We start from the raw sequence: 56181 nt of genomic DNA, 5'->3' as shown, positions 1-56181 counted from the left end.
TTGTAGACCGGTACCGCATGCGCGCCGAAAATCTCGCTCTTCATGACCTCTGAGAAGCCGAGGATGGCGTTCAGCGGCGTCCGCAGCTCGTGGCTCATCTGCGCGAGGAAGCGCGACTTGGCGACGTTGGCGGCTTCGGCGCGGTGGCGCGCTTCGTCCGAGATTGCCTTGGCCTGCTCCAGCTCGCCGATCAGCGCGTCCTTTTCCGCACGTGCTTCCAGCGTGGCGAAGGTGGAGGAGTGCAGGCGGTGCGCCAGCAGCACGAAATAGCCTTCGGCGGCGAGCGACAGCGCTGCCAGGATGTAATTGTCCAGCGATCCGGTCGTCACGAAGCTCAGCGCCATCGCAACCGCGACCGGCGCCGTGGCGGCGAGGGCTGCGATCGGCAGATTGGCCGCGAGCATGCTCGATACTGCGATCACCAGCAGCATCAAGAACATCATCAGCGTTTCGGTGACCATGTCGAGCACGGGATGGATCAGGATCGCCATCCAGCACAGGCCATAGAGCAGGTCGAGCACGACGAAGCGCGTCCGCCATGCGCGTGTCGCGGCCGGAGAGGCGGGCTCGGTCAGGAAGCGCCGGCAGCTGCGGATCATGGCGCTGTGGATGCAGAGCATGCCCGCGGTCCAGGCCGCGGCCGGGATCGGCTGCATCCATAGCCCGAACAGCACGCCGGTCGCCACCACCAGGAGCATCACGACATAGGAGGCGGACAGCCGGGTCTGGGCGTATTGCCGCAGCATCTCGGCGTCGAAAGCCGGCCGGGTTCCACTGGTCGACGTTAACTTGTCGCGCGCCTCGCGCACCCGCTGCGCCGCAGCCCTTCGGCTGCTCGCCGATGGCGCGCTCACCGGCTCGGCCGGAAGCTGCACGACCTCGGGCTTTTCAGCGGGGTTACTCATCAAGCAACACGGATTCCTGCCCACGCCGGACGCGGGCTTTCTGCATTGTCTATCTCTGGCAAGAAATCCTTAAGAGCTGACTTAAGGAGCTAAAGAATTACGTTAACCGAACGTTAATTCATACGCAGTCCGGGCGGCCGCTTTCATCAACCCGCGCTTCAATCATCTGAAGAAAACGAGCGTGACCAACCCGAAGACCGGCAGCAGCAGGACGGAGGTCCAGGCCATGTATCCGAAGAAGCCGGGCATTGCGACACCACTCGCTCGGGCAATTGCGTACACCATGAAATTGGGCGCGTTGCCGATGTAGGAGTTTGCGCCCATGAACACCGCACCGGCGGAAATCGCGGCAAGGGTCAAGGCGCCGTTCGTCATCAGATGCTTGGCGTCGCCTCCGGCAAGTTCAAAGAAGACCAGATAGGTCGGCGCATTGTCGAGAAAGGATGAGAGCAGGCCGGTCAACCAGAAATATGCAGCATTGTTCGGCGTGCCGTCTGCGTTGGTGACCATGTTTACGACGGAGGCAAACGCGCCGGATTTGCCGGCGTTGAGAATCGCGAGCACGGGAATGATGGTGATGAAGATCGCGGCAAACAGCTTTGCCACTTCGATCATCGGGCCCCAAGAGAAGCCGTTCGCGTCGTGGTCCTCCTTCGAGGTGACGGCGAGAGATGCGAACACGACTCCGATCATCACGGCATCGCGCAGGAGATTCTGCACCTGGAGATGCGTGCCGAGAACTTCAAATCCGCCGAGGTCGAGCTTGGCACTCAAGAGGATCGCAGCGATGATGACTCCCATCAAAGCGAAGTTGAGGCCGCCGCTGATCCGCAAGGGATTGTCCGGAGTTGGGTCCGGTTTGACGCGGCCTTCCTTGCGATAGAGATAAGTATCGATGCAAAAGAACAGGGCGAGCAGAATCCAGGCCGCGAACGTGGTCTGGGGAAGCAGGTGTGTCGTCGTCCAGAAAAAATCCACGCCGCGCAGGAACCCCAGAAACAACGGGGGATCTCCAAGGGGGGAGAGCGAACCGCCGATGTTGGACACCAGAAAGATGAAGAAGATCACGACATGCGCGTTGTGCCGCCGATCGTCATTGGCGCGGATCACCGGTCGGATCATGACCATTGAGGCGCCGGTCGTGCCGATGACGCTCGCGATCAGAGTGCCGAGAGCGAGCAGCAGCGTATTCAGGACGGGGGAGCCGTGAAGATTGCCGCGCACCACGATTCCGCCGGCGACGGTAAACAGGGCGAGGAGCAGCAGCATGAACGGGACGTATTCGAGCAGCGCCGTGTGAACGAGCGCTTGGACGGTTGGAAGCGGGCCGTACCAGATTGCAAGCGGCAGCGCGATCAGGGTGGCCCACATCGCGGCAATCTTGCCTTGGTGATGCTCCCAGAAGTGAGGCGCGGCGAGCGGAAATATGGCGATCGAGAGCAGCATCCCCGCGAATGGAAGCGCCCATTGCGGGCCAATGCTGGCACCATCGAGCGATGCGGCAAGCGCCTGCGAAGGTGATGCCAGCAGGGCCAGGAGCGCGACCGGGAACAGGCGCGCAACAACAGCAAGGACGGCGGCGATCACGTTAGGCAAGGCTTCCCCCCGGAAGTCTATGATTGTTTCGGTCGGCGCGCTTTACGGAACGCCGTCGCGACGGATGTCGCGACGACGTTCAAAGCCGGCTACGCCGAACCAGGCCGCAACAGAGCGTCAGCGTTGCAGGCGTGCGAGCAGGCTCGACGTATCCCAGCGCTTGCCGCCCATCTTCTCGACCTCGGAATAAAACTGATCGACGAGCGCGGTCACCGGCAGATTGGCGCCGTTGCGGCGGGCTTCGGCCAGCGCGATCGAGAGGTCCTTGCGCATCCATTCGACCGCGAAGCCGAAATCGTACTTGTCCTCGTTCATGGTCTTGTAGCGGTTCTCCATTTGCCAGGACTGGGCGGCCCCTTTCGAGATGGTCTCGATCACAGCGGCGACGTCGAGGCCGCTCTTCTTGGCGAAATGGATGCCCTCGGAGAGGCCCTGCACCAGACCGGCGATGCAGATCTGGTTGACCATCTTGGTCAACTGGCCGCTTCCGGCGGGCCCGAGCAGCTTGCACATCCGCGCATAGGCGCCCGTGATGATCGGCTCGGCGCCGGAATAGGCGTCCTGCGCGCCGCCGCACATCACCGTCAGAACGCCGTTCTCGGCGCCGGCCTGGCCGCCGGAGACGGGGGCGTCGACGAATTTGAAGCCGGCCTTGGTCGCGGCTGCGTCGAGGTCACGGGCGACCTCGGCGGAGGCAGTGGTGTGGTCGACGAAGGTCGCACCCTTCTTCATGCCGGCGAAGGCGCCGTCGGGGCCGATCGTGACCGCGCGCAGATCGTTGTCGTTGCCGACGCAGCACATCACGAAATCCTGACCCTCGGCGGCGGCCTTCGGGGTCGGTGCGGTCTTGCCGCCGAACTTGTCCGCCCATTCCTTCGCCTTCGCCGCGGTGCGGTTGTAGACGGTGACCTCATGGCCCCCTTTTTTCACGAGGTGTCCGGCCATGGGGAAGCCCATCACGCCAAGACCTAGGAAAGCGACTTTAGCCATAGTGGTACCTTGTCCGTAGTTCGGGTTTACGGTTCTTGCCAAGCGAGGGATGCCTGGGTTCCGCGGTGAGGGCGGACCGGAGGCGCACCATAAACCCTTGAGGCCAGAGGGCAACGGCTTCGTTTGGCGGCCTGCCGTGCTAGGGTGGCGACCCAAGGACTTCAAAACAAGGGAGCGAGAGCATGGGCGGCGTGAGCGTAGGCGTCCTCGATCATTTCAACATCCGGACCCGGAATCTGGCCGAGACCGTCCGCTTCTACGAAGACGTGCTGGGCCTGGAAAAAGGCGCGCGGCCGAACTTCGCCTTCCCGGGCGCCTGGATGTACAGCGAGGGCAGGCCGGTGGTTCACCTCGTCGACATTTCCCCGACCGACGAGCCACAAAAGCCGGATTCCGGCGTTGTCCACCATGTCGCCTTCGCCAGTCGCGGCTTTGACGGTATGAAACAGCGGCTGGCGTCAAAGAAGATCAAGTTCGAGGCCCGCCAGGTGCCCGGTGGCGATCTCTGGCAGATCTTCGTCCACGACCCCAACGGGGTCATGATCGAGCTGAACTACGAGGCCGCCCTGGAGCAGGGGGCGGCGCCGGCCGAAAAGGCGGACGATATCGGCAGACAGTAGCCTTTTGGGCGTTTCCGCTCTAATGGGGCATCCTCAACTGCAGGAGATGCGCTTTGAGCGTGACGCAGCAACAGGTTCTCGATAGCCTCGCCAGGGTCCAGTCGCCCCGCGGGGTCGCGCTTCCCCATGCCAATGTGCTGAGCGCGATCAGCGCCTCCGACGGCAAGGTATTCTTCTCGATCAATGTCGACGCCGCCGAGGCAAGAGCCTGGGAATCCGTCCGGGCCGAAGCGGAAGCCGCCGTGCGCAGCATTCCCGGTGTCACCACCGTCATGGTGGCGCTGACCGCCGAGCGCAAGCCGGGCTCCGCGCCGCTGCCACCCCCGCAGCCGAGCCGCGGCGCGCCCGGCGTGCAGCCGGCCCATGCCCACAAGCCGCCCCAGGGCGGGGGGTCGCCGATGGCGCGGCAATCGGAAATTCCCGGCGTTGCCGCCGTAATCGCGGTCGCCTCCGGCAAGGGCGGCGTCGGAAAGTCGACCACGGCGCTCAATCTGGCGCTCGGCCTGCGCGACCTCGGCCTCAAGGTCGGGCTGCTCGACGCCGATATCTACGGCCCCTCGGTGCCGCGCCTGACGGGCCTGCGCGACAAGCCGGAGCTGAACGACGAGCGCAAGATGATTCCGCTTCGGCGCTTCGGGCTCGCCATCATGTCGATCGGCTTCCTGGTCGAGGAGGAGACCGCCATGATCTGGCGCGGCCCGATGGTGATGTCGGCGGTGACGCAGATGCTGCGCGACGTCGAATGGGGCAAGCTCGACGTGCTGGTCGTCGACATGCCGCCGGGCACCGGCGATGCCCAGCTCACGCTGGCGCAGAACGTGCCGCTCAAGGGCGCCGTGATCGTCTCGACCCCGCAGGACCTGTCCCTGATCGATGCACGGCGGGGGCTTGCCATGTTCAAGAAGGTCAACGTGCCCGTGCTCGGCATCGTCGAGAATATGAGCTACTTCCAATGTCCGCATTGCGGCACCAAGTCGGATATTTTCGGCCATGGCGGGGCGCGGCACGAGGCCGAGAAGCTCGGCGTCCCATTCCTGGGCGAGATCCCCCTGCACATGGCGATTCGCGCCACCTCGGACGCCGGCAATCCCGTGGTCGACAGCGAGCCGGACGGCCCTCATGCGGCGATCTACCGCGCCATTGCCGGCCAGGTCCGGGACCAGCTCAAGGGTGTCATCGCCGCGGCCTGAATGGGGGGCACCGCGGCAGGCTCCGGGGCATGCGACTTTCGTAGAGCCCCGTCATGTCATTGTCGCGTTCCGAAACCGGGCTGGCCGTGTTAAAGGCCCCCCGCAGTCAAGCCCCTTCGGTTCGACGCGACCTCAACGCGTCGCCGGAACGAGCGGCGGCAAGAAGAGAAGTCAAGGGGAAACGCCCCAGCAAGGAGAGACCTGAAGATGAAGCGTCGTGATTTTCTCAAAGTGTCGGCAGCAGGCGCGGCGGCGACCGCGGTGGCCTCGCCGGCGATCGCACAGTCCTCGCCCGAGGTGAAGTGGCGCCTGACTTCGAGCTTCCCGAAGTCGCTCGACACCATCTATGGCGGCGCCGAGCAGGTGGCGAAGTACGTCGCCGAGATGACTGACAACAAGTTCCAGATTCAGGTGTTCGCCGCCGGCGAAATCGTCCCCGGCCTCCAGGCGCTCGATGCGACCTCGAACGGCACGGTCGATATGTGCCACACCGTCTCGTACTATTACGTCGGCAAGGACCCCACCTTCGCGATCTTCGCCTCGGTGCCGTTCGGCCTCAACGCGCGTCAGCAGAATTCGTGGCTCTATCAGGGCGGCGGCAACGAGCTCGCCAACGAGTTCTTCAAGAAGTCGAACGTGATCGGCTTCCCATGCGGCAACACCGGTACCCAGATGGGCGGCTGGTTCCGCAAGGAGATCAAGACCGTTGCCGACCTCTCCGGCCTCAAGATGCGCATCGGCGGCATTGCCGGCCAGGTGCTGCAGAAGGTCGGCGTGGTGCCGCAGCAGCTCGCCGGCGGCGACATTTATCCCGCGCTGGAGAAGGGCACGATCGACGCCGCCGAGTGGGTCGGCCCCTACGATGACGAGAAGCTCGGCTTCGCCAAGGTCGCCAAGTACTACTACTACCCCGGCTTCTGGGAGGGCGGTCCGACCGTCCACGCCTTCGCCAACCTGGAAAAGTTCAATGCGCTGCCGAAGAGCTACCAGGCGATCCTCACCAACGCGACGGCGAACGCCAACAGCTGGATGGCTGCGCGCTACGACATGCAGAACCCGGCGGCGCTGAAGCGCCTGGTCGCCGGCGGCACCCAGCTTCGTCCGTTCACCAACGAGGTGCTGGAAGCCTGCCTCAAGGCGACCAACGAGCTGTGGGCCGAGGTTTCTGGCAAGAACGCCGACTTCAAAAAGGCCATTGACTCCATGCAGGCCTACCGCTCCGACGAATATCTGTGGTGGCAGGTTGCCGAATATACCTACGATAGCTTCATGATCCGCTCGCGCACCCGCGGCTGATCTACGGCTTAGGTCGTAAGACCACTAGCCCGGCCTCCCCAGGAGGCCGGGCTTTTTCTTTGCGATCGGGATGGCATTCGGTCCCGTGATGCTCCATTCTGTCGGCAAGCCTCGCAAAGAAGGCTCCACAATTAGATCCATCAGGGTAGGAAATCATGAAGAGAAGAGACTTCATCAAGGTCACAGGACTTGGTGCGGCCGGCGCCGCCACGCTCGCGGCTCCCGCGATCGCGCAGTCGATGCCGGAAATCAAATGGCGCATGCCGACGAGCTGGCCGAAATCGCTCGACACGCTGTTTGGCGGCGCCGAGATGATGTGCAAGATGGTTGCCGAGGCGACCGACAACAAATTCCAGATCCAGATCTTCGCGGCCGGCGAAATCGTGCCGGGCCTGCAGGTGCTCGACGCCGTGCAGAACGGCACCTGCGAGATCGGCCACACCGCGTCCTATTATTATTTCGGCAAGGACCCGACCTTCACCTTCGGCTCGGCCGTGCCGTTCGGTCCCAACATGCGCATCAACCAGGCCTGGTACATGCTGGGCGGCGGCCGCGACGTGCTCAACGAGTTCTACAAGAGCTACAACGTCGTCTCGCTGCTCGCGGGCAACACCGGCTGCCAGATGGGCGGCTGGTTCAGGAAAGAGGTCAACACGCCCGACGATCTCAAAGGCATGAAGTTCCGCATCGGCGGCTTCACCGGCCGCGTGCTCCAGAAGCTCGGCGTGGTGCCGCAGCAGCTCGCCGGCGGTGACATCTATCCGGCGCTGGAGAAGGGCACGATCGACGCCGCCGAATGGGTCGGGCCTTATGACGACGAGAAGCTCGGCTTCTACAAGATCGCGCCGCACTACTACTACCCCGGCTGGTGGGAAGGCGGTCCGATGCTGATGGCTTTCGTCAACCTCGACAAATGGAACGCGCTGCCGAAATATTACCAGAGCGTGCTGGAGCAGGCCGGCCACTACGCCAACAATTACATGATGGCGCGCTACGACAACGCCAATCCGCTGGCGCTGAGGAAGCTGCTCGCGGGCGGCACCAAGCTGCACGCCTTCTCGCCCGCGATCATGGATGCCTGCTACAAGGCGGCCAAGGAGCTGCACGCCGAAGTCGCTGCGACCAATCCGAACTTCAAGAAGGTGAACGACTCGCTCGCCAAGTTCACGAGCGACGGCTATTCCTGGTTCCAGGTGGCCGAGGTCGGCTACGACATCTTCATGGCGCGGCGCTCGCAGAGCTGATCGCGTCCCGATCGGATGCGGCACGCCCCGGAGCGAAAGACTCCGGGGCGTTGTCGCTGCTGTTGGGAGGGCGTCCAACCAAAACGTCGAAAACAACCCCATGCACAGTAGACCGGGGCAGCGATATCAATGACTTGACTTCGTTACCACGAGAGATTGCGAAATTACCGAAATTTTTGACCCGTCGGGCAAAACAGTGGTAGACATGCATCATCGCCCGATCCGAAATCGTGGCGCTGAACGATGCCCCCGATGCGCTTCGATCCCGATGAAATTCAAAGAGCGCTGCGCAAGGCCTGGTCGATGTCCTTTTCCGTTAGTGCCGGCGCGCGTCGTAATGGAAAGGTCCGCGCGTTGGGGCAAGCTGGTCGTAGCAGCCGAGCATATTGCCGCCAGAGGCGGACCATCGGTCGGCTTTCGAGCATCGGAAGCGCGGCTAGCGAACGACGCCTGCTGCGTCTCTTGCGCTTGGCATGAGCCAGTCGAGCCCGAGCAGGGCAGCTTCGAGAATGACGAAGGCGACAATGCCGCCGATCCAGCCGAAGAACACGATCGAAAAGGTGCCGAGCAGGATCGCGCAGAAGACGTCGGCGAGCACCTTGCAAATGCGGAAGGCTTGGTCTTCGCCAGATGGAAAATACGACATCGGGCTCCTCCAGGCGCTCATCCTGAGCGCTTGGATTTAACGACACGCCAAAACGAATGTTCCGTGGGTCAATCTTCGGCCGGCGATGATCATGTGGTCGATGACCGGGTTCATGCGCAGCGCTGGCTTACACCGACCTGACAAGGAGAGGCTATTCGGCGCTTTTTCGCTGGCCGCGGCGCCCCGAATGCTGGAAAAGAGCGCAGATGCGGCGCGAGCGGTGCGGTATCAGGAACGTCCAGCGGATATGCGATGCGGCTTCTGATCGTCGAGGACAATGCTGAGCTGTCGCGGCTCGTGGCCGGTGGGCTGGCCGCAGCCGGCTATGAGAGCGACATCGTGGGCAGCGCGGCCGAGGCGCGCGAGGCGGTGAACAGCGTCAGCTATGCCGCGATGATCCTCGACCTCGGTCTGCCCGATGCCGACGGCCTGTCGGTGCTGCGCGAGTTGCGTCACCAGATGGAGCCGCTGCCGGTCTTGGTGCTGACTGCGCGCGGCGGCTTGCAGGACCGCGTCACCGGCCTGCGCAGCGGCGCCGATGATTATCTGGCAAAACCGTTTGCGATGGAGGAGCTGGTGGCGCGGCTGGAGGCCATCCTGCGCCGCCCCGGCCAGTTGCTCGGCCGCTCGCTCACTCTCGCCAACCTCGTCTACGACACCGAGAGCCGGCAGATCTTCGTCGACGACCAGCCGCGGATCATCTCCGCGCGCGAGACCTCGGTGCTCGAGATCCTGCTGCGCCGGCAGGGGCGGGTGGTACCGAAGAAGAATGTCGAAGACCACATCTTCGGTCTCGAAGGCGACGTCGCCTCCAATGCGATCGAGGTCTACGTGTCGCGGCTGCGCAAGCAGCTGACTGAACACGGCGCCAAGGTCGTGATCCATACGATCCGTGGCGTCGGCTATCTCATGACCGAGGAGAAATAGCGTGCCCGCCGCGGGCCGTGCCGGATCGCTGACCTTCAAATCGCTGATCTCGCGCATCGTGTTTCTGCACATCGTCGCGGTCGCGATGGTCGCGATCTTCCTGCCGCTGGTGTTGTTCTGGCTGCTCAACTCCGAGATCGACCAGTTGCATCGCGATGCCATGCGCGCGCAGGCCGAGGTGCTGGCGGAGCGCATCGTCGCGCAGCCGGACGGCACGTTGACCTTCAACCTGCCCGACAGCCTCAAGGGGCTTTATTCGGACGCCTACGGCCGCTACCAGTTCGACATTCGCGATGCCGACGGAAGGTTGCTGTTCTCCTCGCACCGGCGTTCCGCCGCGACGGCGCCCTCCCGTTCCTCCGACACCGTCTCCGGCGCCAGCGTCACGCGAGACGTTGCCGGCAAGACGGTGCGCATCCAGGTTGCCGAGGATCTGGCCCACCGGGACGTCATCATCGACGATATCGTCTCGAACTTTTTTCGGCGGGTCGGGTGGATCACCGTCCCGATCCTCCTGGTCCTGCTTGCCATCGACATCATCATCTTCCGCCGCGCGATCGCGCCGTTGTGGAAGGCCTCCCAGGAGGCCAGCAACATCGGCCCTGCACGCACCGACATTCGCCTGCCGACCGAGCAGATTCCGCGCGAGATCGTGCCGCTGGTCACCGCCGTGAACCAGGCGCTCGACCGCCTCGAGGCCGGCTTTCGCGTGCAGCGGCAGTTCACGGCGGATGCCGCGCATCAATTGCGCACGCCGCTGGCGATCCTGCGCACGCGGATCGAGACGCTCGGCGACGGCGCCGAACGGCAGGCGCTGCATGCCGACATCGAGGCCATGAGCCGGATCGTCGCCCAGCTGCTTGAGATCGCCGAGCTCGACACCCTGGTGCTCGATCCCCGCGAGGCCGCGGATTTGCGCGCCGTCTGTGCCGAGGTGGTCGGCTCGATCGCCCCTTTCGCGATCGCGCAACGCAAGGACATCGCGCTGAAGGGCACCGACGCACCGGTCCTGATCCACGGCAATTCGGAGATGCTGCAGCGCGCGGTGTTCAATCTTGCCGAAAACGCCATCAAGTTCACGGCGGAGGGCACCACCGTCGAGGTCGAGGTGGGGGAGGACGGTTCGGTGCGGGTGCGCGATTCCGGCCCGGGGATCGCGGAGGCTGAGCGCGAGCTGATCTTCCAGCGCTTCTGGCGCGCCGACCGCCGGCGCAGCGACGGTGCGGGGCTGGGACTCTCGATCGTGCGCGCCGTAGCGGACGATCACGCCGCCACGGTCGCGGTGCAGAACCTCCCCGGCGGCGGTGCGGAGTTCACGCTGCGGTTTCGGCTGGCGGACAAGGTCACGATGGGGGAGGAACTGGCCCGACAATGACAATGCACCTCGTGCGCGGAGCAGGGAGGCCCGGATGGCGCTTGAGGTATGTATGACACTGTCATATCTTGCGTTGTAGAGCACTGAAGGGGAACCACATGCGGACCAGCAAGCCGATCACCGTGACTCTTGGCCCGCAGCGCGCGAGCCTGGAAGCCCGCCTGAAGTCAGGCGAATATGCCTCTGCCAGCGAAGTCATGCGCTCGGCCCTCCGCGCCCTCGATCGTCAGGATGCCGCGCTTGACGAATATCTGGCCGCCAAGGTCCAAGCTTCGGTCCAGGATCCTCGCCCAAGCGTTGCTGCGAGCGATGTTTTCAAGCGCCTGCGGACTCGTCACGCCAGAAACGTGAAGGCAGCCAAGCGTGGCACTTAAGGTCGTATTCCGACCGGAGGCGGAGGCCGATCTGGTCGGCCTTTACGAGTACATCGCAGAACGTGCCGGCTACCGAATTGCAGGCGGCTATATCGACCGTATCGAGAAGGCATGCATGGCTCTCGCCACCTTTCCCAAACGTGGGACCAGTCGCGACGATCTTCTTCCAGGTCTGCGTACCGTCGGATTCGAGCGGCGCGTGACGATCGCGTTCCGTGTCCTGAAGACAGAGGTCGAGATCGTCACAATCGCATATGCCGGACGTCATTTCGAAGACGATCTCTGAACGCTTCCTGTTCCTGACGAAACAGCTTCGCTCGGTCTCGTTCGCCGTGGAGGGCGGCAAGCCTGAAAGTGAAACGCGGCGACCGAGCCGCTATTTCAGCTTGCCGGTGGACAGGTCCATGATCATGCGTGTCGTCAGATACAGCCGCGGCACGATGCTGCCCACCTGCACATATTCGGCATCGTTGGAGTGCGCGCCGAAGGCCGACAGGCCCATGCCTTCCACCACGGCTCCTTTGGATTGCAGCGCGGCGAAAGCCGCGTCGGTGCCGCCGCCGATGGCCTTCTCGTCGACCTTGAGGGATAGTCCGATCTCCCCATAGATCGTCTTGCCATAGGCCGCCACCCGGCGCGAGGCCTCACTGGGTTCGAGCGGTGGGCGCCGCACCTCGAACTTCAGCTCGACTCTGGAATCGGGCAGCAGGCGATTCTTGATCTTGTCCTGCAGCGCCTTCTGCAACTCGTCGAAGTCGGACACCTTGAGGGCGCGCGCGTCGGCCTGGGCCGTCGCCTCGGCAGGGATCACATTGCGGTTGGTTCCGGACTTGGACACCGTCCAATTCAGCTTCAGGCCCTGCTCGGGCTTGGACAAGTCCTTCATCTGCAGCACCTGGTGCGAGAGCTCGTACAGCGCATTCACGCCGCCTTCGGGCCGTGCGCCGGCATGTGACGACTTGCCATGCACGGTGAGATAGGCCGAGCCGATGCCGCTGGTGGCGAGGCGCAGCGTGCCGTCGGTGCCGCCGCCTTCGAACGAGAACACCACGTCCTGATCCGATGCGAGCTTGGTGATGGTGCTGCGCCAGCCGGGCGAGGAGATCTCCTCGTCGCCGTTCGTGAGCACCGTGAGCGTGCCGTAATCCCTGAAGTTCAGCTTCTGCAGCAATGCTACGGTATGGAGAATGAGCGCGATGCCCTGCTTGTCGTCGGCAATGCCGAGCCCGTAGGCCTTGTCGCCGTCGATGCGGAACGGCTGGTCCTTCAGCATGCCCTTCAGGTACACCGTGTCCATGTGGGCAATCAGCATGATCTTCTTGGACCCCGTGCCCTTGAACACGGCGTGTACGGCCGGCCCGATCTTTTCGGGGGTGTCGTCGAGGCGATAGATGTCAGTCGGCTGCAGGATCTCCACCGTGCCGCCGAGTTGCTTGAGCTGACCGGCAATGCGCTCGGCGATCTGGTTCAGGCCTTCGATGTCCTTGCTGCCGGATTCGATGTTGACGAGATCGCGCAGCGTGTCGAGCAGCGGCTGCTGTTCCTTCTGCGCCAGCGCATGGACGTTGGCGACCGGCTCGGCGTGCACCAGCGTTGCGGCAGATGCCAGCCAGAGTGAGGCGATCAACGTTCCAAAGAACGTGGAAGCGAGGTGCGATCGGGGCATGAGCGGACAGTCCTTCGGTTGAAGAAGGAGCCGATATGCCTGTGTTCGCGGCGCTTGTCACGCGGCCGTGCTGCACCCTCTCCCCTGGTGGGAGAGGGCGGCTTCGCGATAGCGAAGCCGGGTGAGGGGTTGTCTCCGCGAGTCCGACGGCGAGTAAAATGCGCGGAGAGAAACCCCTCATCCGGCGCGAACTGCGTTCGCGCCACCTTCTCCCACAAGGGGAGAAGGGAAGAGGGTGTGGGCGCTCGCTGCTAGAACCAGTTGTCGCACTACTTCTGCGGAGGGCCGAGATCCAGCGGAGGCAGCTCGATCTGCGGCACCTCGATCTTGATCGTGCTGGGATCGATGTTCGTCTGCACGCCCTTGTAGTGCATCACCATCGACGGGAACGCGATCACGAGGCCGACCATGATGATCTGGATGACGACGAAGGGCACCGCACCCCAATAGATCTGGCCGGTGGTGACGGGGTCCATCCGCTTGCCAGTGACCCGATCGGTGTATCGCTCCTTCGGCGCGACGGACCGGAGATAGAACAGCGCGAATCCGAACGGCGGGTGCATGAACGAGGTCTGCATATTGACGCCGAGAATGACGCCGAACCAGATCAGGTCGATGCCGAGCTTCTCGGCGGCCGGTCCCAGTAGCGGGATCACGATGAAGGCCAGCTCGAAGAAGTCGAGGAAGAAGGCCAGTACGAATACGAGCGCGTTGACGAAGATCAGGAAGCCGATCTGGCCGCCCGGCAGCGATGTGAGCAGGTGCTCGACCCAGACGTGACCGTTGACCCCGTAAAAGGTGAGCGAAAAGATGCGGGCGCCGACCAGGATGAACACGACGAAGGCCGACAGCTTGGCGGTCGATTCCGTGGCCTGCCGGATCAGGTCCCAGCTCAGCCGCCGCTTCACGGCACCGAGAATGAGGGCGCCGGCGGCACCCATCGCACCGCCTTCGGTCGGCGTGGCGATGCCGATGAAGATCGTGCCCAGCACCAGGAAGATCAGGAACAGCGGCGGCACCATCACGAAGGTGGTCTGCTGCGCCATCTTCGAGAGGAAACGGAATCCGGTCAGCTTATCCACCACCCAGTTCAGCACGGCGACGGCGAATGCGAAGATGATGCCGTAGAACATGCTGAGCACCACGTAATCGGCGCCACGAGTGCTGGAATTGCGCATCATGAGCCATCCGAATGCGCAGCTCGCGAGGAACAGCACACCGAGCGATACAAGGCCGCGATCGCCGTTCTCTTCGCGGAAGCCGATGGCGTCCTTCGGCAGGCCGGGCGCCGCCTTCGGCCAGATCATGCTGACGAGGAAAGCGTATCCGGCGTAGAGGGCGGCAAGCACGAGGCCCGGGATGAAGGCGCCTTCGTACATGTCGCCGACGGACTTGCCGAGCTGGTCGGCCATCACGATCAGGACGAGGGAGGGCGGAATGATTTGCGCGAGCGTGCCGGAGGCGGCGATGACACCGGCGGCCACGCGGCGATCATAGCCATAGCGCAGCATGATCGGCAGCGAGATCAGGCCCATCGAGATCACGGACGCCGCGACCACGCCGGTGGTCGCAGCGAGCAGCGCGCCGACGAAGATCACGGCATAGGCGAGGCCGCCGCGGATCGTGCCGAACAGCTGGCCGATCGTGTCGAGCAGGTCCTCGGCCATGCCCGACCGCTCCAGCACCAATCCCATGAAGGTGAAGAAGGGGATCGCGAGCAGCGTGTCGTTGTTCATCACGCCATAGACGCGCTCCGGCAAGGCCTGGAGGAAGTCGGGGTGAAACTGGCCGAGCTCGACGCCGATGATGGCGAAGAACAGGCCGACGGCGCCGAGCGAGAATGCCGCCGGATAGCCGAGCAGCAGCATGACGACCAGCGATACGAACATGATGGGCGCCATATTGGCGATGATGAATGCGGTCATGGATTCCCCCTACACCGTCGCCAACGGCTACTTCTTCTCGATCGCTTCAACGAGATGCTCGACTTCCGCTTCCAGCGCCGACACCTGCGATTCGTGCGGGTCCGGTATCAAGCCGCGCATCACCGCGATCCGCTTGATCAGCTCGGAAATGCCTTGGACCAGAAGGAAGGCGAACCCCACCATGATCAGGGCTTTGGCGGGCCATTGCGGCAGGCCGCCGGCATTGCCGGATTGCTCGTTGATCTGGAAGGAGCGCAGGAAGAACGGCACGCCCGTGACGATCATGACGATGCAGATCGGAATGAGGAAGAACACGTGACCGACGATGTCGATGACGTTGCGCGCCTTCTTGGGCATCGTGTTGCTTACGATGTCGATGCGGATGTGCTCATTGTCGAGCAGCGTCCAGGGCGAACAGAGCAGGAAGACGATGCTGAACAGCACCCATTGCAGCTCGAGCCACGAATTGGACGAGGTGTCGAACGTCTTGCGGATGATCGCGTTGACCGCCGAAATGACAACGGCGAGCACGATCAGCCACGCAATACGTTTGCCGGTCCAGCGCGTGAACGCGTCGATCCTGCTGCTCAGCTTAAGGAGCGCTTGCAACGATAGGTCCTCCCCCGATTGTGCCCCGGCCGTCTTGACTGCGCCGAGATGGCGCGTGGCTTATCTCGCCGCGCAGGCATGAGGCCGCCGCACCAAACCAGCGGGCGTGCCGCCAGTCAATCGGAAGTTTGTTGATAGTTAAGGGGAATAGGGCCGCAACTATACGGAGTTAGCCGCCGGTGACGCTCATGTGCCTGGAGACGCTGGGCCGGTCGTGGCGGCGGTCGATGATGAAATCGTGGCCCTTGGGCTTCAGCCCGATGGCGCGGTTGATCGCATCCGCAAGCAATAGATCGTCGCTCGATGCACGCAGAGGTTTGCGCAAATCGGAGGCATCCTCATGGCCGAGGCAGGTGTGCAGCGTTCCGGTGCAGGTGATGCGTACCCGATTACAGGATTCGCAGAAATTATGGGTCATCGGCGTGATGAAGCCGAGCTTGCCGCCGGTCTCGGCGACGCCGACATAGCGGGCCGGACCGCCGGTGCTCTCGGCCAGATCCGTCAGCGTGAACTGCTGGGCGAGGCGGGCGCGCACCAGCGACAGCGGCAGATATTGGTCAATGCGGCCCGATCCGATCTCGCCCATCGGCATCACCTCGATCAGCGTCAGGCCCATGCCCTTGCCGTGGGCCCAGCGCATCAGCGAAGGCAGCTCGTCCTCGTTGAGGTTCTTCAGCGCCACGGCGTTGATCTTCACGGCGAGCCCTGCGGCGCGCGCGGCCTCGATGCCCTCCAGCACCTTGTCGATCTCGCCCCAGCGGGTGATCTCGCGAAACTTCTTGGGATCGAGGGTGTCGAGCGAGACGTTGATGCGGCGGACGCCGCAATCGGCGAGCTCCCGCGCGTGCTTCGCAAGCTGGGTGCCGTTGGTGGTCAGCGTCAGCTCGCTCAACGCGCCGCTCGACAGATGCCGCGACAACGAGCGCACCAGCGACATCACATTGCGGCGGACCAAGGGCTCGCCGCCGGTGAGGCGCAGCTTCTTCACGCCCTTGGCGATGAAGGCCGTACAGAGCCGATCGAGCTCCTCCAGCGTCAGCAGGTCCGCCTTGGGCAGGAACGTCATGTCTTCGGACATACAGTAGAAGCAGCGCAGGTCGCAGCGGTCGGTGACGGAGACGCGCAAGTAGGTGATGGTCCGCCCGAACGGATCGGTCATCGGGGTCGACAATGCGGCGGATCCGGTCATGCGAGAGGCCTTCACTTATGGCGACGGGCGCACCTTTGCTGCAGCGGTGCGGTCGACGCAATCTAAGCATCGGACGCGGCAAGGACAATCGGGTGGTATACGTGAGTGCAGCACTGACGCATGTGACCCCCTCGGCGCGGGATTTCGGCTCGTTCGGTGCGGCTCGCAGCTGGGTTCCGCGTACGACCGGCAACGCCCGCGGCGCCGGTGAAGTCAGCCCTCTATGCATCCATTCGGGATGTGAGGCGGCGAAAATGGCAATCCTATCAAAGCGTTGCTGTGTTGCTTGCCGTCATCAGGCTGATCGCGGCCGCCGGCAGGTCGCGCATGTGGTGGATCAGGCGGTCCGGCTTCAGCTCGGCGATCGGCACGTCGGTGTAGCCGAAGCTGACCCCGATCACGGGCACGCCGGCCCGCCGGGCGACACCGACATCGGTTCCGGCATCGCCGACCATGATGCTGGCCTTCACGTCGCCGCCGGCCCGGGCCACCGTCTCCCGAAAAATAGTCGGATCGGGCTTCTGGACGCCAAAAGTGTCCGCGCCGCAGATCGCCGCGAAGCGGCGGCTGAGGTCGAGCTGGTCCAGCAGGCGCTTCGACAGCCATTCCAGCTTGTTGGTGCAGACCGCGAGGCGGTGGCCTTGCGCCGAAAACTGGTCGAGCGCGGCCTCGAGACCCTCGAAGGGGCGGGATTCCACCGCGATATGGTCGGCATAGTACGCGATGAAATCCGCAGTCATCCGGTCCATGTCCGCGGGCGTGACGGTGCGGCCCTCCGCTTCCAGCCCCCGCTCGATCAGCTTGCGGGCACCGGCGCCGATCATGTTGCGGGCCGAGGCCATCGGCACCGGCGGCAGGCCTTCGCGGTCGAGCACGTAATTCAGTGCCGTGATCAGGTCGGGTGCCGTATCCACCAGCGTGCCGTCGAGATCGAAGACGATGGTGTGAGGGGAAGTCGTCTTGAAGGAGGTCATGATTCCCAAGCGCTACCGGCCCGGTCCTATCCGCGCAAGGGGCGGGCCCATAAGATCACCTTATAGGCCTGTTCCCAGACCCTGTTCCAGGCCCTGTTCTCCTGGGAAAAACGAGGCTACATAGGCCCCCGAAAGCGGCCGGAATCGGCCGAGACTTCACAAGGCAGGCGCACACGTGACCATGGACCAATTGAAGCGGCAGGCTGCGGCGCGTGCGCTGGAGGAAGTGCGCGACGGCATGCAGCTCGGGCTCGGCACCGGCTCGACCGCCAAGCACTTCGTCGAGCTGCTCGGCGAACGCGTTGCCGCCGGGCTCAAGGTGATCGGCGTGCCGACCTCCGAGGCGACGCGGGCCGATGCGGAACGCTGCGGCGTCAAGCTGACGACGCTGGACGAGATCGACCATCTCGACCTCACGATCGACGGCGCCGACGAGATCGATCCCGAGCTCAATCTGATCAAGGGCGGCGGCGGCGCGCTGTTGCGCGAGAAGATCGTGGCGGCCGCCTCGGACCGCATGATCGTGATTGCCGACGACAGCAAATGGGTGCCGACGCTCGGCAAGTTTCCGCTGCCGATCGAGGTCATCCCGTTCGGGCTCGGTGCGACGCGCCGCGCGATCGAAAAGGCATTTGCCGAATGCGGCGTTTCCGGGCAAATGGCGGTCCGCAAGGCCAAAGGCGGGGACAAGGACGGCCACGTTTTCGTCACCGATGGCGGCCACTGGATCGTCGATGCCCAGCTCGGACGTATTACGGATCCCCCCGGTCTCGCCAAGGCGTTGAGCGCCATTCCCGGTGTGGTCGAGCACGGGCTGTTCATCGGCTTGGCCAGCTCGGCCGTTCTGGCGGGCGGTGGCGGAATCCGCGTGATTGAACGGCGCAAGCCGAAAGGAGACCAGGAATGAAGAACGTGTTGAAAATCTTGCCGGCTGCGGCTCTCGCTGCGGGATTGGCCCTTTCGGCCGCCCCGGTCGCCGCGCAGCAGGCGGGCCAGAAGGCTCCCGCGGCGCCGGCCCTGCCGAAGGCGTCGCCCGCAGCGATTGCGGCAGCGAAGGAAATTCTGCAGATCAAGAACGCCGCCGGGATGTATGCGGGCGCCGTGCCGGGCATGGTCGAGAAGACCAAGGGCGCGCTGATCCAGCAGAACCTGAATTACCAGAAGGACCTCAACGAGGTCGCGCCGATCGTGGCCCAGCAGCTCAACGGCCGCCAGAGCGAGATCGGCGAAGGCATGGCGCAGATTTATGCCAGCGAGTTCACCGAGCAGGAGCTGAAGGACCTCGTCACCTTCTACAAGTCGCCGCTGGGCAAGAAGCTGATCGATGCCGAGCCGCGCGCGATCGGGCAGAGCATGGCGTTCATGAACAGCTGGGCCCAGAACTTCTCGGAAACGGTGATGGGCGCCTTCCGGGCCGAGATGCGCAAGCGTGGCAAGGAGATCTGAGCGCACCTATCTGAAGGGTCGTTACTGCAAAGGGGTCGGAGTGGATAATGGCTGATTTCGACGTCGACCTCTTCGTCATCGGTGGCGGCTCGGGCGGCGTCCGTGCCGCCCGGATCGCGGCCGGCTACGGCGCCCGTGTCATGATCGCGGAAGAGTACCGCATGGGCGGCACCTGCGTGATCCGCGGCTGCGTGCCGAAGAAGCTGTTCGTGATCGGCTCGCATGTCCGTCACGAGCTCGAGGACGCCGCCGGCTTCGGCTGGACCGTTCCGCCCGCCAGCTTCGACTGGCCGACGCTGATCGCCAACAAGGACAAGGAGATCGCGCGGCTGGAGGCGGCCTACACCGCCAACGTCGAGAAATCAGGCGCGCAGATCGTCAAGAGCCGCGCGGTGATCGAGGACAAGCACACCGTCCGCCTGCTCGAGAACGACAGGAAGGTCACGGCGAAGTACATCCTGATCGCCACCGGCGGCGCGCCCAACCATGGCGCGGCGATCCCCGGCATCGAGCACGTGATCTCCTCCAACGAGGCGTTTCATCTTGCGAGGCTGCCGAAGCGGATCGTGATCCAGGGCGGCGGCTATATCGCGCTGGAATTCGCCGGCATCTTCGCCGGCTTCGGCTCCGATGTGACGGTAATCTATCGCGGCGAAAACATTCTTCGCGGCTTCGACGAGGATGTCCGGACCCATGTCCGCGCCGAGATGGAGAAGCATGGCATCACCATCCTCACCGGCTGCACCGTGACCAAGGTCGACCGCCACGGCGAGGACTTCACCACGCATCTGTCGAACGGCTCGAGCCTCGCCTCCGACCAGGTGATGTTCGCGATCGGCCGCCATCCGAACGTCGCCAATCTCGGCCTGGAGAATGCCGGCGTCGCCATCAATCCCGCCAACGGCGGCATCGCGGTCGACCATTTCTCCAAGAGCTCGGTCGACAGCATCTATGCCATCGGCGACGTTACCCACCGCTTCAACCTGACGCCGGTCGCGATCCGCGAGGGCCATGCCTTCGCCGACACGGTGTTCGGCAAGCGCGAGGTGCAGGTCGACCACGCCAATATCCCGACGGCCGTGTTCTCGCAGCCGGAGGTCGGCACTGTCGGCCTGACGGAAACCGAGGCGCGCGCGCAATTCAGCCACGTCGACATCTACAAGACGACGTTCCGGCCCATCAAGGCGACGATGTCCGGCCGCGACACCCGCGTGCTGATGAAGCTCGTGGTCGACGGCGCGACCGACCGCGTGCTCGGCTGTCACATTGTCGGCGATGCCGCCGCCGAGATCACGCAAGCCGTCGCGATCGCGGTGAAGATGAAGGCGACCAAGGCCGATTTCGACGCGACCATCGCGCTGCATCCGACCGCGGCCGAAGAGCTCGTCACCATGCGCACCCCGACCGCACGGCACGTGCGGCAGGCGGCGGAGTAGGACGGCGGCACGAGCACACTCAACCGAAGTTGGTGCGCGCTTACCCTCTCTCCTTGCGGGAGAGGGTGGATCGCCGCGGAGCGGCGAGACGGGTGAGGGGTCTCTCTCCTCACGAACAGTGTTACGAGCTGAGAGAACCCCTCATCCGGCGCTTCGCGCCACCTTCTCCCACAAGGGGAGAAGGGAAGAAGACCCTAGCTGCGAGCCGCCTAGCCGTACAGATATCCGACCGGCTTGCCTTCGGTGCGCAGGGGACGCACGTCCTTTTGCGTGATGATCTGACCGGCGAGGCCGTCGATCTCGTCGCGCTGTGTCGCCGTCCAGCTGCGCAGCTCGTTCATGCCCTTGAGCAGGCCGAGGCGGAGGACCTGGGTGTTTTCGCCGACGCCGATCAGGTTGATGGAATCCTTGCCCGCCGTCACCACGTCGCCGGCAGAGAGTTCAAAGCTCTCGCCGGACTTTCTCTTGAACTCGGCCATGCCGCGAATGACGCGATAGATCACGACCTCGCCCTTGGCAAAGCGGGTCGCGTCCGCCGCGGCAGACGTGCTCTTCGGCAAGAGCGCGTGGCCACGCGGGTCGGTCGCGATGATGTGGCCGGTGACGAGATGCCCGCTCGGAATCTCGATGCCGATGTCGCGTACGTAAACCGGCATCGCCGATCTGACAGAACCATCGGTGAGCGGCTTGAACAGTGCGTCGAGCGCCAGGGGATCCTGAAGCCAGAAGCCGGCATCGGCCGGGCGGTCATGCAGCGGATGGCTCCAGGCCACGCGCGGCGTTTCGTCCTCATTGATCTGATCCGGGCCGACAATGGTCGGGTTCGGAAAGGTGGTGGGATCGGTGATGAAGGCTTCGAGAAATTTGCCGGAATAGCCCATCGAGATCGGATCGGGCACCACCGTCTGCGGCGTCTTCAAATTCTCTTCGGTCGACAGGCCCGACCACGTGTAGAACAGCTGGCGATGCACGATCGCGCTTTGGAGCATCACCGCGCCCGGGCCGACATTGTACCAGCGGCCGTCATAGTCGAAGGTGAACGCGCCCGAGGTGACCAGCACGAGCTGAAAGCCGCCCGGCGGCAGATGCAAATGGAAGTCGGTAGGGCCGGTGTCGGGCCGGTAGATCGGCAGATTGGTGGCCACCTCGTGCAGCAGGAAGGTTTCGTTGTTGGCGTGGAAGCCTTCGTTGGCGCGGTTGTAGAGCGCCTGCGGCCGGTAGGTCGCCTCGAAATTCGCATTCTTGTCGCGATCGATCGCCACGAAGTCCTGATCGTTGAGGCGCAGCGGCGCGCCGTTCGGACGGGTGAGACCGGTGAATTTGATGTCTCCGGCAGCATGCACGTTCATGGCATTCTCCGATCTGAGGCCATTCATCCCGGAAGCCGAGCGCGCGTGACTGGCCGCTCCTCATCGGGGCCGGGCAGGGACTTGGCCTGATGCTGTCTTGCGAATTTCAGGCCAGCCGGAGCGCAATGCGGCGCGCTGGTCCGCCGGCTGCACGCGACGCGCAAATAATCGAGATTGCACCTGAGGTTAGACAATGGGTGGCGCCGAACTCGCCCGACTTCTCCGGACAAGCGTCAGTGGGCGCAGCGGCTTGTCTTGTCTAATTTGTCGGCATGCCCTGCAAAAGCGCATGCAGTCGGCCCGCGACGGGCGCCCGGCACGGTTCAGTCGAATGATCGCGGGAGCGCCGGCTCGGGCTTGCCGGACGGGCTGCCTGCCCATTTCGCCATGTCCATGGCGCGCGCGTCGAAGCCTTCGCACCAGAGGCAGCTCGGCTCCGTGTGGCCGTGGGCCGTCAGCATCGGGACAAGCGCATGGCCGCAGCCGGTGCAGGGTGTGGTGCGATTCATGCGCTTCTCCAACGATCTCCGTAACTCAGGAATGGCATTTTCGTCGCACAAGCTTGCGCGGGGCGCTATGACGGCGCAGGAGCGCTGCGATGCACAGGCGCGCTCGTTCCCGACAGCGTAGAGTTAGCGATCCATTGTGACACGGCTGCGATGTCGTCGCCGCTTTCGCGATGGGCGCGAAGCTGGAATTCCGCCGAGCTGCCGCGCGCGACGATGGTGCGGCAGTGTTCGATCTCGGCGGAGCAGTTCAGTGCGGCTGCGTCCTCCGCAATGTCGTCGATCACCCCGGTGAGCAGCTCCGAGATCGTCACCGGCCCGTCCGTGGAGGCGAAGATGCAGTCGGTGCCGTAGCGCTGGGCGCGCCATTTGTTCTCGACCGCGATCGCGCGCTCGACCGCAGTGACCTCCCGGGACAGCTGAGGGCGCAGATAGAGATGCCGCGTCAGGCAGCGGTAGAGCGAGGCGATGGCAACCGCGTCGTCGACGAAGGTGCAGGTGTCGGGCGCGCGAAGCTCCAGCGTCGGATGCTTCATGGAGGGGCGCATTGCCCACCAGATGTGGCTTTCGTCCGGGATCACGCCGGAGCGCTGCAACGCGCCGACATAAGCGTCGAAATCCTGCTTGCCTTCGAACAATTCGGGCAGGCCGCTGCGCGGCAGCTCGGAATAAGCCGCGAGGCGGTAGCCCTTCAATCCGGTCTTGTGCGAATTCCAGAACGGCGAGGACGTCGACAGCGCGATGAACAGCGGCAGATGCGGCAGCATGGCCCGCATCACCGCCATGCGCTTCTCGGGATCCGGCAGCTGCACGTGCACATGCATGCCGCACATCATGTTGCGGTGGCCGATGCTGCGCAGATCCTCGATCATCTCCTCGTAGCGCGGTTTCGGGCTGGGCTGCGACATGCGCCAGACTGCGCTCGGGTGCGTGCCGCAGGCCATGATCACGAAGCCGTATTGCGCAGCGACGTTCGCGACCTCGCGTCGCAGGAAGCGCAGCTCCTCGCGCGCGTCGTTCACGTCGACATGAACGTTGGTTGCGACCTCGAGCTGCGATTGCAGCATCTCGCGCATGGCCTGGCCGCCGGTCGACCAATTTGCCGATTCGAACAGCTCGTTGGGCGTGCGGATCGCGACCTCGAAGCTGCGTCGGTCAGCGAGGAAGTATTCCTCCTCGATGCCGAAGGAATATTCCGCCGGATTGCCGCCGCCGCCGGCAGAACGGATGACGACATGCTGCTTGTCCTCGGAGGGGGCAAGACGCAGCAGCTTTGAAACGTCTGAAGCAAATGTCATTGGCCACCGGCGCGGTCATTACCTGCGGGCGATAATCCGTCTGATTGTGGCCGGTTCCGCACCCAATGTACTGGAAATTGCAGGGTCGAACGGAACAATTTTGACGGCTTCGGACGCTCGCGCGATCAGGGCGTGGTTCGGCGGGACTTCCGCCCAGTCCGATTCCTTATCGAACGGCTCGGAGACGACGATGACTTGCCCGCCGTCCTCGCGGAAGTAGAGCGTGTTCGCGGCATCGTTCACCGAGAGCCGAAATGCGTAGAGGTCGCGGCCGTTGGCAATCGCGCTGGTAAAGCGCAGCCGCTCCCGAAGCCCGCCTTCATTGACGAATCCGAGGAGCGATTGCAGCACGGACTGTGTCGCGCCGAGCGGATCGTGCTCGAGACCGGCCCCCATCATGGCCAGGAACACGGCTTCCGAATCCGTCGTGCCCAGCCGCGACGGATAGTAGGCATCGGGAATCAGCGCCTCGACTTTGCGCCGCAGCCGATTCCAGCTGCCGACGAACCCGTTGTGCATGAACATCCAGTGCCCGCAGGCAAAGGGATGACAATTCTGCCGCGTCACGGCCGTGCCGGTTGCGGCACGCACATGAGCGAAGAACAGATGCGAGTGCAGATGCCGGCAGAGGTAGCGCAGGTTTTCGTCCGACCACGCCGGGCGCGTCTCGCGATAAAGGCCCGGCTCGGGGTGCTCGCCATACCAGCCGAGACCAAAGCCGTCTCCGTTCGAGCCCGCCGTGGACTGAAGCGAGCGGATGCTCTGCGCAATCAGCGAATGCTCGGGTTCGGTGACATAAGGCTCGAACGAGGTGGTTTCGCCCCGGTATGCGATCCAGCGGCACATGCGGGTTCCTGCCAGGCGGTTTGATGCGTCGCGAGGTGCATCAACACCTGTCACGGACGCATGGTTCCAGCTGCGAAAGGGTTGCATGACCGATCCCGCAACGCCGAACGGATGCGGCGGCTGGTCGCAGCCGGTCCGCCTTGATTCCGACAGGCGTACCTATAATTCTGAAGCGAACAAGAATCCGGGCCCCTCTGGCGAGGACGTCGACGTTCGTCGGCAAACCTCGCGATGTCGGATGACCAGTCCCGCGCGAATGCGATGGATCGGCCGATTGTCGGGCCCCCTGTTTCGTTTTCTCCGACCATTCGTCCCCATCGCAGCTCCGTGCGGCTATTTCGCAAGTTAAGGGAGCTACGATGTCCGGAACCAAGTCCTCAAATTCGATCGAGATCACGGAACCGTCCAGCCTGAATGAGCAGGCCGCGGCGGCCGTGGTGATCGTGGGCGCCCTGGTAGCGGTTGCTGACCGGCGCGTCTCACCCGTCGAACGCGACGAGGTGATCCGTTTCATCAGAGACCGCAAGCTGGCGCCGCACATCGGCGACGAAGGGCTCCGTGCGATGTTCGACGAACTCGCCGAACGGCTCGAAGAGCCGGATTTTGCCAACGTCGTGATCGATACGCTGCGACCGGTTTCGAACCTGCCGCTGTCGTCGCATCTGGTGGAGCTGTCGGAGCGCGTTGCTGCCGCAGACGAGGACGTACATCCCCACGAAGTCCAGGCGATTAAATTGTTGCGCTTGCTGACGCTGGTGCTGCCGCGCGCGAAGCCGGTCGGGGCGAGTGCGCCGGGCCCCAAGCTGCAGGCCGCCTCGAAGGGGTAAGCATGAGCACGATTTCGAACGAGCGCGCCAGGCAAACCGAGGGGAACACCGAGCAGATCGCTGGTGGAGACCCGCGCCTGGCCAAGCTCGTCGACCGCCTGCCGCCGCGCATGAGCGACACCCTGACCTATCTGCTCAAGCCGTCCAGCCGCTGGGTCAGGATCCCCTCGGGTACGCTGCTGGTCGTCGGCGGTGTGCTCTCCATCCTCCCGGTGCTCGGCGTCTGGATGCTGCCGCTCGGCCTTGCTCTGCTCGCCGAGGACGTGCCTGCGCTGCGCTCCTCCCGTTCAAAAGTCTTCGACTGGATCGAGCGGCGCAAGCCGCATTGGCTCGATCCGTCTGCCTCTAGGAATGATCAATCATGACTGAACTCATCACCGCCGAAGCGCTGTCCGCGCTGTTTCAAGTCATCCTGATCGATCTCGTGCTCGCCGGCGACAATGCCGTCGTCATCGGCCTTGCGGCTGCCGGCCTGCCGGCCGAGCAGCGCCGCCGCGCCATCATCGTCGGTATCGCCGCTGCCACCGCACTGCGTATCGCCTTCGCCGGCGTTGCGACCCAGCTTCTGCAAGTGATCGGCCTTCTGCTCGCCGGCGGCGTGTTGCTGCTCTGGGTCTGCTGGAAGATGTGGCGCGAGCTGCGCGAGCAGGCCGCGCATTCGAAAGAACTCGCATTCGATAGTAACGGCGCAGGTGCTGCGCCGGTACAGCAGCCGGTAACGCAGAAGACTTTCGGCCAAGCGGCGGTGCAGATCGTCGCCGCCGACGTGTCGATGTCGCTCGACAACGTGCTCGCGGTCGCGGGCGCCGCGCGGGAGCATCCCTACATCCTGGCCTTCGGCCTGCTCTTGTCGGTTGGGATGATGGGCGTTGCCGCGGATCTGCTTGGCCGTTTGCTCCAGAAGCAGCGCTGGGTGGCCTATGTCGGCCTCGCCATCATCCTTTACGTCTCGTTTGAGATGATCTATCGCGGCACGCTGGAACTTGCACCGGTGATTGCGAGTCTCTGAGGCGACAATCTACCGCAGTCCGGAGTGATCAATGACGTCTGAACCCAAAGCACCTTCGGCGCGGGCCGCGCCGTTGCCGCCGGTCGGCCTGCTTCCGAAGCTGATCTTCGGCTCGCGCTGGCTGCAGCTGCCGCTCTATGTTGGCCTCATTGTCGCCCAGTCCGTGTATGTGCTGTTGTTCCTCAAGGAGCTCTGGCACCTCGTCTTGCATTCATTCGACGCCAGCGAGCAGCAGATCATGCTGGTCGTGCTCGGGCTGATTGACGTCGTCATGATCTCGAACCTTCTGATCATGGTAATCGTGGGTGGATACGAGACCTTCGTTTCCCGGCTGAACCTCAGCGGCCATCCGGACGAGCCGGAATGGCTCGGTCACGTCAATGCCAGCGTGCTCAAGATCAAGCTCGCAATGGCGATCATCGGCATCTCCTCGATCTCGCTGCTCAGGACCTTCATCGAGGCCGGCAATCTCGGCACGACCCGCAGCAATTTCACCGAGAGCGGGGTAATGTGGCAGGTGCTTATTCATATGACCTTCATCGTCTCGGCGGTCGGCATCGCCTGGGTCGACCGCCTCAGCGAGAGCGGCCATCGCAAGGCGGCCGAGCACGGCTGATAAGCTGGCCGCCCAATACCTCCCGAGCGGCCAATCCTGGAGCCCGCCTGATCGTCCGGTTGGGCGGGCTCTCTTTCGAGATCGATAAAATTGTCTGCAATCGGTTCAGTGCCGGCAAACGCTGCCGACAAGAAGCCGGGCGCCTTAAACCAGGCCTTTGGAACCGATCTGCATCCTGCCCGCAAAGGGCAGGGCATCGGGCATGACAATTCTCAGGGAGATCGTCGCAGCGGTCGCGGGAGTCTACGCGCTCCTGCTGGTCTGTGACGCATTGTTCGGCGTCGGCGAGGCGCGCTTCGACGACGCTTATTACCGCGCAAGCTTCTACGCACCGCGGCCGAAGGAGTTTAGGTTCGCGAGCGACACGCCGCCGGCGGTGCGCGTCAGCGACGCCTTCGCGCAGTTCGCACCTAGCGACGCCAAGCCGAACCGGCGCTACTCGTCGCTGACGACGATCATCCGCTGACGCAGCCTCATTCCCCCTGAATCCATTCCGCGACGCCGCGCCACAGCGTGTCGCGGTGCTCGGGGCGGAAGAAGCCGAAATGGCCTATTCCCTTGGCGCCGACGTCGGACGGTTTGACCATCAGCACCTCCGGCTTGATCGCAGTGAATCCGCTCGCGAGCAGCTCGACCGCGGGCCGCGTCGCCCAGGGATCGTCGGAGAAACATAGCGAGCGCAGCTCGCCCTTGAACCTGGCGAAGTTCTCGAGTGCCGGCAGCTTTGAATCGAACAGATAGCGCGGGCTCGAGACCCATTCGGTCCATTGCAGGAAGACGCCCTTGGGCAAATCCTCGCCAATACCGGCCCAGCCCGGTGCGTAACCGAGTGCTTTGACCAGCGGCACACCGACAAAATTCATGAAGGCGTAGACCCGGTATTTTTCCGGCGAGGTCATCAACCGCCATGTCGCGGCCTGCGAGGCCACCAAGGCCGCGCGCGAGATATCGCTGTTATTCGCGATCAGCCCGAGCGCCTGGCCGCCGAAGGAATGGCCGATATAGGCGAGCGGCAGGGCATGATAGCGCTCGCGCATCCAGCTGACCGCGGCGGTGACGTCGAGCGCCGCCCAGTCCGACATCGAGGCCTTGAAGCCGACCAGCGATTTCGGCTGGTTGTAGCCGACCATCGCCGGCAGGCGGGAATCGCCGATGCCGCGATAATCGTAGGTCAGCACCGCGCAGCCGCGATGGGCGAGGTAGGAGGCAAAGCCCCGATAGATCTTTCGCGGCACGGCGGTCGCCGAATTGATCAGGACGGCATGGCGCTTGGCGCCGCGCGGCAGGAACAGGGTGCCGGTCAGGGCATAGCCGTCGGCTGCCGGGAAGCTGATCTCGTCGATGAAAACGTCATCCAGTGCCGCGCCCATGGCGGTCGGTGTCCTGTCGGATTCCTCAAGCCTGCCCAAGCAAATGCGAATTCGGCTTTGGCCGCAAGGGTTTGCGCTGCGAAATGGATTTACAACTGGCGGGGCGTGGCCGGCCTGTGTATAAGGCGGCCCTCGCAACCCCTAGATCAGGTTGTGGTTTTTGCTTCACGGAGAGATTGCGATGTCCGAGCGGTGGACGCCCGAGTCCTGGCGCAGCAAGCCGGTGCTACAGGTGCCCGAATATCCCGACGCCAGGGCTTTGGCCGACGTCGAGGCGCAGCTTGCGACCTTTCCGCCGCTGGTGTTCGCAGGCGAGGCGCGCAATCTGAAGAAGGCCTTGGGCCGCGTTGCGGCCGGCGAGGCCTTCCTGCTGCAGGGCGGCGACTGCGCCGAGAGCTTCGCCGAGCACGGCGCCAACAACATTCGCGACTTCTTCCGCGTGCTGCTGCAGATGGCGGTGGTGCTGACCTATGCCGGCGCGGTGCCGGTGGTGAAGGTCGGCCGCATCGCCGGCCAGTTCGCGAAACCGCGCTCGTCGGCGACCGAGAAGGTGAATGGCGTCGAGCTGCCGAGCTATCGCGGCGACATCGTCAACGACATCGCCTTCACCAGCGAAGCGCGCATTCCCGATCCGCAGCGCCAGCTGATGGCCTATCGCCAGTCCGCCGCGACGCTGAACCTGCTCCGCGCGTTCGCCACCGGCGGCTTCGCCAATCTCGGCAGCGTGCATCAATGGATGCTGGGTTTCCTCAAGGATAGCCCGCAGTCACGCCGCTACAAGGAGCTGGCCGACCGCATCTCGGACGCGCTCAACTTCATGCGCGCCTGCGGCCTCGACCTCGAGAGCCATCCGGAGCTGCGTGCCACCGATTTCTACACCAGCCATGAGGCGCTGCTGCTCGGCTACGAGCAGGCCATGACCCGCGTCGATTCCACCACCGGCGACTGGTACGCGACCTCGGGCCACATGATCTGGATCGGCGACCGCACCCGCCAGCTCGATCACGGCCATGTCGAATATTTCCGCGGCATCAAGAATCCGATCGGGCTGAAGTGCGGCCCCTCGCTCAAGGTGGACGAGCTGCTGAAGCTGATCGACGTGCTCAATCCCGACAACGAGCCGGGCCGGCTGACGCTGATCGGCCGCTTCGGCTCCGACAAGATTGGCGAGCATCTGCCGAACATGGTCCGCGCCGTGAAGCGCGAGGGCCGGGTGGTGGTCTGGTCCTGCGATCCCATGCACGGCAACACCATCACCTCGACGTCCGGCTACAAGACTCGCCCGTTCGACCGCATCCTGTCCGAGGTCAAGTCGTTCTTCGCGGTCCACGCCGCCGAGGGCACCCATGCCGGCGGCGTGCATCTGGAGATGACCGGCCAGGACGTCACCGAATGTCTCGGCGGCGCCCGCGCGATCACGGATGAGGATCTCAACGATCGCTACCACACGGTCTGCGATCCCCGCCTCAACGCCGAGCAATCCATCGATATGGCGTTCCTGGTCGCGGAGCTGCTCAAGCAGGAGCGCGCCGGCAAGGCTAAGCCGATTCCGGCCGCAGCGGGGCTGTAAGACCTTGCTGCGGATCTGGAAGGCCACGATCAATTCCCGCAACGGGCTGGCCTTTGCGTTCCGGTCGGAGCAGGCGGTCCGCGAGGAGATCTTTGCGCTGCTGCTGTCGGTGCCGCTCGCCTGGTTCATCGGCGCCACCGCGATGCGCGCGGTCGAATTGGTGTGCTCTGTCGCTTTCGTGCTGACGGTCGAGTTGCTCAATACCGCGATCGAGAAGCTCGCCGACCGGCTGACCTTGGATCACGACAAGCAGATCGGCCGAGTCAAGGACATGGGCTCGGCCGCGGTTGGCGTTGCGCTCTTGATGACCGGCGCGTTCTGGATCATTGCCATCATCGAGCGATTGGGGTTCCTCTAGAGCGCGGAGACAATCCATTGCGCGTGGGTGTCCGAGGTCCCTTCACCTCTCCCCAACGGGGAGAGGTCGATTTGTGTCTCGCGATGCGGAGCATCGTCGAGCTCAAATCGGGTGAGGGAGCTCAGCTCCCACGAGACACCGTAACCCCTCACCCGAATTGCATCTCCGACGCAATTCGACCTCTCCCTTCGGGAGAGGTGAAAGCGAGCGCGCGATGACCGAACGTCTCGACACATTCGCGGTCACGCTCGCCCAGCTCAATCCGACCATGGGCGACGTGGAGGGCAATGCGGCCAAGGCGCGCGCGGCGCGGGCGCAGGCCAAGTCCGGCGGCGCCGATCTCGTGTTGTTTCCAGAACTGTTCATCGCCGGCTATCCGCCGGAAGACCTGGTGCAGAAGCCCGCCTTCCAGGCCGCCTGCCGCGCCGCGATCGAAAGCCTCGCGCGCGAGACCGCCGATGGCGGGCCTGCGATGCTGGTCGGCACGCCCTGGGTCGAGGAGGGCATGCTCTACAATGCCTGTGCGCTGCTCGACGGCGGGCGCATCGCGAGCCTGCGTTTCAAGTGCAACCTGCCGAATTACGGCGTGTTCGACGAGAAGCGGCTGTTTTCGCGCGGCCCTGCCGCCGGTCCCGTGACTGTGCGCGGCGTGCGCATCGGTGTGCCGATCTGCGAGGACATCTGGCTGGAAGAGTCCGAGGATTACGAGAACGTGGTCGAGACGCTGGCCGAGACCGGCGCCGAGATCATCCTGGTGCCGAACGGCTCGCCTTACGCCCGCGACAAGAACGACGTGCGCCTGTCGGTCGCGGTGGCGCGCGTCACGGAGAGCGGGCTGCCGCTGGTCTATCTCAACCAGGTCGGCGGCCAGGACGAGCTCGTGTTCGACGGCGCATCCTTCGCGCTCAATGGCGATCTCTCGCTCGCGGCGCAGCTGCCGGCCTTCGAAGAGGGCATCGTCACGCTGCGCTTCAGCAGAAACGGCGACGACTGGCGCTGCAGCGGGCCGATCGCCGAGCTGCCCGAGGGCGACAAGGCCGACTACGCCGCCTGCGTGCTGGGCTTACGCGATTACGTCACCAAGAACGGCTTTCCAGGCGTGCTGCTCGGCATCTCCGGCGGCATCGATTCGGCGCTCTGCGCGGCGATCGCGCTCGACGCGCTCGGCGTCGACCAGGTGCATGGCGTGATGCTGCCTTACCGCTACACCGCGCCGCATTCGATCGCGGATGCCGGCGAGCTCGCCGGCCATCTCGGCATCCGCTACGAGGTGCTGCCGATCGCCGAAGCCGTGACCGGGTTCGAGACGATCCTGTCCGGCATCTTCAAGAACCTGCCGCCCGATATCACCGAGGAGAACCTCCAGGCCCGCACCCGCGGCACGCTGCTGATGGCGATCTCCAACAAAACCGGGCTGATGGTGGTGACGACCGGCAACAAGTCGGAGATGTCGGTCGGCTACGCCACGCTTTATGGCGACATGAACGGCGGCTTCAACCCGATCAAGGACATCTACAAGACGCAGGTGTTCCGCCTGGCAAGCCTGCGCAATTCCTGGAAGCCGGAGGGCGCGCTCGGCCCTGCCGGCGAGGTGATCCCGCCCGACATCATCACGCGCCCGCCGACCGCGGAGCTGCGCGAGAACCAGACCGATCAGGACTCGTTGCCGCCTTACGACGTGCTCGATGCCATCCTGGAGCGCCTGGTCGAGCGCGAGGAGCCGCTCGACCAGATCATCGCCGCCGGCTTCGACCGCGAGACGGTGATCCGGATCGATCATCTGCTCAACGTCGCCGAATACAAGCGCCGCCAGGCCGCGCCTGGGGTGAAGGTGACACCGAAGAATTTCGGCCGCGACCGCCGTTATCCCATCACCAACCGTTTTCGCGACAAGGGCCAGCCGTTGCCGGCGACGGATGAGGCGCTGGTGTCACGTGGAAGCACGGCGTCAATCGACGCATTCGAGGGGTGAAGCCTAGCCTGAGCGACGGCAGGCGCTATGACGGGGTTGCGAAAAACAGCACCCTCAGGAAGCGTGTGTATTCGGATTCGAGCGCCATGATCGCCACAAATACGAATACCACGACCGGCGGCAGCAGGATGGCATAGGTCAAGGCCAGCCGCTCCCAGGCCATGTGCATGAAGACGGCGACGATCAGGCCGGCCTTCAACATCATGAACAGCAGGATCAGCGACCACCTCAGATAGCCATGCAGGCCAAAGTAGTCGACGAGGTAGGAGAACGTGCTGAGGACGAACAACCAGCCCCAGACCACGAGGTAGAGCTTGATCGGGTGCTGTTGCCCCTCGGCGTGAACGGCTTCCGTTGCGACTGCGCCGTGCGCCGGAGCGTGGAGCCGCTCTTCCATGTGTACCGCCGCGTTTGTCATGCGCCGACCTCACCAAAGATAGAAGAATGCGAAGATGAACACCCACACGAGATCGACGAAGTGCCAGTATAGGCCCGTGATCTCGACGATCTCGTAATTCCCCCTTCGGCTCGTGAAGAAGCCGCGCCTCTCGACGTCGAAGTCGCCACGAAAGACCTTTCGCGCGATGGCAATCAGGAAGATCACACCGAACGTCACATGGGTGCCGTGGAAGCCGGTGATCATGAAGAAGCTCGCACCAAACTGCGGGGCGCCCCATGGATTGCCCCAGGGCCGGACGCCCTCCATGATCAGCTTGGTCCATTCGAAGGCCTGCATTCCGACGAAGGTCGCGCCGAAGGCTGCAGTGACCAGCATCAGGATCGCGGTTCTCACCCGATCGCGGCGGTAGCCGAAATTGACGGCCATCGCCATCGTACCGCTGCTGCTGATCAGCACGAAGGTCATGATGGCGATCAGGATCAGGGGCATGTGGTTGCCCCCGATATCGAGGGCGAAGACTTCGCTGGGATTGGGCCACGGCACGGTCGTCGACATGCGCGCCGTCATGTAGGAGAGCAGGAAGCAACTGAAGATGAATGTGTCGCTGAGGAGGAAGATCCACATCATGGCCTTGCCCCAGGACACGTTCTTGAAGGCGCGCTGATCGGACGCCCAGTCGGCGGCGATGCCGCGCCAGCCTTCAAGCCGCGCAGGCGATTGGCCCGGATTTGTCAGCACGGTCTCAGCCATCTGGTCTCGCCTCCTAGCTCAGCAATTGGCGGCAGATGTCGATGAAATCGTCGGTCCAGCCGGTGAGAAGACCGAGCAGGACAAGCCAGACCAACAGCAGGAAGTGCCAGTAGATGGCGCACAGCTCCACGCTCAAGCGCATGTCGGCGATCTCGGCGCCGCGCCACATCTTGGCCGAGGTTCGGCCCAAGGCCACCAGACCGCCCGTCAGGTGCAGCCCGTGCACTGCGGTCAACAGGTAGAAGAAGGAATTCGATGGATTGGACGCCACGAAATATCCCGCAGCCCCGAGCCGTTGCCAGGCCAGGAGCTGCCCGGCGAGGAAGATCACGGCAGATGCTCCGCCCGCGAGCAGACCGATCATGACGCCTTCGGTATCGTGTCGGCGCGCGGCCACGTACGACCATTGCAGCGCGACACTGCTCAGGACCAGGACGCCCGTGTTGACCCACAGCAGCCGTGGCACCGGCAGCGGCCGCCAGTCCACCACGCTCATGCGCATCGAGTAGGCGCTGATGAAGAGGATGAACAAGGCGCTCGCGACCGCGAGAAACACGCCAAGTCCGATCTTCGCTGCCGGCCAGGTTATGGCATCGCCGCCGGGGAAGTCACCGGCCGGGCCTTCCTCCAGCCAGGGCTTGGCCGTCAGGCGCTGCTGCGACAGCCACCATCCGGCGATCACCGCAAGCACAGCCAGGAACAGGATGATGGCGCTCACGAAGCAGCTCCCTGAACGAGCTGAGTCGCACGCGGCGGCTGGTTCTGCGGAATGAAGTCCTCCGCGGCACCGGGCACACTGTAATCATAGGCCCAGCGGTACACGACAGGGAGCTCCTTGCCCCAGTTGCCGTGCGCCGGGGGCGTCTCCGGCGTCTGCCACTCCAGCGTCGTCGCCCGCCACGGATTGCCGCCTGAGGCCTCACCTTTGAACAGGCTCCAGACAAGGTTGAACAGGAACACCATCTGGCTAAAGCCGACGATCAAGGCCACCACGGAGATGAAGGCGTTGAGTGAATGGGCCGAGGACGGAATGAACGTCGTATCCAGGAGTTCGAAATACCGGCGCGGGACCCCGAGCAGTCCAAGATAGTGCATGGGGAAGAAGATCAGGTAGGCGCCGAGGAAGGTGACCCAGAAGTGAAACTTGCCCATGGCCTCGTTCAGCATCCGCCCCGTGACCTTTGGGTACCAATGATAGATCGCGCCGAGCACGACCATGATGGGCGCCACGCCCATCACCATGTGGAAATGGGCGACCACGAACATGGTATCCGAGAGGGGCACGTCCACGACGACGTTGCCGAGGAAGAGGCCGGTGAGCCCGCCGTTCACGAAGGTGACGATGAAGCCGAGGGCGAACAGCATCGGCACCGTGAGATGAATGTCGCCGCGCCACAGGGTCAGCACCCAGTTGTAGACCTTGATCGCGGTGGGGATTGCGATGATGAGCGTCGTGGTGGCGAAGAAGTACCCGAATTGCGGGAACATGCCGCTCACATACATGTGGTGCGCCCATACGATGAAGCTGAGCGCGCCGATGGCTACGATCGCCCAGACCATCATGCGATAACCAAAGATGTTCTTGCGCGCATGCGTGCTGATCAGATCGGAGACGATGCCGAAGGCGGGCAGGGCGACGATGTAGACTTCGGGATGACCGAAAAACCAGAACAGGTGCTGGAAGAGCAACGGGCTGCCGCCGCCATGTTTCGAAAGCGTGCCCATCTCGAGGAGAGCGGGCATGAAGAAGCTGGTTCCCAAGAGACGGTCGAACAGCAGCATGACCGAGGCAACGAACAATGCAGGGAACGCGAGGAGCGCCATAACGGTCGCCGTGAAAATGCCCCACACCGTCAGGGGCAGGCGCATCAAGGTCATGCCGCGCGTGCGCGCCTGCAACACAGTGACCACATAGTTCAGCCCGCCCATGGTGAAGCCGATGATGAACAGGATCAGGGACGCGAGCATGAGAAGGATGCCCCAATCCTGCCCGGGCGTTCCTGAAAGGATTGCTTGCGGCGGGTACAGCGTCCAACCGGCGCCGGTGGGGCCGCCGGGCACGAAGAATGTCGAGGCAAGCACCAGGACTGCGAGCAGGTAGATCCAGTAGCTCAGCATGTTCACATAGGGGAAGACCATGTCCCTGGCGCCGACCATCAGCGGGATCAGGTAGTTGCCGAAGCCGCCCAGGAACAATGCGGTGAGCAGGTAAATCACCATGATCATGCCGTGCATGGTGATGAACTGGAGGTACTGGTTGGCATCGATGAAAGAGAACGTGCCGGGGAATCCCAGTTGCAGCCGCATCAGCCACGACAGCACCAGGGCCACCAGCCCGATGGCCGTGGCCGTCAGCGAATACTGAATGGCGATCACCTTGGCGTCCTGCGAGAACACATATCGTGTCCACCAGCTCCGCGGATGATAGAGCTCGACGTCAGGTACTTCGGCAGGCGGGATGCCGGGGATTCCTTCATATGGAACATCGACCATAGAACCTCCTCGGTCGTTCCATCGGGGGGAGGCGCTGGCCTCTTGCGCCCGATCTATCTTCGGCGGCAGCTTGCTACTTGCTGCCGGATTGGTACGTCGTCTTCACGACGGCTTTTGCCGGCGATAATTCTGCGAACGTTTTTTGTTGCTCCAGCCAAGCGTGATATTCACGCTCTTCGTCGACGATGACCTTGGCCCGCATTTGATAGTGAGCAGTGCCACAAAGCTCCGCACAGAGGACATCGAAGGTTCCGGTTCGGATCGGCGTGATCCAGAAATAGGTCACCATGCCTGGAACCATGTCCATCTTGGCCCGGAATTCGGGCACGTAGAAATCGTGCAGGACATCAACCGAGCGGAGGAGAACCTTGACCGGCTTTCCGACTTGAAGGTGCAGGTCGCCGCTCTCGATCACGACATCGTCCTGCGCGTGCCGGTCGTCACGATTGAGCCCCATCGGATTGTCGGAAGCGATGTTGCGGACATCCGATGTGCCCAACTGCCCATCCTTGCCCGGAAGGCGGAAGCTCCACTGCCATTGCTGGCCCATGACCTCGATCTCGGTGGCATCCGCAGGCACCGTCACGAACTGGTGCCAGACCACGAGGCCAGGCGCCAGCATGGCCGCGACGCCGATGCCGGTCCCGACGCTCAGCCACCATTCGAGCCTTTTGTTTTCCGGATTGTAGTCAGCCCTTCTTCCCTCTCTATGGCGAAAGCGAAAGACGCAGTAAGCCATGAAGGCGATCACGGCGACGAAAACAAAGCCCGTGATCCAGAACGTGATGTTGATCGTGTGGTCGATATAGGCCCAGTTCGTGGCGATCGGCGTCCACCACCACGGGCTGTAGATGTGAAACAGCACCGAGCCGATCGCGACCAGAAGCAGTATCAGTGCGACAGCCATCCTGATCCATCCTTGCCATCGAAGGCTACGGATACGAATCCCGGGCGGAGCTCATGTCTGTCGCGATGGCTGGCCTTTCTTGGCATATGCCATCGCCGGCCTCTTGCTTCGCCCAGTCCACCGATCGCGAAATCAAGAGAACGCTCGCGACCTTCAACTCTAAGGGCGTCTGCGTCTAAAATGATCCCAGCCTAATCCGGCGTCAATAGAGCAATAGAGGTGCCCGAATTGGTGTGATTGCCGGTGCTGGCAAACCGACAAGCATCCGGTGCCCATTGTTCGGTTTGGGTGATGCAACGCACAAATCCGTGCTGGTGCGCAATTCACCCAACCGTGAGTGCAGTCGTGCTCCGCGCGCGCTAAGCTTGCCGGGCAGGTCGCGACGGGTTCCGTCCGGCCAGGCTCGGTTACTGAACCTGGGTTGCCGTACCAGACCCATCGCGTTTCCTGCTCGTCAGGCGGACACGCGTGGCTGAAGAGCGCGTGTTGTCGAAAACCGCGATTTTCAGCTCGGGAGGGTCCGTACATGGCCACTCTGTACTCCCACGACATCAGGCGGCGCGCATTCGGCGAAGCGACCTCCTATCCCATTCGCAAGATAAGCTTGTCCGACCTGACCGAGGTCCTGCGCCTGGGTTGGGGTGATTTCCAGGCGATGCCGAGTCACGCGATCGTCGTGTGCCTGATTTATCCCGTTCTCGGTCTCGTCCTGTTCAGGATGGTGCTCGGCTATTCGGTGCTGCCGCTACTGTTTCCGCTGGCCGCCGGCTTTGCCTTGATCGGTCCTTTTGCCGCGATCGGTCTCTACGAACTCAGCCGTCGTCGCGAGCGCGGCGAAGAGGTCGAAGCATGGGATGCGATCAAGGTGCTGCGCGCACCGTCGTTCGGCGCCATGGTCGAACTCGGCGTGCTCCTGCTGGTCCTGTTCGGGGCCTGGATCGGTGCCGCGAACGCAATCTATGTCGCGATCTTCGGTCACGCTGCGGCCGCAAGCATACCCGACTTCGCAACGCGCGTGCTGACGACACCCGAAGGCTGGTCGCTCATCATCATCGGTTGCGGTGTCGGCTTCCTGTTTGCGGTTGTGGCATTGTGCGTTAGCGTCGTGTCATTTCCGTTGATGCTGGACCGTCATGCGACGGCGATCGACGCGATCCGCACGTCGCTCCGAGCGGTGGCGGCGAATCCGGTTGCGATGGCCGGATGGGGCCTCATCGTGGCGGCTCTGCTCGTGATCGGCTCGCTGCCGCTCTTCGTCGGTCTCGCCGTCGTTCTGCCGGTGCTCGGTCATGCCACCTGGCACCTCTATCGGCGGGTGGTCGAGCCCAATCCGAACCCACCGGATGCACCGCTTCCGCCCCGGAAGGGCAGGCGCTACGCAGCAGACTTTCCGGCCAATCTCTTCCCGTGGAGCCGCGAGGGCGAGCCGTAACAGCGGAACGGCCGCGCTGGGACGCCCGCGCGGAGCATGACAGAGCGACGGCCTACTTCTGCTGCTGCGGCAGGAAGGTGGGGCCGACCGAGCGGATCGGCTTGTTCTCCGACGCGGGGCTCGCGTCCGCGGGTGGCGTGGCGACCGGTGCGGCAGCAGTTGCTGGCGCAGGAGCCGCGCCTTTCTTGGCATTGGCAGGCTGCGGCGCGCCCTTGTTGAGTCGTTGCTGCTGCATCTTCCTGGCGCTTTCCTCGGTGACGATGATGTCGCCCTGCTGCTCGGCCGCGGCCTTGTCATCGGCCGATTTCAGCGCATCCGCCCAGGTCTGTCCCGCCGCCTTGCAGGAGCAGGAAGGGTTGAACTCGCTGCGGAATTTGAATGCGGTCGGCAGCGCCGTGTAGGGCTGGCCGCCGATCGAGACCGCAGCGTTCATATCCTCGCCGGGATTGCGATGGCTGTAGAGCACGGCTTCCGCGGCCGGGCACAGCGCCTTGCAGGTCTTCTCATCGTCAGGGAAGCGCGCCGGCACGGTGGCAAAGGAGATCGGGAAATAGGCGCCGTCGCAGGTGCGCACGCAGACGGTGCGGAAGGTGCCGGATTGCGGGCCGAGATCGGAGGGCGGCATGGCCTGCGGATTGTTCGGGTTGTTGCCGCCGAACAGATTGCTGAGGAAGTTGCCGCCGCCCTGCTGCTGCACGGCATTGGCATATTGCGGGCCGCAATTGTTCTGCGCCAGCGCCATCAGCACCGAGCGGCGCTGGTTGTCGCGCTCCGGGTTGGCGCCGGGACCGCCGCGCAGCCGCTCCAGACTGCCGGTGATCTGGTCCAGATTGGCGCGCATCTGCTGGATCTGGGTGTTGACCGGGCCGCACTGCGCCGACTGGCCGTTGAACAGCGAGAAGAAGCCGGAGGAATCACAGCCCATGCGCTTGGCCTGCATGGTGACACGGTCGAGCTCGGCCTGCTGCTTGGCCTGGGAATCCTGGTAGCGGCGGATCTGCTCTTCGCGCGCGGCATCACCTCCGCCGCGATCGAGCGCGGCGAGTTGGGCTTCCAGCCGCACGCACATCGGGTTCGGTCCGAGCCCGTTCTGGCCGGGCTGGGGCGGCGGGCCGGCCTGCGCCAAAGCGCCATCGGCGAGCACGAGTGTGCCGAGGAGCACGGTGCAAGCAAGGAGGGAGCGGGCACGGAGGAGAGAGAAGAATTCAGGCATATCCGCCATTCTAGCGAGGTCACGGCCCAGCGTGATCATCCAAGTGAGGTGGGGGCCGAAGCGCGCCCTCCAATAGCCGCTTCCCGCGGCATCGTCACGTCGTTTCAGGGGCCGAACTGGTCCTAAGGTCCGCCAGCTCCGAGGGAATTCAGCGCTGGCAGGTGATTGCGACATATTCGTCGCAATGGCCATGGGAGCAGTTTGTGCCGGTTTTGGGGACGGAGCCGGTAATTTCGTCGGGATCGACCCGGCGATAGCCTGATGCCTTTGCAAAATCTCGTGACTGACAATAGGTGCGCGCGGCGGAGGCGCCGCATGTGTCGCCCTTGGTGTCGTTCTTGGACAGGCACTGGTCGGCGATGATGAAGACGCGGGTCTCGGCGCACGCCTGAGGTGCTGCAAGGAGCGAGGCGCTGAAAATGAGCGCGAGCAGGGATCGCATGAAAATACCGGGGGCAAAAAACTAGGGAACCGCGGGTTTCAGAATGGGCTCAAATGGTTAGGGGATCATGAAGCCTTAAGGCAGGCCGCGCCCCTTGCGGAGGCAAAAACGGCATTTTCGCGGCCCTTGACGCCGGGGCCCGTGGTGGCCCATATGTGGCCGCATGAACGGTCTCCTCGCCATTTGCGCCATTTGCCGCGAGATTACGAGCTAGCGATTCGCTGGCTGGAGCCGTCTTTTCTCAAACACATTGAGAGCCTTGGACGCCCGGCCGAGAGGGATGGGTTGTCATGGAATTGCGTCTTTACGATACGCTGAGCCGGGAAAAGCGCACCTTCGTGCCGCTCGATCCGAACAACGTCCGCATGTATGTCTGCGGACCGACGGTCTATGACTTCGCCCATATCGGCAATGCGCGGCCGGTGATCGTGTTCGACGTGCTGTTTCGGCTGCTGCGCCACATCTACGGCGAGGCGCACGTCAAATATGTCCGCAACATCACCGACGTCGACGACAAGATCAACGACCGCGCCGCGCGCGACTTTCCCGGCCTGCCGCTGAACGAGGCCATTGGCAAGGTCACCGAGCAGACCGGCAAGCAGTTTCATGCCGACGTCGATGCGCTCGGCGCGCTTCGGCCGAGCGTCGAGCCGCGCGCCACGGAGCATATCGGCGAGATGCGCGAGATCATCGAGAAGCTGGTCGCCGGCGGCTTTGCCTATGTCGCCGAGAACCACGTGCTGTTCTCGCCGCAGGCGATGAACGCGGCCAATTCCGCGCTGCCGCGCTATGGCGCGCTGTCGAAGCGCTCGCTCGACGAGATGATCGCCGGCGCGCGGGTCGATGTTGCGCCCTACAAGCGCGATGCGACCGACTTCGTGCTGTGGAAGCCGTCGAAGCCGGGCGAGCCGTCCTGGCCGTCGCCATCCGGCATCAAGGCGGAGGGGCGTCCGGGCTGGCACATCGAGTGCTCAGCGATGGCCTGGAAGCATCTCGGCGAGCATTTCGACATCCATGGCGGCGGCATCGATCTCGTGTTTCCGCACCACGAGAACGAGGTCGCGCAGACCTGCTGCGCCTTCCATCGCGAGCGCATGGCGAATTATTGGATGCACAACGGCTTCTTGCAGGTCGAGAGCGAGAAGATGTCGAAGAGCCTCGGCAACTTCATCACGATCCACGAGCTGCTCAGGGATTGGCCGGGTGAGGTGCTGCGCCTCAACATGCTCAAGACGCATTACCGCTCGCCGATCGACTGGACCATGAAGTCGCTGGAGGAGAGCGCCAAGACGCTCGACGACTGGTATCGCGTCGCGGCCGATGTCGTGTCCGGCGAGCCGGCTCCGTCGGTGGTCGAACCGCTGCTCGACGACCTCAACACGCCGCAGGCGATCGCGGCGCTGCACGGCCTCCGCGGCAACGATATCGCAGGTCTTGCGGGCTCGTTGCGGCTGCTCGGATTCCTCTCCGAGAGCGCGGCGCAGTGGGAAGGGCGCAAGCAGCAGGCGAGCGGGATCGACGCCAAGGAGGTCGAGCGCCTGCTCGCGGAGCGAACAGCTGCGCGTAGCCGCAAGGACTTTGGCGAGTCCGACCGCATTCGCGATCTGCTCGCTGCGATGGGCGTCGCGATCAAGGACTCCAAGGAAGGCACCACCTGGGAGATCGCCCGATGAAGCGCCCCGAGACGCCTTTCCCGCGGCACTGGCTCTATTACATCGCGCTGAAAATCGCGCTGCTCGCCGGCGCGGTGGCGATCGTGCTCAAGCTTTATGGGATGTGGTAAGGACGATGGGACAGACTTTGCCAAAGCCCGCACTGAGGCCCTTCCTGCCGGCGGATGTGCCGATGCTCGCCGCGATCTTCGCCGCCAGCATCGAGGAGTTGACCGGCGACGATTATAGCGAGGCGCAGCAGGAAGCCTGGATGGCGGCGGCCGAGGACGAGGAGTTCGGCAAGCGGCTTGCGTCCGACCTGACGCTGATCGCGACGCTGGAAGGCTCGCCTGTCGGCTTCGCCTCGCTGCGCGGCAATGATCACATCCGCATGCTCTATGTGCATCCGGCCGTGGCCGGGCAGGGCATCGCGACCATGCTGGTCGACGCGCTGGAGAAGCTCGCCGGCGGCCGCGGCGCCAAGAGCCTCTCGGTCGACGCCAGCGATACCGCGGAGGGCTTCTTCGCCAAGCGCGGCTACACCGCCCAGCAGCGCAACAGCGTCACCATCAACGACGAGTGGCTCGCCAACACCACCATGAAGAAGACGCTCGGAGCGGGGCAATGAGCAAGCAGCGTCTCTATCTGTTCGACACCACGCTGCGCGATGGGGCGCAGACCAACGGCGTCGACTTCACGCTGGCGGACAAGCAGGTCATCGCGGCGATGCTCGATGATCTCGGCATCGACTATGTCGAGGGCGGCTATCCCGGCGCCAACCCGCTCGACACCGAGTTCTTTGGCTCCAAGCCCAAGCTCAATCATGCGCGCTTCACCGCCTTCGGCATGACGCGGCGGGCAGGCCGGTCGGTCTCGAACGACCCGGGCGTCGCGGGCCTTTTGGAAGCGAAGGCGGACGCGATCTGCTTCGTGGCGAAGGCGTCGGCCTATCAGGTCCGCGTGGCGCTGGAGACCACGAAGGAAGAAAATCTCGCCTCGATCCGCGACAGCGTCGCGGCGGCGAAGGCGGCCGGCCGCGAGGTGATGCTCGATTGCGAGCATTTCTTCGACGGCTACAAGGAAGACGCCGCCTTCGCGCTCGCCTGCGCCAAGGCCGCCTTCGATGCCGGTGCGCGTTGGGTGGTGCTGTGCGACACCAACGGCGGCACCATGCCCGATGAGGTCGAGGCCATCGTCAGAGACGTGACCAGGCACATCCCCGGCGATCACGTCGGCATCCACGCCCATAACGACACCGAGCAGGCGGTGGCCAATTCGCTCGCCGCGGTGCGTGCCGGCGCGCGGCAGATCCAGGGCACGCTGAACGGCCTCGGCGAGCGCTGCGGCAATGCCAATCTCTGCTCGCTGATCCCGACGCTGAAGCTGAAGACGGGGTTTGCCGACGCTTTCGAGATCGGCGTCACCACCGAGAAGCTGGCGATGCTCGTCAAGGTGTCGCGCACGCTCGACGACATGCTCAACCGCGTGCCGAACCGGCATGCTCCTTACGTCGGCGAGAGCGCCTTCGTCACCAAGACCGGCATCCATGCCTCCGCCGTGCTGAAGGATCCGCAGACATACGAGCATGTGTTGCCGGAGCTGGTCGGCAATCACCGCAAGGTGCTGGTGTCCGACCAGGCCGGACGCTCCAACGTCATCGCCGAGCTCGACCGCGCCGGTATCCCTTACGAGAAGAGCGATCCCAAGCTGACGCGTCTCGTCGAGGAATTGAAGGAGCGCGAGGCGGCCGGCTATGCCTATGAATCCGCCAACGCCTCGTTCGAGCTCCTGGCGCGCCGCACGCTCGGCAAGGTGCCGCATTATTTCGAGGTCGAGCAGTTCGACGTCAACGTCGAGCAGCGCTACAACGCGCTCGGCGAACGCGTCACGGTGGCGCTCGCGGTGGTCAAGGTCGACGTCGCCGGCGAGCATCTGATCTCGGCGGCCGAAGGCAACGGTCCCGTCAACGCGCTCGACGTCGCGCTGCGCAAGGACCTCGGCAAGTACCAGAAGTTCATCGAGGGCCTGACACTGATCGACTATCGCGTCCGTATCCTCAATGGCGGCACCGGCGCGGTCACGCGCGTGCTGATCGAGAGCGAGGACGAGAACGGCGATCGTTGGACCACGGTCGGGGTGTCCCCGAACATCATCGATGCCTCGTTCCAGGCGCTGATGGATTCGGTAATCTACAAGCTCGTGAAGTCGGACGCGCCGGCGTAACCCCCACGACGACTGTCATTCCCCGCGAAGGCGGGGAATCCATGTACGCTGCGGCCCATCGATTTATCTACGGCTGTCACGGAGTACTGGATCGCCCGGTCAAGCCGGGCGATGACACCGAGGATGGGGAAAGGCACCGCCATGATCGACCATATCTCCGTCGGCGTCAGCGATCTCGACCGCGCCGCCAGATTCTACGAGGCCGCGCTCGCCACACTCGGCCTCGCGCGCCTCGTCACGCGGCCGCGGACGATCGGGTTTGGCAAGGCCTATCCGGAGTTCTGGATCAATCTGCGCGAGGGCATGCCGCGTGTCGCGCCGGAGAGCGGCGTGCACATCTGCCTGCGGGCGAAAACCGCGGCCGAGGTCGATGCGTTTCACGCAGCTGCGCTGTCCGCTGGCGGCGCCTCCGACGGCGCACCGGGCCTCCGCCCGCACGATCGCGTGCGCTACTACGCCGCCTTCGTCACCGATCCCGACGGCAACCGGATCGAGGCGGTGACGTTTCCGCAGGAATAGGGACGGTCTAAAGCGCGATGCGATTAGGATGGATCGTCATCGCGCTTTAGGTTGTTGTTTGACCATGATCGGAAAACCGCTTCACACTTTTCCGGATCATGCTTTAGAGCCGCCGGGCCACGTCGGGCGCGAGATCGCGCTGGTCGTCAGGGATCTGCGCCGCCGCGGCGCGCAGCCGTGGGATGATCTCCTCGACCTTGTCCGCCTTCAGGATATCGACGGTGAGGCCGGCACGGATGAACTGGGTCTGCCGCATGTGGGCCACCAGGGAGAACAGCGGCTCCCAGAAGCCGTCGACATTGGCCAGCAGCACCGGCTTGGCGTGCCGGCCGAGTTGCTGCCAGGTCAGCTGCTCCACCAGCTCCTCAAGCGTGCCGAGCCCGCCGGGCAGGGCCACGAACGCGTCGGAGCGCTCGAACATCAGCCGCTTGCGCTCGTGCATGTCGGGCGTGACGACCATCTCCTGCACGCGCGTCAGCGCATTCTCGCGCATCCGGAGGAAGTCGGGGATGATGCCGGTGACCATGCCGCCGTGATCCAGCACGGAGGTCGCAACCGCGCCCATCAGGCCGAGCGAGCCGCCGCCATAAACAAGACGGATCTTGTTTTCCGCCAACGCTCTGCCGAGCGCCTTCGCCGCTTCAATGAAGTTGGGATTTGTTCCAGGGCCGGAGCCGCAATAGACACAGACGGTTTTGATCGTGCTCATTGGTGCCATGATGCATTGCAGCGAAGTGGCGTCAAGCCCAAACGGTGATTCGATACTTCCGGGAATTTACCGGTAAATCGCGACAAACAATCGAAGATTCGCCATCTGGCGGGGTGCGCGGGCATCGGGAAGGCTCTATATGACGGGCGAAAATCGTTAATCGCAGTTTCGCCCGCATCCGGCGGGCTTTCGGGTTTGTTGATGGACCAACCTCAATCGTTCGACGGCGCCGACGTTCCTGATCCTTCCGTGGCAGGACCGCAGGCCGGGGCCACGCTGATGGGCACGCTAGCACATCTGTGGCCCTACATCTGGCCGGGCGACCGTTTCGACCTGAAGATGAGGGTGGTCTGGTCGCTGGTGCTGTTGCTCGCCGCCAAGCTGATCACGCTCACCGTGCCGTTCAGCTTCAAATGGGCGACGGATGCGCTGACCGGCGCCAACACCGCGCCGGTAGCGGCCGACAATTGGCATCTCTGGGTGATCGCCTCGCCTTTGCTGCTGACCGCGAGCTACGGCGTGATGCGCATCCTGATGGCGGTGCTGACGCAATGGCGCGACGGCATCTTCGCCCGCGTCGCCATGCATGCGGTGCGCAAGCTCGCGACCCTCACCTTCATCCACATGCACGAGCTGTCGCTGCGCTTTCACCTCGAGCGCAAGACCGGTGGCCTCACGCGCGTGCTCGAGCGCGGCCGCGAGGGCATCGAGGTCATCGTGCGCATGGTGATCCTGCAGCTGATCCCGACCATCGTCGAGGTCTCGCTGCTGCTGGCGGTGCTGCTCTGGCAATTCGACTGGCGCTACGTGGTCGCGACCCTGATCACGGTCACGCTCTACATGTACTACACCTACGTCGCGACCGAGTGGCGGATCGGCATCCGCCGCAAGATGAACGATTCCGACACCGAGGCGAACACCAAGGCGATCGACTCGCTGCTCAACTACGAGACGGTGAAGTATTTCAGTGCCGAGGCACGCGAGGCGCAGCGCTACGACAGATCGGTCGAGCGCTACGAGGAGGCGAGCGTCCGCACCTACACCTCGCTTGCGGTGCTCAACACAGGCCAGGCGGTGATCTTCACGCTGGGCCTGACCGCGACCATGCTGATGTGCGCGATCGGCGTGCGCAACGGCACCAACACCATCGGCGATTTCGTGCTGGTCAACGCCATGATGATCCAGCTCTACCAGCCGCTGAACTTCATGGGCATGGTCTATCGCGAGATCAAGCAGGCGATCATCGACATCGAGAAGATGTTCGGCGTGCTCAGCCGCGAGGCCGAGATCAAGGACGCGCCTGGCGCGAAGCCGCTGGTCATCTCCGCCGGCACGGTGCGCTTCGAGGACGTGCGCTTTGCCTATGAGCCGGCGCGCCCCATCCTCAAGGGCATCAGCTTCGAAGTGCCGGCCGGAAAGACGGTTGCCATCGTCGGCCCCTCCGGCGCCGGCAAATCGACCATCTCGCGGCTCCTGTTTCGCCTCTATGATGTCTCCGGCGGCAGGATCCTGATCGACGGCCAGGACATCCGCGAGGTCACGCAGGCCAGCCTGCGCGCATCGATCGGCATGGTGCCGCAGGATACCGTGCTGTTCAACGACACCATCCGCTACAACATCCGCTACGGCCGCTGGGATGCGACCGATGCCGAGGTCGAGGAGGCGGCGCGGCTGGCGCAGATCGACCACTTCATCCGCATGGCGCCGAAGGGCTATGAAACCCAGGTCGGCGAGCGCGGCCTGAAGCTGTCGGGCGGCGAGAAGCAGCGCGTCGCGATCGCGCGCACGGTGCTCAAGGCGCCGCCGATCCTGGTGCTCGACGAGGCGACCTCGGCGCTCGACACTCATACCGAGCACGAGATCCAGGGGGCGCTCGACCGCGTGGCGAAGAACCGCACCTCCCTGGTGATCGCGCATCGACTTTCCACCATCGTCGGCGCCGACGAGATCATCGTGCTGGACCAGGGCCGCATCGCCGAGCGCGGCACTCACGCGAGCCTGCTCGCGCAGGGCGGGCTCTATGCCAGCATGTGGAACAGGCAGCGCGAGGCCGAGGAGGCCCGCGAGAAGCTGGCCAAGATGGCCGACACCAATGCCGCGCCCAACCGGGAGCCGCCGCCGGTCGATGATAGCCTGACGACGCCCGCGGCGGCGGAGTGACCTTGTCTCCGGTCCCAACTCTGGCCTAAACAAGCCCGCGCGACGACCCCTTGGCATCAACCCCGACCGGCAAAAAGCAATGTCCATTCTCGATTCGATCCAGCGTCAGATCCCGCCGATCCACAAGGAGGGTTATCCCTTCATCGGCGCCTTTGCGCTGGCGAGCCTGCTCCTGTTCTGGCTGTGGTCGCCGCTGGGGTGGATCGGCACGATCCTGACCGTTTGGTGCGCGCTGTTCTTCCGCGATCCCGTCCGTGTGACGCCGGCGCGCGAGGGTCTCGTGGTGTCGCCGGCCGACGGGCGTGTCTCCATGATCACCATGGCGCTGCCGCCGGCCGAGCTCGGGCTCGGCGACCGGCCGCTGCCGCGCGTCTCGATCTTCATGAGCGTGTTCAATTGCCACGTGAACCGCGCGCCCGTGGCGGGCAGGGTGGATCGTATCGCCTACCGGCCCGGCCTCTTCATCAACGCCGAGCTCGACAAGGCGAGCGAGGACAACGAGCGCAACTCGCTGGTGATCACGACGCCGACGGCGCGGATCGGCGTGGTCCAGATCGCCGGCCTGGTCGCCAAGCGCATCGTCTGCTTCGTCAAGGAGGGGCAGGCGATCGGCGCCGGCGAGCGTTTCGGCCTGATCCGCTTCGGCTCGCGCCTCGATGTCTACCTGCCCGTGGGTACCAAGGCGCTGGTCTCGGAAGGGCAGACCGCGATCGCCGGAGAGACGATCCTGGCCGACCTTGCCGGCGACGACCCGGGCCGCGCGTTCCGCGCCAATTAACCAATAGTCGGTGCTCGCAGGCGTTCCGCCGCAATGGCGGAGGGCGGCGCGGCTTGCTATATCTCGACTCGAGATAAGGACGAGCCATGACGCCTTACGATTTCAAGGATCCCGACGTCCGCCGCCGGCGGTTCCGACCGATCCCGGTGCGGATGCTGGTGCCCAACGTCATCACGCTGCTGGCGATCTGCGCCGGCCTGACCTCGATCCGCCTGTCGATCGAAGGGCGGATGACGCTCGCGGTCTATGCAATCGTGTTCGCCGCCGCGCTCGACGGCATCGATGGCCGCATCGCGCGCATGATCAAGGGGCAGTCGAAGTTCGGCGCCGAGCTCGACAGTCTCGCCGACTTCGTCAATTTCGGCGTGGCGCCCGGCCTGATGCTGTATTTCTGGCAGCTGCATGAGCTCGGCAATGCCGGCTGGATCGCCGCCATGGTGTTCGCGATCTCCGGCGGCCTGCGGCTTGCGCGCTTCAATGCCACCATGGACGATCCGAACAAGCCGGCTTTCGCCGCCAATTTCTTCACCGGCGTGCCGGCGCCCGCCGGCGCGATCACCGTGCTGCTGCCGATCTATGTCGCGTTCCTCGACGTCGGGCGCACACCTGCGGCGGTGACCGCGGCCTACACGCTTCTGATCGCGTTTCTGATGGTGTCGCGCCTGCCCGTGTTCTCCGGCAAGACCAAGCGGATGCGCGTGCCGCCCGAGCTGGTGCTGCCGGCGTTCGTCGCCGTGATCGTCTTCATTGCGCTCCTGATCGCCTATCCCTGGCACGTGCTGTCGATCGGCACGGTGCTGTACCTTCTCGCGCTGCCGCTCGGCTACAAATCCTATCGCGACCAGGCGCGCGCGATGGAAGCCACCGCGCCGGCGGGAGGCGAGGTCCCGTCACCGCCCTCGGCGCCGACGCTGGCGAATTTGTCGGAGCCGCCGCAAGACGACGATCGGCCCGGACGACTGCACTAAAACGCTCCTCGCGGATATCTGCCATGAAGCCTGCCTGAGTTGGGTCGAGGTCCGATCTCGGCTATATCGCCCTTGTGCCGGCGGCATCGCGCAATCAATCGCCGCCAACCTGGGAGAGAACGCCGTGACCAATTCCGCGACCGGGCCGCTGCCCGCTTCCGTCCTCGAAGCGCTGGGCCGTTACGATACGCCGACGATCTGCAACGCCATGGAGATCGTGGCGCCCGAGCGGCGGCTGATCGGCTACACCACCAAGCAGCTGGTCTGTCCGTTTCCCGACCTGCCGCCGATCGTCGGCTATGCCCGCACGGTGACGATCCGCTCGGTTCTGAAATCATCGCTTCCGGCCGAGGAGCAGTCCAAGCGCCGAATCGCATATTACGAATATGTCGGCACCGGCCATGGCCCGCGCATCTCGGTGATCCAGGACATCGACGGACCCGACGTCGGCTATGGTGCGTTCTGGGGCGAGGTACAGAGCAACGTGCACAAGGCGCTCGGCTGCCTCGGCGTCATCACCGACGGCTCGATCCGCGACATCCCGCAATGGGCGCCAGGGTTCCAGGCGCTGGCCGGCTCGATCGGCCCGTCGCACGCCTGGGTGCACGCGGAAAGCTTTGGCGGCGAGGTGCGCGTCGCCGGCATGACCGTGAAGTCGGACGACCTCATTCACGCCGACCGGCATGGCGCCATCGTGATCCCGCTCGACCTTGCCGCAAAGCTGCCGGAGGCGGCCGAACTGTGCGGCCGCCGCGAGACGCCGATCCTGGAGATCGCCCGCAGTCCCGACTTCTCGCTCGAGAAGCTCAAGGCCGCGCTGAAGCGCTCTGCGGAGATCCATTGACGGCTGCTGGAGCGTGATCCGGAAAAGTGTGTAGCGGTTTTCCGAAAAGATCATGCTCAAACAATAACCTAAAGCGCGATGACGATTGATCCTAATCGCATCGCGCTTTAGGGCAATCTACGGCCCGGACGACGGCCGAATGCCGCCTTGCTCGGTCAGAAGCAGGGCGACTTGATCCGGTTCTCCGAGCACGGCGGCTGCGCATCCGATCAGGGTGAAGCCGCCGGCAAGGTCCCAGAGGGTGATATCGTCTGCGCTGTTGGCGCTGCGCATCAACCGCGCCGCGAGCACGGCGAAGGCGGCCTCGATAAAGAGCAGCACGCTGAACGCCGGAAGCACGAGTTCCGGCTCGAGCAGGTGGAACGCCAGCGCCGCGGGCAGCGCCGTGAGTAGACCGAATAGCATCAACATCGCGCTGGCTCCGCGATTGGCCCTGTCGCAACGCTAGCAGACACCAGCTGATCCCCGTCCACGATGTGGCGGAGGGCCGCAGCCGACGTGACGTGGTGGGCGCCTGCTTATGGTTAGCGAAAGGTTGAAATTCCTATCGCTGGACGGCAACCGGGACAAATTGCGGCGGCAGGCGGCACATCGTCGAGACTTAACCTTTACGCGCCTTTAAGGGCGGCGCTCTAGGGTCTGCGATGCGGTTCGGGGTTGAGCCGCGCCAGCGGCCAGGACGGCCGTTGTTGCGTAGGCGTTGGAGTCGATCATGGATATCGCAACACTTGTCGGCCTCGTCGCAGGCGCCATTGTTGTGTCGTCGCTGATCCTGATGGGCGGTACGTTCGGGATGTTCTACGACATCCACGCCGTCATCGTCATCTTCGGCGGGTCGTTCGCAGCGACGATGATCCGCTTTCCTTTGTCCGCGATGATCCACGGCGTACCGCTGGGCGCGAAGTTTGCTTTCACCCTGAGCCGCCTGTCGGCTCACGACCTTGTCGACGAGCTCGCCCGCATCGCGGAAATCGCCCGCAAGCAGGGCCCGGTCGGACTCGAAAAGGTCGAGACCGACGAGCCCTTCCTCGCGAAGGGCATTCGCTATGTTGCCGACGGCTACGACCTCGATTTCATTCGCGACAATCTGGAGCGCGACCGGGACAACTTCCTGATGCACCTCGACGAAGGCAGCAAGATCTACCGCGCCGTCGGCGACTGCGCCCCGGCGTTCGGCATGATCGGCACGCTGCTTGGCATGGTGCAGATGTTCTCCAACATGTCGGATCCCTCCAAGCTCGGCCCGTTCATGGCCACCGCGCTGCTGGCGACCCTGTACGGCGCCGTTGTCGCCAACCTGATCTGCTTGCCGATCGCGGACAAGCTGCACGGCAAGCTGCTGGACGAAGAGACCAACCGCACCTTGATCATCGACGGCATCCTGATGATCCGCGACTCCAAGAGCCCGACCCTGGTGCGCGAAATGCTGCTGGCCTATCTGCCGGAGAAGCATCGTCACACCGAAGGCGAGCCGGTGCCGGCTTGAGGCCGCCGCCTGGATTTTGAGAGATGGCCAAGAAGAAGCGCGGCAATGCTCACGGTGGCGGCCACGGCTGGTTCGTGACCTTCGCCGACCTGATGGCGCTGCTGCTGGCGTTTTTCGTGATGCTGGTCGCGTTCTCCACGCAAGACGCCAACAAGCTGAAGATCGTCGCGGGCTCGATGCGCGAGGCGTTCGGCGTGCAGACCGAGGCGCGCTACTCCGGCATCGTCGAATCCGACGGCCTGCCGACGCGCCCGCGGCTCAAGAACGTCGACCACATCCAGCCGGAAGATGCCTCCAACACGCCGACGCCAGATCAGGAAGACCGCGAAAAGACCTCCGGCGCGAAGATCAAGGTCGACCGCAATTTCGCGCTGGCCGCAGCCTCGCTGCGCCAGGCGTTGCAGGACATGCCGGAACTGACCGAGATGTCCAAGCACATCATGTTCGAGGAGACCAAGCAGGGCCTGAACCTCGAGATCGTCGACCAGGACGGCCGCTCGATGTTCGCCGACGGCTCCAAGGTGCCCTATGACCGCACCCGCCGCCTGGTCGAGAAGCTCGCGATCCCGCTCAAGGCGACGCCGCTCCGCGTCTCCATCGCCGGCCACACCGCGGCGGGGTTCGTGCCGACCCGCAGCGACTATGGCGCCTTCGATCTGTCGGCCGATCGCGCCAACGCCGTGCGCCAGATCCTCGAGCGCCAGGGCCTGCCGCCGTCGCACATCTTCGCCGTCTCCGGCAAGGCCGATACCCAGCCGCTGTTTCCGGACGATCCCTCACTGGCAGCCAACCGGCGGGTGACCATCACCTTGATGCGCGAAGATCCGCCGCTGCCGCCGAATCTGAGGCCGTAACCCCCTTGCGCTACCATCTTACCTGAGGCATGTCGTCGCGCGGGCGATGAGCGTGGCTGTGGCGTCACAGCATCCGGCTCGGCGCCTGCTATGATGGTGCGCCGATTGACAGGTGCACCGGAAGCGTCAAAAGGCGCCGGATCAATTTCAGGAACGAAGCGTTCTCCACCTTCATGACGGCGAGCATCACACAGGCCGAGACCCAGGACGGGCGGCCCACCGCAAGTTTTTGGGCCCTTACGCTCGGGAGTGTCGGCGTCGTCTTTGGCGATATCGGCACTTCGCCGCTCTATGCATTCCACGAGGCCGTCAAGGCCGCCGCCCATGGCGAGCCCGTCTCGCGCGTCATCGTGCTCGGCGTGCTCTCGCTGATCCTGTGGGCGCTCCTGATCGTCGTCACCGCCAAATATGTCCTCTTGCTGCTGCGCGCCGACAATAACGGGGAGGGCGGCACGCTCTCGCTGATGGCGCTCGGCCAGCGCGCGCTCGGGCGGCGAAGCTGGGTCCTGCTCGCGCTCGGCGTGATCGGCGCTTCGATGTTCATCGGCGATTCCATGATCACGCCGGCGATCTCGGTGCTATCGGCGGTGCAGGGCCTCAAGCTCGCGACCCCCGCGCTCGAGCACTATGTCGTGCCGCTCACCGTGCTCATTCTGGTGCTGCTGTTCGCCGTGCAGAGCAAGGGAACCGCATTGGTCGCCTCGGCCTTCGGGCCGGTGATGGTGGTCTGGTTCACCGTCATCGCCGTGATGGGGGCTGTCCACATCGCCGACGATCCCACGGTGCTGGCGGCGATCAATCCGTACTATGCGGTGCAGTTCGTGCTGTCGCACGGTGTGATCGGCCTCGTGACGCTCGGCGCGGTGTTCCTGGCGGTGACGGGCGGAGAGGCGCTTTATGCCGATCTCGGCCATTTCGGCCGCAAGCCGATCCAGTCGGCCTGGATGTTTTTCGTGCTGCCGGCGCTTCTAGTCAACTATTTCGGGCAGGGTGCGCTGGTGCTGTCCGATCCCAGCGCGATCGAGCATTCGTTTTATCGCATGGTGCCCGAGAGCCTCGTCCTGCCGCTGGTCGGACTCGCGACGGCCGCAACCGTGATCGCGAGCCAGGCGGTGATCACCGGCGCCTATTCGCTGGTCCACCAGGCCGTGCAACTCGGGCTCCTGCCGCGTTTTGAGGTGCGTTACACCTCCGAATCCCATGCCGGCCAGATCTATCTGCCGCGCGTCAACCGCCTGCTGCTGATCGGCGTGATGCTGCTGGTGCTGCTGTTCCACACCCCCAGCAATCTGGCTTCCGCCTACGGTATTGCCGTCTCCACCACCATGGTCGCCGACGGCATCATGGGCTTCGTCGTGATCTGGAAGTTGTGGAACTGGCGCGCCGCGACGGCCGCAGCCGTGATCGTCCCCTTCGTCATCGTCGATTTGAGCTTCCTCAGCGCCAACCTGCTCAAGCTGCTCGAAGGTGCCTGGGTGCCGCTGCTGTTCGGCATCGTCATGGCCGGGACGATCTGGACTTGGCGCAAGGGCTCCGCAATCCTGATCCAGAAGACCCGCCGGATCGAGGTGCCATTGGACGATCTGATCCGCAGTTTGGAGAAGCGGCCACCGCACATCGTCAAGGGCACCGCGGTGTTCCTGACCAGCGATCCCGCGTTCGTGCCGACCGCGCTCCTGCACAATCTCAAGCACAACAAGGTGCTGCATGAGCACAACGTGATTCTGACCATCGAGACCGCGCAGACGCCTCGGGTCGATCTGTCGGAGCGGTTCAGGATGGAGAAGATCAGCGAAAAGTTCTCCAAGGTCCGCTTGCGCTTCGGTTTCATGGAGCAGCCGAACGTGCCGAAGGCGCTCGCCATCGCGCGCAAGCAGGGTTGGCAGTTCGACATCATGTCGACGTCGTTCTTCGTGTCGCGCAGGTCACTGAAGGCCTCGGCACAGTCGGGCATGCCGCTCTGGCAGGATCATGTGTTCATCGCGCTGAGCCGGTCGGCCAACGATGCCACCGACTACTTCCAGATCCCCACCGGCCGCGTGGTCGAAGTCGGAACCCAGGTCACCATCTAGAATGCAACTGGCGTAGCCATGCAGATTTGCATGGCTATGGCCCGGAATCGGGCTAGGCCATGCCGGTGGCGCAGGACTATAAGCCGCGCGCTCTTCCGCCGTTGTGCAGTGAAGCATTTTAGAGGCCATCGGGCTCTCCCATGACAAGCGACGTAGCAGTTCCCGCCCCGGAAACGGTGGCGGCAAATGGGCATGGCGATGCCCATACCACCGCCGGTTTCGGCGCGCTGACGCTCGGCAGCATCGGCGTCGTTTACGGCGACATCGGCACCAGCCCGCTCTACGCGTTCCGCGAGGCGGTGATGGCGGCCTCGGGCGCGGACGGGTTGCCGACGCCGGCCGCCGTGCTCGGCGTGCTCTCCCTGATCCTGTGGGCGCTCATCGTGGTGGTGACGCTCAAATACGTCGTGATTCTGCTCCGCGCCGACAACAACGGCGAGGGCGGCACGCTGGCACTGATGGCGCTGGCCCAGCGGGCGGTTGGCACCGGCCGCGGCGGCGCGACCATCGTGCTGCTCGGCATCATTTCCGGAGCTTTGTTCTACGGCGATGCCGTGATCACGCCGGCGCTCTCCGTGCTGTCGGCGATCGAGGGCATGAAGGACGTCACGCTAAGGTTCGAGCCCTACATCGTTCCGCTGACGGTTGTGATCCTGGTCGGCCTGTTCGCCGTGCAGTCCCGCGGCACGGCGCGCGTTGCCGCCTTGTTCGGCCCGATCATGTGCGTCTGGTTCACGGTTCTGGCGGTGGCGGCGATCCCTCAGATCGCCCAGCAGCCGCAGGTGCTGCTTGCGCTCAACCCGCTCTACGCCGTGAACTTCATGCTGCACCATGGCATCGTCGGCTTCGTGACGCTGGGCGCGGTGTTCCTGGCGGTGACCGGCGCCGAGGCGCTCTATGCCGATCTCGGCCATTTCGGCAAGCGGCCGATCCAGACCGCGTGGCTTACCATCGTGCTGCCCTCGCTGGCGCTGAACTATCTGGGGCAGGGCGCGCTGGTGCTCGGCGACCCCGGCGCGATCGTGAGCCCGTTCTTTCAGCTGTTCCCGCAAGGCTTCGTCCGAGGCTGCATGGTCGTCCTCGCCACCATGGCGACCGTCATCGCGAGCCAGGCCGTCATCACCGGCGCCTATTCCCTGACGCGCCAGGCGATCCAGCTCGGGCTGCTGCCGCGCTTTGAAATTCGCCATACGTCGGAAGCCCATTCCGGCCAGATCTTCATTCCGCGCATCAACCAGCTGCTGCTGGTCGCGGTGGTGCTGCTGGTGCTGCTGTTCCGCTCGTCGAGCGCGCTTGCATCCGCCTATGGCATCTCCGTCACCGGTACCATGGTGGTCACGGCGATGATGGGCTTCGTCGTGGTCTGGAAGGGCTGGCGCTGGTCAGCGCTTGCCGCCGGCGCGCTGATTGCGCCGTTCCTGTTCCTCGATCTGACCTTCCTGAGCGCGAACCTGTTGAAGGTGTTCGAGGGCGGCTGGGTGCCGATGGCGCTCGGTGCAGTCATGATCATCTTGATGTACACATGGCGGCGCGGCAGCCGGCTGTTGTTCGAGAAATCGCGCAAGCTCGAGTTCCCGCTCGCCGATCTCGTGGCGATGCTGGAGAAGCGGCCGCCGCAGCGGGTGCCCGGCACTGCGGTGTTCCTGACCTCGGACCCGCTCAGCGCGCCGACCGCGCTGATGCATAGTCTGAAACACTACAAGGTGCTGCACGAGAAGAACGTCATTCTCACCATCGAGACCGCGCAGACCCCGCGGATCGATCCGGCCGAACGGGTGAAGCTGGAGCAGATTTCACCGACCTTCTCCAAGGTGACGCTGAAATTCGGCTTCATGGAATCGCCCAACGTGCCGAAGGCGCTCGCGATCGCCCGCAAGCTGGGCTGGCAGTTCGACATCATGTCGACCTCGTTCTTCCTGTCGCGCAGGGCGCTCAAGCCCGCCGCCCATTCCGGCATGCCGCGCTGGCAGGACCGGCTGTTCATCTCGCTCAGCCGCTCCGCCAACGACGCCACCGACTATTTCCAGATCCCGTCCGGCCGTGTGGTCGAGGTCGGCACGCAGGTGACGATCTAGGGCAGACGATCCAGGGCATGGGATTCAAAGCGGACTTCAAGTCGCTGCGATTTAGCTTTAACTTGCGCCGCGCGG

At 64.1% G+C, this 56181-nt stretch carries 55 protein-coding genes (1 of these 55 running past the window's edge); 32 read left to right on the top strand and 23 right to left on the bottom strand.

Annotated features, from left to right (window positions below; translation table 11 throughout):
• The 3 genes from I6F24_RS11315 to I6F24_RS11305 all read right to left on the bottom strand — a co-directional run.
• A protein-coding gene (locus tag I6F24_RS11315) for a HAMP domain-containing sensor histidine kinase (protein ID WP_036001601.1) crosses the window boundary here: on the bottom strand, window positions 1–905 show its 5' portion. It extends 691 nt beyond the left edge of the window; only the first 905 of its 1596 coding nucleotides appear in the window; the start codon lies at window positions 903–905; its stop codon lies beyond the left edge, outside the window.
• 162 nt (window positions 906–1067) lie between these two features.
• Window positions 1068–2492: a sodium:proton antiporter gene (locus I6F24_RS11310; RefSeq protein ID WP_225149730.1), complete on the bottom strand. Its 1425-nt coding sequence runs from the start codon at window positions 2490–2492 to the stop codon at window positions 1068–1070.
• A gap of 126 nt (window positions 2493–2618) precedes the next feature.
• Window positions 2619–3491, bottom strand: a complete 873-nt coding sequence (locus I6F24_RS11305) for an NAD(P)-dependent oxidoreductase (protein WP_036022216.1) — start codon at window positions 3489–3491, stop codon at window positions 2619–2621.
• 182 nt (window positions 3492–3673) lie between these two features.
• On the opposite strand from I6F24_RS11305, the gene I6F24_RS11300 reads away from it, so the two are divergent.
• The 4 genes from I6F24_RS11300 (at window position 3674) to I6F24_RS11285 (ending at window position 7841) form a co-directional block, all read left to right on the top strand.
• Window positions 3674–4111 carry a VOC family protein gene (locus tag I6F24_RS11300; RefSeq protein WP_036001594.1) on the top strand — a complete coding sequence of 146 codons (438 nt, stop codon included), beginning with the start codon at window positions 3674–3676 and terminating at the stop codon, window positions 4109–4111.
• A 53-nt stretch (window positions 4112–4164) separates the two neighbouring features.
• A complete protein-coding gene (locus I6F24_RS11295; RefSeq protein WP_036022219.1) occupies window positions 4165–5301 on the top strand; it encodes an Mrp/NBP35 family ATP-binding protein in 1137 nt (378 codons plus the stop codon).
• A gap of 207 nt (window positions 5302–5508) precedes the next feature.
• The gene (locus tag I6F24_RS11290; protein ID WP_036001589.1) at window positions 5509–6597 is read left to right on the top strand and encodes a TRAP transporter substrate-binding protein; all 1089 of its coding nucleotides are present in this window, start codon (window positions 5509–5511) and stop codon (window positions 6595–6597) included.
• Between the two features lie 155 nt (window positions 6598–6752).
• Complete coding sequence (locus tag I6F24_RS11285) at window positions 6753–7841, top strand: TRAP transporter substrate-binding protein (RefSeq protein WP_036001586.1); 1089 nt, start codon at window positions 6753–6755, stop codon at window positions 7839–7841.
• A gap of 436 nt (window positions 7842–8277) precedes the next feature.
• Here I6F24_RS11285 and I6F24_RS11280 read toward each other — a convergent pair whose 3' ends face one another.
• Window positions 8278–8487 (bottom strand): hypothetical protein, encoded by a 210-nt coding sequence (locus I6F24_RS11280; protein WP_036001583.1) that lies wholly within the window; start codon window positions 8485–8487, stop codon window positions 8278–8280.
• A gap of 252 nt (window positions 8488–8739) precedes the next feature.
• On the opposite strand from I6F24_RS11280, the gene I6F24_RS11275 reads away from it, so the two are divergent.
• From I6F24_RS11275 to I6F24_RS11260, 4 genes are all read left to right on the top strand, one after another.
• Window positions 8740–9414, top strand: coding sequence for a response regulator transcription factor (locus I6F24_RS11275; RefSeq protein ID WP_057028815.1), 675 nt, complete (start codon window positions 8740–8742; stop codon window positions 9412–9414).
• Between the two features lie 85 nt (window positions 9415–9499).
• Entirely contained in the window at window positions 9500–10789 is a 1290-nt protein-coding gene (locus tag I6F24_RS11270; RefSeq protein WP_225149731.1) for an ATP-binding protein, read from the top strand.
• 98 nt (window positions 10790–10887) lie between these two features.
• Window positions 10888–11163: a type II toxin-antitoxin system ParD family antitoxin gene (locus I6F24_RS11265; RefSeq protein ID WP_036022224.1), complete on the top strand. Its 276-nt coding sequence runs from the start codon at window positions 10888–10890 to the stop codon at window positions 11161–11163.
• Window positions 11153–11449: a type II toxin-antitoxin system RelE/ParE family toxin gene (locus I6F24_RS11260; protein ID WP_036034500.1), complete on the top strand. Its 297-nt coding sequence runs from the start codon at window positions 11153–11155 to the stop codon at window positions 11447–11449. The genes I6F24_RS11265 and I6F24_RS11260 overlap by 11 nt, the downstream gene beginning before the upstream one ends.
• Before the next feature lie 90 nt (window positions 11450–11539).
• On the opposite strand, the gene I6F24_RS11255 is transcribed toward I6F24_RS11260, so the two are convergent.
• The 5 genes from I6F24_RS11255 to I6F24_RS11235 all read right to left on the bottom strand — a co-directional run bounded on the left by I6F24_RS11255 (window position 11540) and on the right by I6F24_RS11235 (window position 17526).
• Entirely contained in the window at window positions 11540–12829 is a 1290-nt protein-coding gene (locus I6F24_RS11255) for a M20/M25/M40 family metallo-hydrolase (protein ID WP_036034498.1), read from the bottom strand.
• Window positions 12830–13098: 269 nt separating this feature from the next.
• Entirely contained in the window at window positions 13099–14754 is a 1656-nt protein-coding gene (locus I6F24_RS11250) for a TRAP transporter large permease subunit (RefSeq protein ID WP_109144150.1), read from the bottom strand.
• 27 nt (window positions 14755–14781) lie between these two features.
• Window positions 14782–15363 carry a TRAP transporter small permease subunit gene (locus I6F24_RS11245; RefSeq protein WP_036001566.1) on the bottom strand — a complete coding sequence of 194 codons (582 nt, stop codon included), beginning with the start codon at window positions 15361–15363 and terminating at the stop codon, window positions 14782–14784.
• A 169-nt stretch (window positions 15364–15532) separates the two neighbouring features.
• Window positions 15533–16552 (bottom strand): GTP 3',8-cyclase MoaA, encoded by a 1020-nt coding sequence (moaA, locus tag I6F24_RS11240; RefSeq protein ID WP_225149437.1) that lies wholly within the window; start codon window positions 16550–16552, stop codon window positions 15533–15535.
• Window positions 16553–16818: 266 nt separating this feature from the next.
• Entirely contained in the window at window positions 16819–17526 is a 708-nt protein-coding gene (locus I6F24_RS11235; RefSeq protein ID WP_225149438.1) for an HAD family hydrolase, read from the bottom strand.
• 175 nt (window positions 17527–17701) lie between these two features.
• On the opposite strand from I6F24_RS11235, the gene rpiA reads away from it, so the two are divergent.
• Genes rpiA through gor form a run of 3 tightly spaced genes read left to right on the top strand, consistent with a single transcriptional unit; the run spans window position 17702 to window position 20408 of the window.
• A complete protein-coding gene (gene rpiA / locus I6F24_RS11230; RefSeq protein ID WP_036001558.1) occupies window positions 17702–18433 on the top strand; it encodes a ribose-5-phosphate isomerase RpiA in 732 nt (243 codons plus the stop codon).
• Window positions 18430–18972, top strand: a complete 543-nt coding sequence (locus tag I6F24_RS11225; protein ID WP_036022233.1) for a DUF2059 domain-containing protein — start codon at window positions 18430–18432, stop codon at window positions 18970–18972. The genes rpiA and I6F24_RS11225 overlap by 4 nt, the downstream gene beginning before the upstream one ends.
• Window positions 18973–19019: 47 nt before the next feature.
• Complete coding sequence (gene gor, locus I6F24_RS11220; protein WP_225125865.1) at window positions 19020–20408, top strand: glutathione-disulfide reductase; 1389 nt, start codon at window positions 19020–19022, stop codon at window positions 20406–20408.
• Between the two features lie 209 nt (window positions 20409–20617).
• On the opposite strand, the gene I6F24_RS11215 is transcribed toward gor, so the two are convergent.
• The 4 genes from I6F24_RS11215 to I6F24_RS11200 form a co-directional block, all read right to left on the bottom strand.
• A complete protein-coding gene (locus tag I6F24_RS11215; RefSeq protein ID WP_225149439.1) occupies window positions 20618–21757 on the bottom strand; it encodes a glucuronate isomerase in 1140 nt (379 codons plus the stop codon).
• Window positions 21758–22080: 323 nt separating this feature from the next.
• Window positions 22081–22266 carry a hypothetical protein gene (locus I6F24_RS11210; protein ID WP_225141415.1) on the bottom strand — a complete coding sequence of 62 codons (186 nt, stop codon included), beginning with the start codon at window positions 22264–22266 and terminating at the stop codon, window positions 22081–22083.
• A gap of 65 nt (window positions 22267–22331) precedes the next feature.
• Entirely contained in the window at window positions 22332–23561 is a 1230-nt protein-coding gene (locus I6F24_RS11205; protein ID WP_225149440.1) for a carboxylate-amine ligase, read from the bottom strand.
• Between the two features lie 18 nt (window positions 23562–23579).
• Window positions 23580–24407 (bottom strand): class II glutamine amidotransferase, encoded by an 828-nt coding sequence (locus I6F24_RS11200; protein WP_225149732.1) that lies wholly within the window; start codon window positions 24405–24407, stop codon window positions 23580–23582.
• Between the two features lie 359 nt (window positions 24408–24766).
• Here I6F24_RS11200 and I6F24_RS11195 point away from each other — a divergent pair, with 359 nt between their 5' ends.
• The 5 genes from I6F24_RS11195 (at window position 24767) to I6F24_RS11175 (ending at window position 27325) form a co-directional block, all read left to right on the top strand.
• Window positions 24767–25234: a TerB family tellurite resistance protein gene (locus tag I6F24_RS11195; RefSeq protein ID WP_225149441.1), complete on the top strand. Its 468-nt coding sequence runs from the start codon at window positions 24767–24769 to the stop codon at window positions 25232–25234.
• A gap of 2 nt (window positions 25235–25236) precedes the next feature.
• Window positions 25237–25599 (top strand): hypothetical protein, encoded by a 363-nt coding sequence (locus tag I6F24_RS11190; RefSeq protein WP_036022245.1) that lies wholly within the window; start codon window positions 25237–25239, stop codon window positions 25597–25599.
• Window positions 25596–26243, top strand: a complete 648-nt coding sequence (locus tag I6F24_RS11185; protein WP_036022248.1) for a TerC family protein — start codon at window positions 25596–25598, stop codon at window positions 26241–26243. The genes I6F24_RS11190 and I6F24_RS11185 overlap by 4 nt, the downstream gene beginning before the upstream one ends.
• Window positions 26244–26274: 31 nt before the next feature.
• The gene (locus tag I6F24_RS11180) at window positions 26275–26859 is read left to right on the top strand and encodes a TIGR00645 family protein (RefSeq protein ID WP_036022249.1); all 585 of its coding nucleotides are present in this window, start codon (window positions 26275–26277) and stop codon (window positions 26857–26859) included.
• 202 nt (window positions 26860–27061) lie between these two features.
• Complete coding sequence (locus tag I6F24_RS11175; RefSeq protein ID WP_036001521.1) at window positions 27062–27325, top strand: hypothetical protein; 264 nt, start codon at window positions 27062–27064, stop codon at window positions 27323–27325.
• 7 nt (window positions 27326–27332) lie between these two features.
• Here I6F24_RS11175 and I6F24_RS11170 read toward each other — a convergent pair whose 3' ends face one another.
• Complete coding sequence (locus I6F24_RS11170; RefSeq protein WP_225125862.1) at window positions 27333–28229, bottom strand: alpha/beta fold hydrolase; 897 nt, start codon at window positions 28227–28229, stop codon at window positions 27333–27335.
• Between the two features lie 181 nt (window positions 28230–28410).
• Here I6F24_RS11170 and I6F24_RS11165 point away from each other — a divergent pair, with 181 nt between their 5' ends.
• From I6F24_RS11165 to I6F24_RS11155, 3 genes are all read left to right on the top strand, one after another.
• The gene (locus I6F24_RS11165) at window positions 28411–29799 is read left to right on the top strand and encodes a 3-deoxy-7-phosphoheptulonate synthase class II (RefSeq protein ID WP_225149442.1); all 1389 of its coding nucleotides are present in this window, start codon (window positions 28411–28413) and stop codon (window positions 29797–29799) included.
• Between the two features lie 4 nt (window positions 29800–29803).
• Window positions 29804–30157: a diacylglycerol kinase gene (locus tag I6F24_RS11160; protein ID WP_036001513.1), complete on the top strand. Its 354-nt coding sequence runs from the start codon at window positions 29804–29806 to the stop codon at window positions 30155–30157.
• A gap of 214 nt (window positions 30158–30371) precedes the next feature.
• Window positions 30372–32129: an NAD+ synthase gene (locus I6F24_RS11155; RefSeq protein WP_225149443.1), complete on the top strand. Its 1758-nt coding sequence runs from the start codon at window positions 30372–30374 to the stop codon at window positions 32127–32129.
• Window positions 32130–32154: 25 nt separating this feature from the next.
• On the opposite strand, the gene I6F24_RS11150 is transcribed toward I6F24_RS11155, so the two are convergent.
• The 5 genes from I6F24_RS11150 to I6F24_RS11130 all read right to left on the bottom strand — a co-directional run bounded on the left by I6F24_RS11150 (window position 32155) and on the right by I6F24_RS11130 (window position 36679).
• On the bottom strand, window positions 32155–32547 hold the full coding sequence (locus I6F24_RS11150; RefSeq protein ID WP_036001507.1) for a cytochrome C oxidase subunit IV family protein: 393 nt from the start codon (window positions 32545–32547) through the stop codon (window positions 32155–32157).
• A 9-nt stretch (window positions 32548–32556) separates the two neighbouring features.
• Entirely contained in the window at window positions 32557–33279 is a 723-nt protein-coding gene (locus tag I6F24_RS11145; RefSeq protein ID WP_036001504.1) for a heme-copper oxidase subunit III family protein, read from the bottom strand.
• Between the two features lie 13 nt (window positions 33280–33292).
• On the bottom strand, window positions 33293–33997 hold the full coding sequence (locus I6F24_RS11140; RefSeq protein WP_036022264.1) for a cytochrome c oxidase subunit 3: 705 nt from the start codon (window positions 33995–33997) through the stop codon (window positions 33293–33295).
• Window positions 33994–35772 (bottom strand): cbb3-type cytochrome c oxidase subunit I, encoded by a 1779-nt coding sequence (locus tag I6F24_RS11135; protein ID WP_036001499.1) that lies wholly within the window; start codon window positions 35770–35772, stop codon window positions 33994–33996. The genes I6F24_RS11140 and I6F24_RS11135 overlap by 4 nt, the downstream gene beginning before the upstream one ends.
• 73 nt (window positions 35773–35845) lie before the next feature.
• Window positions 35846–36679 (bottom strand): cytochrome c oxidase subunit II, encoded by an 834-nt coding sequence (locus I6F24_RS11130; RefSeq protein WP_036022267.1) that lies wholly within the window; start codon window positions 36677–36679, stop codon window positions 35846–35848.
• A gap of 526 nt (window positions 36680–37205) precedes the next feature.
• Here I6F24_RS11130 and I6F24_RS11125 point away from each other — a divergent pair.
• Window positions 37206–38111, top strand: a complete 906-nt coding sequence (locus I6F24_RS11125; protein ID WP_036001493.1) for a DUF2189 domain-containing protein — start codon at window positions 37206–37208, stop codon at window positions 38109–38111.
• Between the two features lie 52 nt (window positions 38112–38163).
• Here I6F24_RS11125 and I6F24_RS11120 read toward each other — a convergent pair whose 3' ends face one another.
• Together I6F24_RS11120 and I6F24_RS11115 are read right to left on the bottom strand one after the other, a co-directional pair.
• The gene (locus I6F24_RS11120; RefSeq protein WP_074447864.1) at window positions 38164–39333 is read right to left on the bottom strand and encodes a DUF2865 domain-containing protein; all 1170 of its coding nucleotides are present in this window, start codon (window positions 39331–39333) and stop codon (window positions 38164–38166) included.
• Window positions 39334–39472: 139 nt separating this feature from the next.
• Window positions 39473–39766 (bottom strand): hypothetical protein, encoded by a 294-nt coding sequence (locus I6F24_RS11115; RefSeq protein ID WP_036001478.1) that lies wholly within the window; start codon window positions 39764–39766, stop codon window positions 39473–39475.
• Window positions 39767–40056: 290 nt separating this feature from the next.
• Here I6F24_RS11115 and cysS point away from each other — a divergent pair, with 290 nt between their 5' ends.
• From cysS to I6F24_RS11095, 4 genes are all read left to right on the top strand, one after another.
• Complete coding sequence (cysS, locus tag I6F24_RS11110; protein WP_036022289.1) at window positions 40057–41439, top strand: cysteine--tRNA ligase; 1383 nt, start codon at window positions 40057–40059, stop codon at window positions 41437–41439.
• 115 nt (window positions 41440–41554) lie between these two features.
• Window positions 41555–42046 carry a GNAT family N-acetyltransferase gene (locus I6F24_RS11105; protein WP_036001471.1) on the top strand — a complete coding sequence of 164 codons (492 nt, stop codon included), beginning with the start codon at window positions 41555–41557 and terminating at the stop codon, window positions 42044–42046.
• Complete coding sequence (gene cimA, locus I6F24_RS11100; RefSeq protein ID WP_225149444.1) at window positions 42043–43641, top strand: citramalate synthase; 1599 nt, start codon at window positions 42043–42045, stop codon at window positions 43639–43641. The genes I6F24_RS11105 and cimA overlap by 4 nt, the downstream gene beginning before the upstream one ends.
• Window positions 43642–43782: 141 nt before the next feature.
• Window positions 43783–44160, top strand: coding sequence for a VOC family protein (locus I6F24_RS11095; protein ID WP_225149733.1), 378 nt, complete (start codon window positions 43783–43785; stop codon window positions 44158–44160).
• A 103-nt stretch (window positions 44161–44263) separates the two neighbouring features.
• On the opposite strand, the gene I6F24_RS11090 is transcribed toward I6F24_RS11095, so the two are convergent.
• Complete coding sequence (locus I6F24_RS11090; RefSeq protein WP_036001463.1) at window positions 44264–44869, bottom strand: TIGR00730 family Rossman fold protein; 606 nt, start codon at window positions 44867–44869, stop codon at window positions 44264–44266.
• A gap of 201 nt (window positions 44870–45070) precedes the next feature.
• Here I6F24_RS11090 and I6F24_RS11085 point away from each other — a divergent pair, with 201 nt between their 5' ends.
• The 4 genes from I6F24_RS11085 (at window position 45071) to I6F24_RS11070 (ending at window position 49619) form a co-directional block, all read left to right on the top strand.
• Entirely contained in the window at window positions 45071–47029 is a 1959-nt protein-coding gene (locus I6F24_RS11085) for an ABC transporter ATP-binding protein/permease (protein ID WP_225149445.1), read from the top strand.
• A gap of 55 nt (window positions 47030–47084) precedes the next feature.
• Window positions 47085–47807 carry a phosphatidylserine decarboxylase gene (locus I6F24_RS11080; RefSeq protein WP_225112817.1) on the top strand — a complete coding sequence of 241 codons (723 nt, stop codon included), beginning with the start codon at window positions 47085–47087 and terminating at the stop codon, window positions 47805–47807.
• A gap of 86 nt (window positions 47808–47893) precedes the next feature.
• Window positions 47894–48775 (top strand): phosphatidylcholine/phosphatidylserine synthase, encoded by an 882-nt coding sequence (locus tag I6F24_RS11075; protein WP_036001453.1) that lies wholly within the window; start codon window positions 47894–47896, stop codon window positions 48773–48775.
• 124 nt (window positions 48776–48899) lie between these two features.
• Window positions 48900–49619, top strand: a complete 720-nt coding sequence (locus tag I6F24_RS11070) for an RraA family protein (protein WP_036001451.1) — start codon at window positions 48900–48902, stop codon at window positions 49617–49619.
• A 117-nt stretch (window positions 49620–49736) separates the two neighbouring features.
• Here the strand turns inward: I6F24_RS11070 and I6F24_RS11065 are convergent, their stop codons facing one another.
• Window positions 49737–50030 carry a hypothetical protein gene (locus tag I6F24_RS11065; RefSeq protein ID WP_036001448.1) on the bottom strand — a complete coding sequence of 98 codons (294 nt, stop codon included), beginning with the start codon at window positions 50028–50030 and terminating at the stop codon, window positions 49737–49739.
• A 301-nt stretch (window positions 50031–50331) separates the two neighbouring features.
• Between I6F24_RS11065 and I6F24_RS11060 the strand changes: the two genes are divergently transcribed.
• The 4 genes from I6F24_RS11060 (at window position 50332) to I6F24_RS11045 (ending at window position 56106) form a co-directional block, all read left to right on the top strand.
• Window positions 50332–51105 (top strand): MotA/TolQ/ExbB proton channel family protein, encoded by a 774-nt coding sequence (locus tag I6F24_RS11060; protein ID WP_036001447.1) that lies wholly within the window; start codon window positions 50332–50334, stop codon window positions 51103–51105.
• A gap of 23 nt (window positions 51106–51128) precedes the next feature.
• Window positions 51129–51959: a flagellar motor protein MotB gene (locus I6F24_RS11055; RefSeq protein ID WP_036001445.1), complete on the top strand. Its 831-nt coding sequence runs from the start codon at window positions 51129–51131 to the stop codon at window positions 51957–51959.
• Between the two features lie 173 nt (window positions 51960–52132).
• Window positions 52133–54031, top strand: coding sequence for a potassium transporter Kup (locus tag I6F24_RS11050; protein WP_036001442.1), 1899 nt, complete (start codon window positions 52133–52135; stop codon window positions 54029–54031).
• Window positions 54032–54171: 140 nt separating this feature from the next.
• Window positions 54172–56106: a potassium transporter Kup gene (locus I6F24_RS11045; protein WP_036022305.1), complete on the top strand. Its 1935-nt coding sequence runs from the start codon at window positions 54172–54174 to the stop codon at window positions 56104–56106.
• The last annotated feature ends 75 nt before the right edge of the window (window positions 56107–56181 follow it).

Source organism: Bradyrhizobium sp. BRP23 (assembly GCF_020194135.1).
GTDB lineage: Bacteria > Pseudomonadota > Alphaproteobacteria > Rhizobiales > Xanthobacteraceae > Bradyrhizobium > Bradyrhizobium yuanmingense.
This window is presented reverse-complemented; position numbering and strand designations above follow the sequence as displayed.

Coding starts and splice junctions, on each gene's coding strand:
- I6F24_RS11305 (WP_036022216.1), bottom strand. CDS start 3,491: ATGGCTAAAGTCGCTTTCCTAGGTCTTGGCGTGATGGGCTTCCCCATG.
- I6F24_RS11300 (WP_036001594.1), top strand. CDS start 3,674: ATGGGCGGCGTGAGCGTAGGCGTCCTCGATCATTTCAACATCCGGACC.
- I6F24_RS11290 (WP_036001589.1), top strand. CDS start 5,509: ATGAAGCGTCGTGATTTTCTCAAAGTGTCGGCAGCAGGCGCGGCGGCG.
- I6F24_RS11285 (WP_036001586.1), top strand. CDS start 6,753: ATGAAGAGAAGAGACTTCATCAAGGTCACAGGACTTGGTGCGGCCGGC.
- I6F24_RS11280 (WP_036001583.1), bottom strand. CDS start 8,487: ATGTCGTATTTTCCATCTGGCGAAGACCAAGCCTTCCGCATTTGCAAG.
- I6F24_RS11275 (WP_057028815.1), top strand. CDS start 8,740: ATGCGGCTTCTGATCGTCGAGGACAATGCTGAGCTGTCGCGGCTCGTG.
- I6F24_RS11270 (WP_225149731.1), top strand. CDS start 9,500: ATGGTCGCGATCTTCCTGCCGCTGGTGTTGTTCTGGCTGCTCAACTCC.
- I6F24_RS11265 (WP_036022224.1), top strand. CDS start 10,888: ATGCGGACCAGCAAGCCGATCACCGTGACTCTTGGCCCGCAGCGCGCG.
- I6F24_RS11255 (WP_036034498.1), bottom strand. CDS start 12,829: ATGCCCCGATCGCACCTCGCTTCCACGTTCTTTGGAACGTTGATCGCC.
- I6F24_RS11250 (WP_109144150.1), bottom strand. CDS start 14,754: ATGACCGCATTCATCATCGCCAATATGGCGCCCATCATGTTCGTATCG.
- moaA (WP_225149437.1), bottom strand. CDS start 16,552: ATGACCGGATCCGCCGCATTGTCGACCCCGATGACCGATCCGTTCGGG.
- I6F24_RS11235 (WP_225149438.1), bottom strand. CDS start 17,526: ATGACCTCCTTCAAGACGACTTCCCCTCACACCATCGTCTTCGATCTC.
- I6F24_RS11225 (WP_036022233.1), top strand. CDS start 18,430: ATGAAGAACGTGTTGAAAATCTTGCCGGCTGCGGCTCTCGCTGCGGGA.
- gor (WP_225125865.1), top strand. CDS start 19,020: ATGGCTGATTTCGACGTCGACCTCTTCGTCATCGGTGGCGGCTCGGGC.
- I6F24_RS11215 (WP_225149439.1), bottom strand. CDS start 21,757: ATGAACGTGCATGCTGCCGGAGACATCAAATTCACCGGTCTCACCCGT.
- I6F24_RS11210 (WP_225141415.1), bottom strand. CDS start 22,266: ATGAATCGCACCACACCCTGCACCGGCTGCGGCCATGCGCTTGTCCCG.
- I6F24_RS11205 (WP_225149440.1), bottom strand. CDS start 23,561: ATGACATTTGCTTCAGACGTTTCAAAGCTGCTGCGTCTTGCCCCCTCC.
- I6F24_RS11200 (WP_225149732.1), bottom strand. CDS start 24,407: ATGTGCCGCTGGATCGCATACCGGGGCGAAACCACCTCGTTCGAGCCT.
- I6F24_RS11195 (WP_225149441.1), top strand. CDS start 24,767: ATGTCCGGAACCAAGTCCTCAAATTCGATCGAGATCACGGAACCGTCC.
- I6F24_RS11190 (WP_036022245.1), top strand. CDS start 25,237: ATGAGCACGATTTCGAACGAGCGCGCCAGGCAAACCGAGGGGAACACC.
- I6F24_RS11185 (WP_036022248.1), top strand. CDS start 25,596: ATGACTGAACTCATCACCGCCGAAGCGCTGTCCGCGCTGTTTCAAGTC.
- I6F24_RS11180 (WP_036022249.1), top strand. CDS start 26,275: ATGACGTCTGAACCCAAAGCACCTTCGGCGCGGGCCGCGCCGTTGCCG.
- I6F24_RS11175 (WP_036001521.1), top strand. CDS start 27,062: ATGACAATTCTCAGGGAGATCGTCGCAGCGGTCGCGGGAGTCTACGCG.
- I6F24_RS11170 (WP_225125862.1), bottom strand. CDS start 28,229: ATGGGCGCGGCACTGGATGACGTTTTCATCGACGAGATCAGCTTCCCG.
- I6F24_RS11165 (WP_225149442.1), top strand. CDS start 28,411: ATGTCCGAGCGGTGGACGCCCGAGTCCTGGCGCAGCAAGCCGGTGCTA.
- I6F24_RS11155 (WP_225149443.1), top strand. CDS start 30,372: ATGACCGAACGTCTCGACACATTCGCGGTCACGCTCGCCCAGCTCAAT.
- I6F24_RS11150 (WP_036001507.1), bottom strand. CDS start 32,547: ATGACAAACGCGGCGGTACACATGGAAGAGCGGCTCCACGCTCCGGCG.
- I6F24_RS11145 (WP_036001504.1), bottom strand. CDS start 33,279: ATGGCTGAGACCGTGCTGACAAATCCGGGCCAATCGCCTGCGCGGCTT.
- I6F24_RS11135 (WP_036001499.1), bottom strand. CDS start 35,772: ATGGTCGATGTTCCATATGAAGGAATCCCCGGCATCCCGCCTGCCGAA.
- I6F24_RS11130 (WP_036022267.1), bottom strand. CDS start 36,679: ATGGCTGTCGCACTGATACTGCTTCTGGTCGCGATCGGCTCGGTGCTG.
- I6F24_RS11125 (WP_036001493.1), top strand. CDS start 37,206: ATGGCCACTCTGTACTCCCACGACATCAGGCGGCGCGCATTCGGCGAA.
- I6F24_RS11120 (WP_074447864.1), bottom strand. CDS start 39,333: ATGGCGGATATGCCTGAATTCTTCTCTCTCCTCCGTGCCCGCTCCCTC.
- I6F24_RS11115 (WP_036001478.1), bottom strand. CDS start 39,766: ATGCGATCCCTGCTCGCGCTCATTTTCAGCGCCTCGCTCCTTGCAGCA.
- cysS (WP_036022289.1), top strand. CDS start 40,057: ATGGAATTGCGTCTTTACGATACGCTGAGCCGGGAAAAGCGCACCTTC.
- I6F24_RS11105 (WP_036001471.1), top strand. CDS start 41,555: ATGGGACAGACTTTGCCAAAGCCCGCACTGAGGCCCTTCCTGCCGGCG.
- cimA (WP_225149444.1), top strand. CDS start 42,043: ATGAGCAAGCAGCGTCTCTATCTGTTCGACACCACGCTGCGCGATGGG.
- I6F24_RS11095 (WP_225149733.1), top strand. CDS start 43,783: ATGATCGACCATATCTCCGTCGGCGTCAGCGATCTCGACCGCGCCGCC.
- I6F24_RS11090 (WP_036001463.1), bottom strand. CDS start 44,869: ATGAGCACGATCAAAACCGTCTGTGTCTATTGCGGCTCCGGCCCTGGA.
- I6F24_RS11085 (WP_225149445.1), top strand. CDS start 45,071: ATGGACCAACCTCAATCGTTCGACGGCGCCGACGTTCCTGATCCTTCC.
- I6F24_RS11075 (WP_036001453.1), top strand. CDS start 47,894: ATGACGCCTTACGATTTCAAGGATCCCGACGTCCGCCGCCGGCGGTTC.
- I6F24_RS11065 (WP_036001448.1), bottom strand. CDS start 50,030: ATGTTGATGCTATTCGGTCTACTCACGGCGCTGCCCGCGGCGCTGGCG.
- I6F24_RS11060 (WP_036001447.1), top strand. CDS start 50,332: ATGGATATCGCAACACTTGTCGGCCTCGTCGCAGGCGCCATTGTTGTG.
- I6F24_RS11055 (WP_036001445.1), top strand. CDS start 51,129: ATGGCCAAGAAGAAGCGCGGCAATGCTCACGGTGGCGGCCACGGCTGG.
- I6F24_RS11050 (WP_036001442.1), top strand. CDS start 52,133: ATGACGGCGAGCATCACACAGGCCGAGACCCAGGACGGGCGGCCCACC.
- I6F24_RS11045 (WP_036022305.1), top strand. CDS start 54,172: ATGACAAGCGACGTAGCAGTTCCCGCCCCGGAAACGGTGGCGGCAAAT.